45 protein-coding genes, 2 tRNA genes, 3 rRNA genes and 2 pseudogenes (1 of these 52 only partly in view) are annotated in these 57,671 nt (G+C 35.6%); 24 read left to right on the top strand and 28 right to left on the bottom strand.

Features of this window, described 5'->3' with window-relative positions:
• Positions 1-31 precede the first annotated feature (31 nt).
• From ACPWTF_RS00820 to katG, 7 genes and pseudogenes are all read left to right on the top strand, one after another.
• Positions 32-1,541 (top strand): 16S ribosomal RNA (locus ACPWTF_RS00820).
• Between the two features lie 127 nt (positions 1,542-1,668).
• Positions 1,669-1,742: transfer RNA gene (locus tag ACPWTF_RS00815), tRNA-Ile, on the top strand.
• Positions 1,743-1,900: 158 nt separating this feature from the next.
• Positions 1,901-1,974 (top strand) — tRNA-Ala (locus tag ACPWTF_RS00810).
• A 132-nt stretch (positions 1,975-2,106) separates the two neighbouring features.
• Positions 2,107-4,988 (top strand): 23S ribosomal RNA (locus ACPWTF_RS00805).
• Between the two features lie 180 nt (positions 4,989-5,168).
• Positions 5,169-5,278, top strand: a 5S ribosomal RNA gene (gene rrf / locus ACPWTF_RS00800).
• Together the 16S, 23S and 5S rRNA genes with 2 tRNA genes alongside form the textbook arrangement of a ribosomal RNA operon.
• Positions 5,279-5,851: 573 nt before the next feature.
• Positions 5,852-6,664, top strand: coding sequence for a proline iminopeptidase-family hydrolase (locus ACPWTF_RS00795; protein WP_427873992.1), 813 nt, complete (start codon positions 5,852-5,854; stop codon positions 6,662-6,664).
• A gap of 381 nt (positions 6,665-7,045) precedes the next feature.
• Positions 7,046-9,318, top strand: a pseudogene (gene katG / locus ACPWTF_RS00790) (catalase/peroxidase HPI).
• Between the two features lie 55 nt (positions 9,319-9,373).
• On the opposite strand, the gene ACPWTF_RS00785 reads toward katG, so the two are convergent.
• The 25 genes and pseudogenes from ACPWTF_RS00785 to ACPWTF_RS00665 form a co-directional block, all read right to left on the bottom strand.
• Positions 9,374-9,832, bottom strand: coding sequence for an RNA methyltransferase (locus tag ACPWTF_RS00785; RefSeq protein WP_129748288.1), 459 nt, complete (start codon positions 9,830-9,832; stop codon positions 9,374-9,376).
• Positions 9,833-10,013: 181 nt separating this feature from the next.
• Positions 10,014-12,287 (bottom strand): eCIS core domain-containing protein, encoded by a 2,274-nt coding sequence (locus ACPWTF_RS00780; protein WP_427873991.1) that lies wholly within the window; start codon positions 12,285-12,287, stop codon positions 10,014-10,016.
• A 46-nt stretch (positions 12,288-12,333) separates the two neighbouring features.
• Positions 12,334-12,885: an HNH endonuclease gene (locus ACPWTF_RS00775; protein WP_427873990.1), complete on the bottom strand. Its 552-nt coding sequence runs from the start codon at positions 12,883-12,885 to the stop codon at positions 12,334-12,336.
• A gap of 70 nt (positions 12,886-12,955) precedes the next feature.
• The gene (locus ACPWTF_RS00770; protein WP_427873989.1) at positions 12,956-13,513 is read right to left on the bottom strand and encodes a hypothetical protein; all 558 of its coding nucleotides are present in this window, start codon (positions 13,511-13,513) and stop codon (positions 12,956-12,958) included.
• Between the two features lie 4 nt (positions 13,514-13,517).
• Positions 13,518-14,162: an ATP-binding protein gene (locus ACPWTF_RS00765; RefSeq protein WP_427875721.1), complete on the bottom strand. Its 645-nt coding sequence runs from the start codon at positions 14,160-14,162 to the stop codon at positions 13,518-13,520.
• A gap of 21 nt (positions 14,163-14,183) precedes the next feature.
• Positions 14,184-14,885, bottom strand: a complete 702-nt coding sequence (locus ACPWTF_RS00760) for a hypothetical protein (protein WP_427873988.1) — start codon at positions 14,883-14,885, stop codon at positions 14,184-14,186.
• Positions 14,875-15,798 carry a hypothetical protein gene (locus tag ACPWTF_RS00755; RefSeq protein WP_427873987.1) on the bottom strand — a complete coding sequence of 308 codons (924 nt, stop codon included), beginning with the start codon at positions 15,796-15,798 and terminating at the stop codon, positions 14,875-14,877. The genes ACPWTF_RS00760 and ACPWTF_RS00755 overlap by 11 nt, the downstream gene beginning before the upstream one ends.
• A gap of 67 nt (positions 15,799-15,865) precedes the next feature.
• Entirely contained in the window at positions 15,866-16,711 is an 846-nt protein-coding gene (locus ACPWTF_RS00750; protein ID WP_427873986.1) for a hypothetical protein, read from the bottom strand.
• A 16-nt stretch (positions 16,712-16,727) separates the two neighbouring features.
• Positions 16,728-18,668 carry a hypothetical protein gene (locus tag ACPWTF_RS00745; protein WP_427873985.1) on the bottom strand — a complete coding sequence of 647 codons (1,941 nt, stop codon included), beginning with the start codon at positions 18,666-18,668 and terminating at the stop codon, positions 16,728-16,730.
• An 83-nt stretch (positions 18,669-18,751) separates the two neighbouring features.
• Positions 18,752-22,447: a contractile injection system tape measure protein gene (locus ACPWTF_RS00740; RefSeq protein ID WP_427873984.1), complete on the bottom strand. Its 3,696-nt coding sequence runs from the start codon at positions 22,445-22,447 to the stop codon at positions 18,752-18,754.
• On the bottom strand, positions 22,431-25,049 hold the full coding sequence (locus ACPWTF_RS00735; RefSeq protein WP_427873983.1) for a hypothetical protein: 2,619 nt from the start codon (positions 25,047-25,049) through the stop codon (positions 22,431-22,433). Before ACPWTF_RS00735 ends, ACPWTF_RS00740 begins: the two co-directional genes overlap by 17 nt.
• On the bottom strand, positions 25,030-25,152 hold the full coding sequence (locus ACPWTF_RS00730) for a hypothetical protein (protein WP_427873982.1): 123 nt from the start codon (positions 25,150-25,152) through the stop codon (positions 25,030-25,032). Before ACPWTF_RS00730 ends, ACPWTF_RS00735 begins: the two co-directional genes overlap by 20 nt.
• A 10-nt stretch (positions 25,153-25,162) precedes the next feature.
• Entirely contained in the window at positions 25,163-28,849 is a 3,687-nt protein-coding gene (locus ACPWTF_RS00725) for a baseplate J/gp47 family protein (RefSeq protein WP_427873981.1), read from the bottom strand.
• Entirely contained in the window at positions 28,846-29,280 is a 435-nt protein-coding gene (locus tag ACPWTF_RS00720; protein WP_379800801.1) for a GPW/gp25 family protein, read from the bottom strand. The genes ACPWTF_RS00725 and ACPWTF_RS00720 overlap by 4 nt, the downstream gene beginning before the upstream one ends.
• Positions 29,273-29,574, bottom strand: a pseudogene (locus tag ACPWTF_RS00715) (PAAR domain-containing protein). The gene ACPWTF_RS00720 and the pseudogene ACPWTF_RS00715 overlap by 8 nt, the downstream one beginning before the upstream one ends.
• 126 nt (positions 29,575-29,700) lie before the next feature.
• Entirely contained in the window at positions 29,701-31,500 is a 1,800-nt protein-coding gene (gene vgrG, locus ACPWTF_RS00710) for a type VI secretion system tip protein VgrG (protein ID WP_427873980.1), read from the bottom strand.
• Positions 31,500-32,174: a hypothetical protein gene (locus ACPWTF_RS00705; RefSeq protein ID WP_427873979.1), complete on the bottom strand. Its 675-nt coding sequence runs from the start codon at positions 32,172-32,174 to the stop codon at positions 31,500-31,502. The genes vgrG and ACPWTF_RS00705 overlap by 1 nt, the downstream gene beginning before the upstream one ends.
• A gap of 201 nt (positions 32,175-32,375) precedes the next feature.
• A complete protein-coding gene (locus ACPWTF_RS00700; RefSeq protein ID WP_427873978.1) occupies positions 32,376-32,546 on the bottom strand; it encodes a DUF5908 family protein in 171 nt (56 codons plus the stop codon).
• Positions 32,547-32,552: 6 nt separating this feature from the next.
• Entirely contained in the window at positions 32,553-33,023 is a 471-nt protein-coding gene (locus ACPWTF_RS00695; RefSeq protein ID WP_427873977.1) for a phage tail protein, read from the bottom strand.
• Positions 33,010-33,480 (bottom strand): phage tail protein, encoded by a 471-nt coding sequence (locus ACPWTF_RS00690; RefSeq protein WP_095930122.1) that lies wholly within the window; start codon positions 33,478-33,480, stop codon positions 33,010-33,012. The genes ACPWTF_RS00695 and ACPWTF_RS00690 overlap by 14 nt, the downstream gene beginning before the upstream one ends.
• A 49-nt stretch (positions 33,481-33,529) precedes the next feature.
• On the bottom strand, positions 33,530-34,690 hold the full coding sequence (locus ACPWTF_RS00685) for a phage tail sheath family protein (RefSeq protein ID WP_427873976.1): 1,161 nt from the start codon (positions 34,688-34,690) through the stop codon (positions 33,530-33,532).
• Positions 34,620-35,108, bottom strand: coding sequence for a hypothetical protein (locus ACPWTF_RS00680; protein ID WP_427873975.1), 489 nt, complete (start codon positions 35,106-35,108; stop codon positions 34,620-34,622). The genes ACPWTF_RS00685 and ACPWTF_RS00680 overlap by 71 nt, the downstream gene beginning before the upstream one ends.
• Before the next feature lie 272 nt (positions 35,109-35,380).
• On the bottom strand, positions 35,381-35,977 hold the full coding sequence (locus ACPWTF_RS00675; protein ID WP_427873974.1) for a hypothetical protein: 597 nt from the start codon (positions 35,975-35,977) through the stop codon (positions 35,381-35,383).
• Positions 35,974-36,543: a DUF4255 domain-containing protein gene (locus ACPWTF_RS00670; protein WP_427873973.1), complete on the bottom strand. Its 570-nt coding sequence runs from the start codon at positions 36,541-36,543 to the stop codon at positions 35,974-35,976. Before ACPWTF_RS00670 ends, ACPWTF_RS00675 begins: the two co-directional genes overlap by 4 nt.
• Positions 36,544-36,950: 407 nt before the next feature.
• Entirely contained in the window at positions 36,951-37,811 is an 861-nt protein-coding gene (locus ACPWTF_RS00665; RefSeq protein WP_250837614.1) for a helix-turn-helix transcriptional regulator, read from the bottom strand.
• 733 nt (positions 37,812-38,544) lie between these two features.
• Here ACPWTF_RS00665 and ACPWTF_RS00660 point away from each other — a divergent pair.
• Positions 38,545-38,694, top strand: coding sequence for a hypothetical protein (locus tag ACPWTF_RS00660; protein ID WP_427873972.1), 150 nt, complete (start codon positions 38,545-38,547; stop codon positions 38,692-38,694).
• A gap of 105 nt (positions 38,695-38,799) precedes the next feature.
• On the opposite strand, the gene ACPWTF_RS00655 is transcribed toward ACPWTF_RS00660, so the two are convergent.
• Positions 38,800-39,294 (bottom strand): DNA-deoxyinosine glycosylase, encoded by a 495-nt coding sequence (locus ACPWTF_RS00655; RefSeq protein WP_427873971.1) that lies wholly within the window; start codon positions 39,292-39,294, stop codon positions 38,800-38,802.
• Between the two features lie 292 nt (positions 39,295-39,586).
• On the opposite strand from ACPWTF_RS00655, the gene ACPWTF_RS00650 reads away from it, so the two are divergent.
• From ACPWTF_RS00650 to ACPWTF_RS00625, 6 genes are all read left to right on the top strand, one after another.
• Positions 39,587-40,180 carry a hypothetical protein gene (locus tag ACPWTF_RS00650; RefSeq protein ID WP_427873970.1) on the top strand — a complete coding sequence of 198 codons (594 nt, stop codon included), beginning with the start codon at positions 39,587-39,589 and terminating at the stop codon, positions 40,178-40,180.
• A 4-nt stretch (positions 40,181-40,184) separates the two neighbouring features.
• Entirely contained in the window at positions 40,185-40,958 is a 774-nt protein-coding gene (locus tag ACPWTF_RS00645; protein WP_427873969.1) for a hypothetical protein, read from the top strand.
• An 11-nt stretch (positions 40,959-40,969) separates the two neighbouring features.
• The gene (locus ACPWTF_RS00640) at positions 40,970-41,356 is read left to right on the top strand and encodes a hypothetical protein (protein WP_427873968.1); all 387 of its coding nucleotides are present in this window, start codon (positions 40,970-40,972) and stop codon (positions 41,354-41,356) included.
• A 109-nt stretch (positions 41,357-41,465) separates the two neighbouring features.
• On the top strand, positions 41,466-41,756 hold the full coding sequence (locus ACPWTF_RS00635) for a hypothetical protein (protein WP_427873967.1): 291 nt from the start codon (positions 41,466-41,468) through the stop codon (positions 41,754-41,756).
• Positions 41,757-41,765: 9 nt separating this feature from the next.
• A complete protein-coding gene (locus ACPWTF_RS00630; RefSeq protein WP_427873966.1) occupies positions 41,766-42,482 on the top strand; it encodes a hypothetical protein in 717 nt (238 codons plus the stop codon).
• 173 nt (positions 42,483-42,655) lie between these two features.
• Positions 42,656-43,333 (top strand): hypothetical protein, encoded by a 678-nt coding sequence (locus tag ACPWTF_RS00625; RefSeq protein ID WP_427873965.1) that lies wholly within the window; start codon positions 42,656-42,658, stop codon positions 43,331-43,333.
• 140 nt (positions 43,334-43,473) lie between these two features.
• On the opposite strand, the gene bioB is transcribed toward ACPWTF_RS00625, so the two are convergent.
• On the bottom strand, positions 43,474-44,463 hold the full coding sequence (gene bioB / locus ACPWTF_RS00620) for a biotin synthase BioB (RefSeq protein WP_427873964.1): 990 nt from the start codon (positions 44,461-44,463) through the stop codon (positions 43,474-43,476).
• A gap of 273 nt (positions 44,464-44,736) precedes the next feature.
• Here bioB and ACPWTF_RS00615 point away from each other — a divergent pair, with 273 nt between their 5' ends.
• From ACPWTF_RS00615 to ACPWTF_RS00605, 3 genes are read left to right on the top strand one after another with little or no spacing between them, the layout of a single operon-like run.
• Complete coding sequence (locus tag ACPWTF_RS00615) at positions 44,737-44,940, top strand: hypothetical protein (RefSeq protein ID WP_427873963.1); 204 nt, start codon at positions 44,737-44,739, stop codon at positions 44,938-44,940.
• A gap of 3 nt (positions 44,941-44,943) precedes the next feature.
• Positions 44,944-46,242 carry an aminopeptidase P family protein gene (locus ACPWTF_RS00610; protein ID WP_427873962.1) on the top strand — a complete coding sequence of 433 codons (1,299 nt, stop codon included), beginning with the start codon at positions 44,944-44,946 and terminating at the stop codon, positions 46,240-46,242.
• A 1-nt stretch (position 46,243) separates the two neighbouring features.
• The gene (locus ACPWTF_RS00605) at positions 46,244-48,403 is read left to right on the top strand and encodes a DPP IV N-terminal domain-containing protein (RefSeq protein ID WP_427873961.1); all 2,160 of its coding nucleotides are present in this window, start codon (positions 46,244-46,246) and stop codon (positions 48,401-48,403) included.
• 133 nt (positions 48,404-48,536) lie between these two features.
• Here the strand turns inward: ACPWTF_RS00605 and ACPWTF_RS00600 are convergent, their stop codons facing one another.
• Positions 48,537-49,748 (bottom strand): M24 family metallopeptidase, encoded by a 1,212-nt coding sequence (locus tag ACPWTF_RS00600; protein WP_427873960.1) that lies wholly within the window; start codon positions 49,746-49,748, stop codon positions 48,537-48,539.
• 550 nt (positions 49,749-50,298) lie between these two features.
• Here ACPWTF_RS00600 and ACPWTF_RS00595 point away from each other — a divergent pair.
• From ACPWTF_RS00595 to ACPWTF_RS00565, 7 genes are all read left to right on the top strand, one after another.
• Complete coding sequence (locus tag ACPWTF_RS00595) at positions 50,299-50,901, top strand: murein L,D-transpeptidase catalytic domain-containing protein (RefSeq protein WP_250837607.1); 603 nt, start codon at positions 50,299-50,301, stop codon at positions 50,899-50,901.
• Positions 50,902-51,121: 220 nt separating this feature from the next.
• Complete coding sequence (locus ACPWTF_RS00590; RefSeq protein WP_427873959.1) at positions 51,122-52,147, top strand: NAD(P)-dependent alcohol dehydrogenase; 1,026 nt, start codon at positions 51,122-51,124, stop codon at positions 52,145-52,147.
• Between the two features lie 549 nt (positions 52,148-52,696).
• Entirely contained in the window at positions 52,697-53,071 is a 375-nt protein-coding gene (locus ACPWTF_RS00585) for an acetolactate synthase small subunit (RefSeq protein WP_427873958.1), read from the top strand.
• Positions 53,072-53,147: 76 nt separating this feature from the next.
• Positions 53,148-54,932 carry a mechanosensitive ion channel family protein gene (locus ACPWTF_RS00580; protein WP_427873957.1) on the top strand — a complete coding sequence of 595 codons (1,785 nt, stop codon included), beginning with the start codon at positions 53,148-53,150 and terminating at the stop codon, positions 54,930-54,932.
• Between the two features lie 229 nt (positions 54,933-55,161).
• Positions 55,162-56,328 (top strand): hypothetical protein, encoded by a 1,167-nt coding sequence (locus ACPWTF_RS00575; protein ID WP_427873956.1) that lies wholly within the window; start codon positions 55,162-55,164, stop codon positions 56,326-56,328.
• 10 nt (positions 56,329-56,338) lie between these two features.
• A complete protein-coding gene (locus ACPWTF_RS00570) occupies positions 56,339-56,836 on the top strand; it encodes a DUF4280 domain-containing protein (protein ID WP_427873955.1) in 498 nt (165 codons plus the stop codon).
• Between the two features lie 21 nt (positions 56,837-56,857).
• Positions 56,858-57,671: the 5' portion of an OmpA family protein gene (locus ACPWTF_RS00565; protein WP_427873954.1), read on the top strand. It continues 1,448 nt past the right edge of the window; the window shows 814 of its 2,262 coding nt (coding positions 1-814); the start codon lies at positions 56,858-56,860; its stop codon lies beyond the right edge, outside the window.

Here is a 57,671-nt window from a genome sequence, read left to right as displayed (position 1 = left end):
GAAAAGCATCGATTATATAATATTAAAATATACGATGAAGAGTTTGATCCTGGCTCAGGATGAACGCTAGCGGCAGGCTTAACACATGCAAGTCGAGGGGTATAAGTCTTCGGATTTAGAGACCGGCGCACGGGTGCGTAACGCGTATGCAATCTGCCTTTCACAGAGGGATAGCCCAGAGAAATTTGGATTAATACCTCATAGCATTATAAGATGGCATCATTTTATAATTAAAGTCACAACGGTGAAAGATGAGCATGCGTCCCATTAGCTAGTTGGTAAGGTAACGGCTTACCAAGGCAACGATGGGTAGGGCCTGAGAGGGAGATCCCCCACACTGGTACTGAGACACGGACCAGACTCCTACGGGAGGCAGCAGTGAGGAATATTGGTCAATGGGCGCAAGCCTGAACCAGCCATGCCGCGTGCAGGATGACGGTCCTATGGATTGTAAACTGCTTTTGCACAGGAAGAAACACTCCGACGTGTCGGAGCTTGACGGTACTGTGAGAATAAGGATCGGCTAACTCCGTGCCAGCAGCCGCGGTAATACGGAGGATCCAAGCGTTATCCGGAATCATTGGGTTTAAAGCGGTCCGTAGGCGGTCTTGTAAGTCAGTGGTGAAAGCCCATCGCTCAACGGTGGAACGGCCATTGATACTGCAGGACTTGAATTATTGGGAAGTAACTAGAATATGTAGTGTAGCGGTGAAATGCTTAGAGATTACATGGAATACCAATTGCGAAGGCAGGTTACTACCAATGGATTGACGCTGATGGACGAAAGCGTGGGTAGCGAACAGGATTAGATACCCTGGTAGTCCACGCCGTAAACGATGGATACTAGCTGTTGGGAGCAATCTCAGTGGCTAAGCGAAAGTGATAAGTATCCCACCTGGGGAGTACGAACGCAAGTTTGAAACTCAAAGGAATTGACGGGCGGCACAAGCGGTGGAGCATGTGGTTTAATTCGATGATACGCGAGGAACCTTACCAAGGCTTAAATGCAGACTGACCGATTTGGAAACAGATCTTTCGCAAGACAGTTTACAAGGTGCTGCATGGTTGTCGTCAGCTCGTGCCGTGAGGTGTCAGGTTAAGTCCTATAACGAGCGCAACCCCTGTTGTTAGTTGCCAGCGAGTCAAGTCGGGAACTCTAACAAGACTGCCAGTGCAAACTGTGAGGAAGGTGGGGATGACGTCAAATCATCACGGCCCTTACGCCTTGGGCTACACACGTGCTACAATGGCCGGTACAGAGAGCAGCCACCTCGCGAGGGGGAGCGAATCTATAAAGCCGGTCACAGTTCGGATCGGAGTCTGCAACTCGACTCCGTGAAGCTGGAATCGCTAGTAATCGGATATCAGCCATGATCCGGTGAATACGTTCCCGGGCCTTGTACACACCGCCCGTCAAGCCATGGAAGCTGGGGGTGCCTGAAGTCGGTGACCGCAAGGAGCTGCCTAGGGTAAAACTGGTAACTAGGGCTAAGTCGTAACAAGGTAGCCGTACCGGAAGGTGCGGCTGGAACACCTCCTTTCTAGAGCCCCAAGTGTTAGCGGAAACGCACGCTGGGGAAATAAGATGCCGGACTAGAGGTTTGGAATCTGAGATTGTATTGCTCTTGCTGTTAATTTAAAAAAAATGATAAAAATTAAGTAAAACAGAGTCTCGTAGCTCAGCTGGTTAGAGTACTACACTGATAATGTAGGGGTCGGCAGTTCGAGTCTGCCCGGGACTACTAAAACTTCAGATTTAAGATTGTAGATTTTAGATTTAAGAAGTGAAACTGAAAAGCTTGATTTTAAAGGAAATTCTGGAAGCTGGGATTCACCAAAGGAAATTAGAGAAGAATTAAGAAATCTAAAATCTGAATTCTAAAATCTAAGATTTAAAAATGGGGGATTAGCTCAGCTGGCTAGAGCGCCTGCCTTGCACGCAGGAGGTCAACGGTTCGACTCCGTTATTCTCCACAATCCCGATGAATCGGGAAAAAGTTCATTGACATATTGAGATAAGAAAATAATAAGAAAGTAGAAAGCGTTTTTTGCAATTTATTGCAAAAGACAAAACAAAACGGTCTTGTTTTAATTGACAAGATTGGTGCAATAAGCAAAATAAGGGCGCATGGGGAATGCCTAGGCTCTCAGAGGCGATGAAGGACGTGATAAGCTGCGAAAAGCTGCGGGGACTGGCACACACAGATTGATCCGCAGATATCCGAATGGGGCAACCCGCTATGTTGAAGACATAGCACACCGATAGGTGGGCAAACCCGCTGAACTGAAACATCTAAGTAGGCGGAGGAGAAGAAAACAAAAGTGATTCCGTAAGTAGTGGCGAGCGAACGCGGATTAGCCCAAACCAGTTATGTTACGGCATAGCTGGGGTTGTCAGCACGCGACATTTCATGCATGAGGAACCGGAAGCTTCTGGAAAGGAGCGCCATAGAGGGTGACAGCCCCGTATGGGCAACAAATGTAATGGATAGCGGTATCCTGAGTAGGGCGGGGCACGTGAAACCCTGTCTGAATTTGGCGGGACCATCCGCTAAGGCTAAATACTCCTGAGAGACCGATAGTGAACCAGTACCGTGAGGGAAAGGTGAAAAGAACCGTGAATAACGGAGTGAAATAGATCCTGAAACCATGCGCTTACAAGCGGTCGGAGCCCTTTCGTGGGGTGACGGCGTGCCTTTTGCATAATGAGCCTACGAGTTAACGCTGCTGGCAAGGATAAGTGGTTAAGCCATGGATCCGCAGCGAAAGCGAGTCTGAATAGGGCGCTTTAGTCAGTAGTGTTAGACGCGAAACCGTGTGATCTACCCATGGGCAGGTTGAAGCTGTGGTAACACACAGTGGATGAGCCGAACCGGTTGACGTTGAAAAGTCTTCGGATGACCTGTGGGTAGGGGTGAAAGGCCAATCAAACTCGGAAATAGCTCGTACTCCCCGAAATGCATTTAGGTGCAGCGTTATTTTAGTTATATAGAGGTAGAGCTACTGATTGGATGCGGGGGCTTCACCGCCTACCAATTCCTGACAAACTCCGAATGCTATATAATGATTGATAACAGTGAGGGCTTGGGTGCTAAGGTCCAAGTCCGAGAGGGAAAGAACCCAGACCATCAGCTAAGGTCCCCAAATATATGCTAAGTTGAAAGAACGAGGTTTGTCTGCCCAGACAGCTAGGATGTTGGCTTGGAAGCAGCCATTCATTTAAAGAGTGCGTAACAGCTCACTAGTCGAGCGGACGAGCATGGATAATAATCGGGCATAAGCATATTACCGAAGCTATGGATTTGCAAGCAATTGCAAGTGGTAGGGGAGCATTCTGACAGGGCTGAAGGTGTTTCGTAAGGGATGCTGAACCGGTCAGAAAAGAAAATGTAGGCATAAGTAACGATAATGCGGGCGAGAAACCCGCACACCGAAAAACTAAGGTTTCCACAGCTATGCTAATCAGCTGTGGGTTAGTCTGAACCTAAGGCGAACCCGAAAGGGACAGTCGATGGCCAACGGGTTAATATTCCCGTACTTCTTATTGCTGTGATGGGGTGACGGAGTGATGAAAGCGCCGCGAACTGACGGAATAGTTCGTTAAAGCACCTAGCTATAGGGTCTCTAGGCAAATCCGGAGATCTTGGTGAAATGCGATAGTACTCGGAGTCTTCGGACAAAGAGATAGTGCGCCTAAGGGCTTCCAAGAAAAACCTCTAAACTTCAGGCAGTAAGAACCAGTACCGTAAACCGACACAGGTAGTTGAGGAGAGAATCCTAAGGTGCTCGAGAGATTCATGGCTAAGGAATTAGGCAAAATAGACCTGTAACTTCGGGAGAAAGGTCGCCCCGAGCAATCGGGCCGCAGTGAAGAGGTCCAGGCGACTGTTTATCAAAAACACAGGGCTCTGCAAAATCGTAAGATGAAGTATAGGGCCTGACACCTGCCCGGTGCTGGAAGGTTAAGAGGAGATGTTATCTTCGGAGAAGCATTGAATTGAAGCCCCAGTAAACGGCGGCCGTAACTATAACGGTCCTAAGGTAGCGAAATTCCTTGTCGGGTAAGTTCCGACCTGCACGAATGGTGTAACGATCTGGACACTGTCTCAGCCATGAGCTCGGTGAAATTGTAGTAACGGTGAAGATGCCGTTTACCCGCAGTGGGACGAAAAGACCCTGTGCACCTTTACTATAGCTTAGTATTGACCTTGGATAAATGATGTGTAGGATAGGTTGGAGACTATGAAGCGGCGTCGCCAGGCGTTGTGGAGTCATTGTTGAAATACAACCCTTTGTTTATCTGAGGCCTAACCCCGCAATGTGGGGGACAGTGCTTGGTGGGTAGTTTGACTGGGGTGGTCGCCTCCAAAAGAGTAACGGAGGCTTCTAAAGGTTCCCTCAGTACGCTTGGTAACCGTGCGTAGAGTGCAATGGCATAAGGGAGCTTGACTGAGAGACATACAGGTCGATCAGGTACGAAAGTAGAGCATAGTGATCCGGTGGTTCCGCATGGAAGGGCCATCGCTCAAAGGATAAAAGGTACGCCGGGGATAACAGGCTGATCTCCCCCAAGAGCTCATATCGACGGGGGGGTTTGGCACCTCGATGTCGGCTCGTCACATCCTGGGGCTGGAGAAGGTCCCAAGGGTTGGGCTGTTCGCCCATTAAAGTGGCACGCGAGCTGGGTTCAGAACGTCGTGAGACAGTTCGGTCTCTATCTACTGCGGGCGTTAGAAATTTGAGTGGATCTGCTTCTAGTACGAGAGGACCGAATTGGACAAACCTCTAGTGTATCTGTTGTCCCGCCAGGGGCACCGCAGAGTAGCTACGTTTGGAAGGGATAAGCGCTGAAAGCATATAAGCGCGAAACCCACCACAAGATGAGATTTCTTTTAAGGATCGTGGAAGATGACCACGTTGATAGGCTACAGATGTAAAGGCAGTAATGTCATAGTCGAGTAGTACTAATAATCCGTAAGCTTATGCACAAACTTTTCCCCCGAGCAATCGGGGGAGGAAACTTTCTAAAAAATCATATTTGTTTCTTTATCTCAGTATGTTAAAATATTATTCTAATTATTAATTGCAGATTGCCACCCGAGGCGATAGCCGAACGGAGCGAAGCTAATTATTAATTGGAAAGATTGCCCAAAGCAATTGCAACTTCTTAAGGTGGTTATTGCGGCGGGGCTCACCTCTTCCCATCCCGAACAGAGAAGTTAAGCCCGCCTGCGCAGATGGTACTGCAGTTTTGTGGGAGAGTATGTCGTCGCCTTTCTTTTGAAAACCCTATCCAAATCGGATGGGGTTTTCTGTTTTTTGGAAGTTTTGATCTGACCGAACATGATGGGATAATGGCTTCAGACTAACCACGTGCCGCGTTAGTGATGGAAGCGGCATCCTTTTGCGGGGCGCGCAGGGCTTCTTTTTCCCATAAACATTCTCCCGCAAAAGATACAGCGGACAGCACGGCCCGCAGGGAAACGCCATTGGCATTAGAAACTTTTCTGTTATTAGTTCTCTTTCTATACTAATTATTGAATTGATGATTAATGAAATTTAGTATATTAGAACTATAAAACGAGATGCTATTAATTTAAATCAAACGAACCTATGAATGTCTATACTAATATCTTTCTGTCAATTGTAAGTGTGCTGTTTTTCTCGGCATGTAGTGATAAAAATACTGCTAAAGAAGGAAATTTGGATTTAAGTTCTTATTTAAAAGATGGATCTGCAGGTATAAAGACAGGAGGGATAAAGATGATTGAAATCAGTACTCCGAAGGGGAAGTTTAAGGTCTGGACTAAGCGCGTAGGTAATAATCCAAAAATGAAGCTATTGCTTTTGAATGGAGAGACCAGGAGCAACTCACGAATATTTTGAGTGCATGGAAAGTTTTTTACCTCAAGAGGGGATAGAATTTATTTATTACGACCAGCTAGGGACAGGAAACTCTGATAATCCTAATGATCCAGTATTTTGGGATTTGGATCGTTATGTGGAAGAAGTTGAGCAGGTACGTATAGCTCTTCGTTTGGATAAGAGTAATTTTTATTTATTAGGTCATTCATGGGGTGGTATTTTGGCTTCGCAGTATGCTTTGAAGTATCAGCAAAACCTAAAAGGACTTATTATTTCAAATATGATGATGAGTGCTATTGACTATGATAAGTATGCTGATACAGTACTAGCAAAACAGATGGATCCCAAAGTGCTGGCAAGAATTAGAGAAATAGAGAAAAATAAGGATTTTGAAAATCCTGAATACATGCAGTTATTGCTTCCTAATTTTTATACTAAACATATCTTGCGATTAGATGCTGATAAGTGGCCAGAGCCTGTAAACAGATCCTTTAGTAAAATAAATCAGTCTCTGTATGTGACTATGCAGGGGCCAATTGAATTTGGATTGTCAGGAAAACTTGAGAAATGGGATATAAAAAAGGAACTTCCTAAACTTATCGTGCCAACATTGTCGATAGGGGCTGAATATGACACCATGGATCCTAATCATATGAAATGGATTGCTTCTCAGGTGAAAAATGGCACTTATTTGTATTGTCCTAACGGAAGTCATATGAGTATGTACGATGATCAGGATATTTACATGAAAGGTTTGATTAAGTTTATTAAAGATACAGATAATAAGACCATCAAATAATATATGACTACAGAATTGAAAGCTCTCTATTTGGGAGCTTTTTCTTTTTAAAGAACTTTTATAGTATTTTGTTTATGTATTTTTCGGATATAAGTTTGAAAATTAGCAAGAAATAAAGATGTAACAGAAAAGCAAATTAAATGTTTATGAGGATAAAAAGATTCTTTTTGCTAAATTTATAGAAGCAAAATTTAAATTTATAAAAGTATTGTGTCTTTCAAAAACAATGTTTTTATATAATAAGAAGTGTTATAAGGAATTAGAATCATTAAAATAATTCTATATAGATTTTGTCTATTCTCTAAGAATTATTTATGATTCACAGTCATAATTTTCTTTTTCATTAGTTTGTAATTTAGTCAAAAATAAAATTTTTCAACTATGGACAATCAATCAAATGACATCAGCAAATGCCCTTTTCATAATGGGAGCATGGATAAACAGGCAGCATCGGGAACTAAAAATCTAGACTGGTGGCCCAAACAGTTAAAGGTAAATATCCTAAGACAGAATTCGTCGTTATCAAATCCGCTGGATAAGGATTTTAATTACGCAGAAGCTTTTAAAAGTCTCGATATTGAGGCATTAAAGAAAGATTTGCATGCCCTTATGACTGATTCACAAGATTGGTGGCCTGCAGATTTTGGTCATTATGGAGGCCTTTTCATAAGAATGGCTTGGCATAGTGCTGGTACTTATAGAGTGCATGACGGACGAGGCGGAGCAGGAGGAGGACAACAGCGATTTGCACCTCTTAACAGCTGGCCAGACAACGTAAGTCTTGATAAAGCAAGAAGATTGCTTTAGCCCATTAAACAAAAATATGGGCAAAAGATTTCATGGGCAGATTTGTTGATTTTAACAGGAAATGTGGCTTTAGAATCAATGGGATTTAAAACATTTGGTTTTGCAGGAGGACGTGCCGATGTTTGGGAAGCAGACGAATCTGTTTATTGGGGCTCTGAAACAACATGGTTAGGCGGTGATGAACGTTATAAAGACGGTTCTGAAGGTGTTCCAAAAGATCATGGAGTGGTATCATCTGATGATAATGCCGACGGAGATATCCATAGCAGAAATCTTGAAAAACCACTTGCAGCAGTGCAAATGGGACTAATATATGTAAACCCTGAAGGACCAGATGGAAATCCGGATCCGATTGCGGCAGCTCGAGATATAAGAGATACCTTTGGCCGTATGGCAATGAATGATGAAGAAACTGTAGCCTTAATAGCGGGCGGACACACCTTTGGTAAAACGCACGGTGCTGCCTCATCTGATCATGTGGGAGCAGAACCAGAAGCAGCAGGTCTAGAACTACAAGGGTTAGGATGGCAAAACAGTTTTGGCTCTGGAAAAGGGGGAGATGCTATTACAAGCGGACTTGAAGTTACTTGGACAAAAACGCCAACACAATGGAGCAATAACTTTTTTGAGAATTTATTTGCTTTTGAATGGGAACTTTCAAAAAGTCCAGCAGGAGCACATCAATGGGTAGCAAAAAATGTGGAAGCCATTATTCCAGATGCTTTTGATGCTAATAAAAAGCACTTGCCAACGATGCTGACTACAGATTTATCTTTAAGATTAGATCCTGCTTATGAGAAAATATCACGTCGTTTTCTAGAAAATCCAGATGAGTTTGCAGATGCTTTTGCTCGTGCATGGTTTAAATTGACGCATCGTGATATGGGCCCCGTGCTCTTTATCTTGGATCTGAAGTGCCTACAGAAGAACTGCTTTGGCAGGATCCTATTCCAGAAGTAAATCATACTTTAATAAATGACCAAGATATCGAACAGCTTAAAGAGAAAGTATTAAATTCAGGATTAAGCGTATCTCAATTGGTTGCTACAGCTTGGGCTTCAGCTTCTACTTTTAGAGGTTCAGATAAGCGTGGAGGCGCAAACGGTGGACGCATAAGACTTGCACCACAAAAAGATTGGGAAATAAATAATCCAGCTGCGCTTAAAGTTGTTTTAGATAAATTAGAAGGTATTCAAAAAGAATTTAATGCTGCAAATGGAGATAAAAAGGTTTCATTGGCCGATTTAATCGTTTTAGGAGGATCTGCAGCTGTAGAAAAAGCAACTAAAGATGCAGGAGCAACAGTGAAAGTGCCTTTTTCACCTGGACGTATGGATGCATCTGCAGAACAGACAGATGTTGAATCGTTTGGATATTTAGAACCAAAATCTGATGGTTTTAGAAATTATAGAAAAACAAAATCGACTGTTTTAACAGAAGAACTTCTTATAGATAAAGCGAATTTGCTAACTCTTACTGCACCAGAATTAACGGTTCTTTTAGGCGGACTTCGTGTTCTGGATATTAATGCAGACGGAAGTAAAAATGGTGTTTTTACAACTAGACCTGGTCAGCTAACCAATGATTTCTTTGTAAACTTACTGAACATGAATACAGAATGGAAGTCTGTTTCAAATGACAAAGAACTTTATACAGGAAATGATAGAAGTACTGGACAGCCTAAGTGGATAGGAACACGTGCAGATCTTGTTTTTGGATCAAATTCAGAATTAAGAGCAATTGCAGAAGTTTATGCAGCTGGTGATGCGCACGAAAAATTTGTAAAAGATTTTATTGCCGTATGGACTAAAGTAATGAATCTAGACAGATTTGATTTAAGAAAATAATATTCGCTTATAGCAAAAAAAAGACGCCAATTACGGCGTCTTTTTTTATATGTTTTTAAGAACGTGGTTTAGACAAATTTCGATCATACATCACAATGGTTCCAGCTACGGCGACATTCAAACTTTTTTCTGATTTGAATTTTACTAAATGATGGCATTTTTCCATTACTTTTTTAGATAAGCCATGATCTTCTGCACCCAATATATAAACACAACGTCTTGGATGTTCAAAGGTTTCTAGATCAGCAGCTTTTTCAGATAATTCAACGCCAACTAATCTTGCACCTTTTGGTAAATTTTCAAAAAAGGCTTCAAAAGTATCGTAATGAAAATACGGAATTGCTTTTACTGCATCATGTGTATCACATGCTTGTTTGGCATATCGGTTTCCGATGGTAAATATAAAAGTAGCGCCTAAATTCTGAGCCGATCGCCACAAAACACCTAAATTTTCTGGTGTTTTACCATTTTGTATTCCTATACCAAAGTATTCATTTGTAAAATTATCACTCATGAGGGCAAAAGTACAAACTGTATGCAGATAAATCAATTTTTGTTGAGACGAAAAGAAGTCTATTGATATTATCTTGAATATCTATTTTCGGATGACTTGTTTTTATAATATTTAAAAGTTTAATCTATCGGCTCTATTTTGTCAGCTTTTATCATAAGATTTGGTTTTACACTTTTAGATCTTAATCTCCATCTGTTTGATCGGCAGTAATAGCCGATTGATTGAGCCAATCAAGTCTGCCTTGTACTGCTTTAACTTTGCCATGGTTTGCAGCAAGTTTTTGATCGGCTTTTGTTTTTACTCTTTCTTCGTCCTTAGCAATTATATGCTGATTCATACTTTCTCGACTAGCTTCTAATTTTTTTATATTTTCTTCTGTTTTATGAATTTCTGAAGGTAGAACTTCAAGACGGTCAAGTGGTGCTTTAGCATGCAGTAAGCTTAGATTAAGGCGAGTTACAGATTTTTCAGCTTTTTGAAATTCAACTTTAGCTAGCTCCACTTGTTCCCTAATTTCTTTACTATTTGCTTTATCATACGCTTGTTTATAAGCATATTTTATACTCAGATTTTTAAGTGCAAGCTCGTTAAAACTTTTGCCTGCTTCCCAGCCTGTTTCTGTCAAGGTATCTTCACGAAAAGTTACCGGTATTCCACGTTTAGGTTTTCGGCCTGTTGTTCCTACCACCACGATATCTTTCTGGATATTCTGTTTGGTACTTTCTAAATCTTTTAAAGCCTCTTGAATTTCTTGCTCCTTAGCTCTTAAAAGTTGTTCTGTAAGAGTGCTTTCCTTCTGTGCTAATTCATATTCTTGTTTTGCTCGCTCAAGTTCTCTTTTAAAACTTTCTTCTTGTACATAAGGGGTTAATTTTTGCATCTCTTGACGTAATAATTCAAGATGGCTACTTGCAGCCTGTATTTCTAAATCAAATTGTTTTAATTTTTTGCTGCTGGCTCTAAGGTCTTTTTCAATGGATTTAAGTTTGTTGCGTTGCTTGGCATAGGCAGATAACTCAACTGCATCTTCTGCTTCAGAATCAGAATCATAGTTTAGTGAAGAATCAGATTCTTTATCGATAGAATTTACTTTAGGGATGTCTCCGCCAACGACCTCTTCACCAGTAAGTTGATGAAATCGTGCTTTGTTTTTAGCTACAATTTCGCTAGCCCGATACCCAACAAATAAGCCTCCATGTGTACCTCCTGAATAAAAACTCCAATCTTTTAGTTGCTTACGAATTTCTTCGTTCATCATTTTATGAGATGCGTTGCAAGCAAAGCAGTCAGCAAGAGTACCACCTATATACACATCTTTTTCATTATACTTGCTATTTTTACGACGGTCCAGAATTGCTCCGGTGACTTTGAGTTCGCCATGCATATTTTGAGTTTTATCAGATGGATGCATAGAGGTTGGAACTACATAAATACCAGGAGTTCCACTATGGTATTTGACTGTATCAATTACACCTGCATTGATCGCTACGATTAATCGTTTTAACTGTGATGAAACTTCCTTGTTAGTTTCTACTCCGGTTTCTTCATCTGTATATGCCCCTTCCAGTAAATTTTTAGTTTTGGCTATGTCCTTGGTACGTCGACCTCCCGTAATTCTTTGGTCTGAAGAGCCAGCTAAAGGATCTTGGTTATGAATTATATTTTTGAGTTTTGCAGCTACTTTTTCTAACTTTTTCTCCTGTTCAGGACTTTCCTGATTAACACTCAATACTAATGTATTATCATCCAAAGCTACAGCAACGTGTACATTGGTTGAAGTTGCAAGGATTCTTCCTATTCTGTCTATCATTCGCTCAAAGCGTGTTAAATTTTTACGTGGTACCGAATGATGATGCCCTTTAGTTGTTGACGCGGGATCTGCAGGTGATTTATAGCTTTGAGATCTACCGTGGGTAGAAGGAGGAACCAAACCATGTTCTTCGTCTTCATTGAGCTGTGCAACAGTTGTCTTAGATGTTTGATTTTGAGAGAGTAAAAATGGTGATGGCATTTGCTTTCTCTGCAAAGCTTTCGCCCCCATAACATCAGCTTCTTTCTCTAAACCTTTATCGTCATTCACATTCACTTTACCTTTCATTTGTATAGTTGGCTTTACTCGCCCTTGTTTTTGCTGTACAACATGCCAAGCTTCGTGAGGCAAATGTTTTTCTTGTCCTGAGGCTAAATGAATATCAGATCCTTGAGCATAAGCATGAGCATTTAGCTGTGCGGGTTTATCTGAGTTATAATGCACTTTAACATCATCCATAGAATGACCGGAGAGGTTTTCTATGCCTGATTTTAAATTGTCAGGTAAACCAGTATTATTGACTTTTTTTTGTAAAACAGAGACGGGACGATTATCCTGAAGCTCTCTTGCCTTATTTTGAATAACTTTTTCGCCAGAACTATTCGCAGCAGATTGCGTTTTTGTTTTATCAGTTGAATATTCCATAAAAACTAATTTTAAGTGCTATTAGTTATTTTTAGATTTAAATACTTTATCTTCTTTTCTTACTTGGTCTGCGCATATAATTTTTTGCTGCTAGTTTCCTATGCAATGCATGATATTTTTTAAAACCAGTTGCACCAACATGTGCTCGGTTTCCTCGAGAAGTATTACAGGTTCCACAAAATACCCTGCCATTTCTCATGTTGTTTCTTCCTCCTTTTGAAGCGGGTTGTATATGATCAATGTGAAACTGTCCATCGCCCATTCTTCTGCCTTGAAATGTTGCATAATGTACCTGTGAATGCTGAAATCCGCAGTAATCACAAGTATGAAATCCGTCATTTTTCTTTTTATTTGCAGCTAGTTTTTTTGCTCTTTGCTTTTTGTCAAATTTTATTAGCTGTACTGTATTAGAATTGAAATTAGCAATAGCCTGATTAGATTTTAATTGTCTAACTGGAATATTATTATTTCTTAAAGTTGAAGTTGAAACGCGATTATCAATTAGCTGATAAGTATTTTTGGTACTGTTGCTATTTGTCAGATGGCTTGCTGCATCCTGAAAATCATTTTCTGTCGAAACTTTGCTATAAGTATTCATGATTCTTTTTTTATACGTTTATGCTTTCTATTAAATAGCCTTTATAATCTTTCGCAAAAAAGCAAAATTTCTAACCTCGAAAAGGCGTAACTTCAACTGGGCCAATTCCGCCCAAATAGTTTATCGCCGAACAAAAGGGATGGTTGTGAATCCTATTTTTTAAATGCTCTAAATCTCGATCAAAATAGGGTAGCTCCACTTTTTCTCCGGTAATCAGTTTTATCAGATGATCATTCTCTAAAGGATAAATTTTAAATAGAGGCTTTCTTGCGGCGTAGAAAAGATTTTCGTCATCAGCTATAATAGAAACCTCACCACGGTTTTCTTTTAGTTTTTGAGGATTCATTTTTAATAAGTTAACGATCTGATTTTCAATTTTAGTAACCATTTCTTCTACACTTTTTTCGGTAGTTTGTACAACCAAATAAAGATTTTGACTTGTAATAAGATATCCGTTAATATAAAAGAAAATCTTGTCGTCGAAATCATTCAAAGCCAATGCAATTATGGTATTCACATAATTCAAATCAAAATGTTTTTTCCAGTTCCCAATTTTAAGCTTCACTTTATGACGGTGTAATTGAGGCGCAGCAATGGCAACTTTTTTTATGTTTTCATTCTTTTTCATCACGTCAATTCATTTGAGTAACCACAAGTGTTTTGTTCTCTTTTTTAAATTCACGTCTAATCCCTTCCAATAAATCGTGCTGATTGACAACTGTTTCATTTCTCTGAATGGCAGCTAGAGCACAAAATCGCAATACATTAATAATTGCTCCACCAGCAAGTTCATACTCTTCGGCAATGCTTTCTATATCAATATCTGGACTAAGCTTGCATTTTCCTGAGAATGCTTTTTCCCATAAAAGAATCCTTTCCTCTGCGGTCGGCATCGTAAAATGAATCATGGACTGAAATCTTCTGGAGAAAGCTTCATCCATATTTTCTTTTAAATTGGATGCTAGAATAACCACTCCTGGAAAATCTTCAATTCTTTGCAGTAAGTATCCCGTTTGCTGATTGGCGTGCCGATCGTTTGAAGAAGACGCAGTTGTTCTTTTTCCAAAAAGCGCATCAGCTTCATCAAAAAATAAAATCCAATCCTTATGTTGTGCAACATCAAATATTTTGGACAGATTTTTTTCTGTTTCACCAATATATTTAGAAACAATCATAGAAAGATCAACCCTAAAAACTTCTCTATTGGTGCTTTTTCCAAGTAAAGTTGCAGTAAGTGTTTTACCAGTGCCTGGAAGATCCGTAGAAAAGGGTTCGATATCCGGGTTTTATTTTATTTTCTAGGCCCATTCTCTCATTAGAGTTTCACCATGATTTAGCCAGGCATTAATTTCCATAACTTGATTCATGACATGTTCTTCAAGAACCAAATCGTCCCAGTTTAATTTGGTCGAAATTTGTTGTGCAGGAAACGAAACGCTATGTTCCAATTTAGGTAAAGTGCCTGTAATAAAAAAGTTCAGCCAACGCTCGTTAATCGAAAGGACTTGATTCAAAATAGGAACATTAGATTCGTTATTTTCTAAAATCAAAACCTGTTCTTTCGAAAGTATATTTGTAGTATTCAGAATTTGAAGCACTTCTATTCTTAATTCAGGATTTACAGCGGTAATTAAAAAAGATAAGGTTTGACCTGTAGGCAAAAAACCGCTATGATTTTTATTGATAACTCCGCCAAATTCAGTAAATCCGCGATCGTACATCGCATTTTTACTAAAGAAAATATCAAGTACTTCGGGTTTAATCTGAGGTACGAGAATTAAGGCAAGACAAAGTCGTTCGTAAAGACTCAAATCCCATTCTGCTATTTTTTTATAATAAGCACTATTTTCAGTTTCTGCATCAGTTTCTGGTAGCGGAATATCCTGCCAGCGGTTTTCATGTCCATCCTGAAGCAGATAACTGCAAATAACCTGATCGATTACCTTTTGCAGCCAATCCATTTCATTGTACAAAGAGACTATATTGGGATTAGTTTCCATAAGCTCCAAATAATTTTTCTACATCGTCCAGATTTGCGTCAGCCCATTTAAAATAAAGTAAAGCCGTATTAGGATTTAACTCATTGCATTGCAGCATATCCAAATAAAAGCCTTGAGCATTTTGCATAATCATTTGCGTGTTATAATCTGCATCATTATGAAAAATAGAATCAAAAAAAGAATCTGCCCATTCGCTTGTATTATTCTCTTTGGAGATAAAATCAGTGATGAAATAAGCCAATTTTTCGTCTTGAACGACTAATTTTTTAGCTTTGAAATAAGCAGGTTTTCTTTTGGTTTCTCGGTGGTAATATTCGATATCTTTCGACTGAATTGTTTTGGTGTTTGGATGTCCGAAAATATCAGACAATCCAAAATTTTCGGCCTCACAAGCCAGTTCTAGTTCGGCATTTGCTTCGCCAGCTATGGCTAGAGTTGTGTTTTTTGCAGTTGCACTTTCTGTTATAACATAAAGTTCCCTAAATGAATATAAGGTTTGTGTTAGCTTTATAATTAATTGCTGCTGGATTTCATTCCAATTATTAATTTTTACAGATTCAGGTTCTTCGGCTTTAAAAATGAAGCTTCCTTTATTAGCAAAAGCCAATATTTGTTTGCTAAATTCAAAATTGCCTTCAATAGAACCATGTGCGTGTGATCGTCCTGAATAAGGTTTTGAAATTCCATCACTAAAATTCCAATTGGCATCATTTAAGGCAATTACTCCGCTTATATCAGCATCGTGACGCGATATAATGCCATTGCGATAAATGTTTCCAAGAAGAATAATTTCGCCGTTTTTAATCTGAAAATAATCGCCAGGAAAAAGACTTTTATTTAACGGTTTGGTAGGCAGAAATCCTCCAGTTTTGAGATAAAAATGCCTGTAAAAATTCTTATTAGTGTGATCCATAACCTTAAAAATTATTGATTAAAGTCCACTGAATGCCATAAGCAAACAGCGGACATTTTAATTGATCTTAAGATGCATAAGCCGCAGCAGTTGCCGCAGCTAAACTAGATTGAAGCGATTGCAGTTTGATTTGCGCTTTGTTTAAATTGGCAGTTGCAATGCTCAATTGTCTTCCCGTTTCGTCATTTGCAGTATTGGCTTTATCATAAGAAATCTGAGCGTTTTTATACGCATTGTATATTAAGGCTCTTATAGAAGTCTTGTCTGTAGGCTGCACTGATAAAGGCGCGTCTAAAGATTTTTCATCTGTTAAAGTCAGATACAGTTTTGTTGCTTGTTTACTTTCTAAAGTAATTGACGCTTCAGATTCCAGAACAGAAGCTTCTGCTGCCAATGTAGATTTTAAGGCAACTAGCGTAAGAGCAACCGCATTGTTGGCGTCTGTACCCGCGCTATTTATTCTTGCGATTAAATCATCAGAAATTAACGGATTAAGTGCTTTTTTGCGAATAACTAGAATAGACAGTTTATTAATTATTTCTACAGAATAAATTAATTTGCTGATCAAGTCACTGATGCTTTTGCTGACTGTTGTGGAATCTTCTGTTGCATAGGCTGTTTTTGAAAAAGCAACTCTTGAATTGAGAGCTAAGTCGTAAGCATTTTGAATAACTTGATCGATCAAGTTTTTGTTGCTTAATGCATGCGTACGATTGCTTTCAGAAACTAATAAATAACCTTGATATCGGGTTGCTTTTTCATTCAGCGAATTTACAATTGTTTGCTGTTGCTGTACAATTGCTGTTGCATCAACTACTTGATTTTTTAGCAAATCTAGTTCGGCTTTTTTCTTTTCTGTAATTCCGTATTTCTGTAAACTTGGTCTTAACGGAGTTAATGATATAGTATCCATATAGTTGCGGTATTAATTAGTTTATGATTTCAGATTTTGGTTTTGTAGAATAAGGTATTGGCGGCGTGTTCTGCCAATCAGAAAGACTATTTTTATATCTGGTTTTTAAAATCTCACTGCCTTTGTAATAAGACAAAATAACAGGAATGTAATTTTTATCTTCAATTAGCGGATTTCCAAAATTATCTGTAGTGGTGCCATCAATATGCACTTCAAATTCTGGACTTGAAGTTGTTTTATGTTTGGCACTTGTAAAGTTTCCTGCCGGAATGTTTTCTGCTAAATTTAAATTGAAGAAGAAGGCATTGGTGTTTTTAACTGGTTTAGGAGATTTGTCTTTAACTTCTTTCAGTTTAGCGTTCAAATCTGCCAATTGCCCTTTTGCAATTCGTAATTTCTCTTTAGCTTCAGCCAATGCGCTTTTCAGACTATTGTTTTTCTGTTTGTCTTGATCAGGATCTTTACTGTTTTTAGCGGTTTCGGCATTTGCTTGAGCAGAACTATTTAAGATTTCGATCTCTTCGGTAAGCGCTTTAAGCTCAGCCTCGACAGTTTTAATTTCTTCATCTAGCTCCATGGTTTCAATTTTGGATTCCAAAGTCTGCAAATCCTCATTTGTAGAAAGATTATCAGTATCGGTGTAAGGCAAGAAGAAACATCTGTAATCAATTTCACTTGCTTTTAATTCTTCTTTCTCAACATTAAAAGTAATTTTAGATAGATCTTCAGAATGTTTTCTAGAAGTGCCAATATCTTTCGCACTTTTTAAAGTATAAACTAATGAAAATATTTCAGAAGGAGCAGATAGATATTCATCAAACGTATTGATTTCTTTCTTGTAAGATTCAGTAAACATTATTAAAAGAAAAGCAACATAATTTTCGCCAAGCACTAGAGGCTCATTATCTGCATCTCTCAAAGATTTATAAGCTATAGATGCGCTGTATTTTCCTTTGTCATCTGGTTTTTGCGTCGCAGGAATACTTTTGCATTGATCGGGATTGCCCACTAAATCTTCCGCTGTAGAAGCATTAAAGAATGATTTCTTGCTATCTTTTACCAAAATGATATTGTAGCTTAAAACTGGATTTGCTAATCCTTTATTTTGAGTTCCAGGATCTCTATCTTCGGGAGTAAAAGGACTTTTATACGCATCAAATGAAACGGTAAAACTGCCTGCTGAAGGATCAAAATTTTTAGAAACCTCAACAATTAAAGCCTGATTAAATTGTTCGTTGTTATATGTATAGGCTTTCTTTGAAGCGTTATATTCTACCTCACAACATTTTATGGCTCCTTCTGCAGCTCTTGTAGCAATACTTGCTTTTGCTCTCGTATCGTTATCTACGGTTAGTACTGCGGTAGTTGCGGTTAAATCTGAGGTTGTTACCTGCAATAAATTGTTTACAGAAGAGTTAGTCAGCTTAGCTCCATCTGCCACAACAGAAGTTGAAACTTCAGAAATCGATGCTGTAGCTTCCATAGCATATTGCGAAGTGAGCTCTGCAATGTAAGCCGTTTTATTAATCAGATTATAAGCCTCAAGCGTTTGCTGATAAATTTGAGTTCCATAATCGGCAGCATTTACAATACTGTAAATACTTCCAATATCGCTAGCCAAACGCACAATAGAATTTGAAGCAATTTGTATATTCGAAGCGCAAACCGCCATATTGGTAACGGCTTGTGTTACATACGTTTTTTGCTGATTGGCAGATAGTAATAAGTTGTCTGCCATATTCTTATTCGTAATCACAACATTGTTTATATGTTGCTGTTCTTTGTACAATTTTGCTGTTGCATCGAGTTTTTCCTGCGCAACAATTTCAGCTCCTTCAGCATAATAAAGAGTAAACATTGAAGTGCTCAATTGTGAACTCAATTGTTTTTTGGTCATTTCCTGACTTTCTAATGAAGACAATACACTAGAATGCAGATTTTCATTGTAACTGTTCATAATAGTTCTTTTAGTTGATTAATTTATATTTCAATATTGTATTCAAGGTTCTTATTTGGATAATTGGTTTTTAGAATACTTTTTTAATAAGGCCAAATGACATGCAAAGGCTTATTCATCCAATGGTATTTCATAATCGAAAAAGCAAAAGGAGATCTGTTAATCAATATATCATAAGCTCTCTTCTCTACCGTGAGTTCCCATTTATCTTCCAGTTCTACTAGAATTCCGTCGCGTACAAGCCAGTTGCCGCGAAAACCGTTTATGGAGCAATCTCCAATTTCTGGCCAATGCGAAATCGCCGCTTGTATCAAACCGTTTATTAATTGTTTTTCTTGATCAGAGATGTCAATAAAATCAGGCACAGTATCGGTTAAAGGCAAACCACACAAAACTTTGTTTAGCGGTAAATAAACCTCTTCCGTTTCTTGCATTCCTGTAATTAGATATTGCAAGTATTGTACTGCTCTAACTTGATGTTCGTTGCTTATAAATTTTCTTTCAGAAGTTAGACTCAATCGTTCAAACAGCATCGCGATATAATCGTTTAAGAGAACAATTCCGGCGTTTCTAACAGGAATACCGTGTTTGGGGCTCTTTTTTGGGTTTTCTTTAGTTTTATTATGTTCCATTTTCGAAATTATTTCAGTTTGTTTTAAGACGGTTGCGGTTTGCTTTTCGGCTTTTAGAATTTCTTTGAAACCGAGCTGTAAAGCGGGAGGAAATTGATAGATGTATTTTTCCATATCGGCCAAAAAGCTTTTTTTTGAGATTCCTTTTTTGGTTACAACTTCCCAGATTAATTCATTCCAGATTTTGTCTATTGCAATAAGTCTCCAATTGTCGTTGGTTACAGCTTTTAAGAGCTTTCGCAATAAAATATGCTGCATTTCTTTAGCAGCCAATCCTTTTATTTTGACATTGCCCAATACATGATTGAATTTTTCCAAAATCCGTAAAGACAATTCCTTGTTTTTATCCAATTGACTAACCGCATTGCATAAATGATGAAAGTTTATATTGCGACAAAGCCAATCTATTTGGGCTTCAGGAATAAATTCTTTTTTTATTATTCTAAAGAAAATCTTTGGCTCTTTTACCATTATGGCGTTTAGAAGATCTTTTGCCTCAATGGTTTTAGAAATGCTGAAGGCGGGTGGAATTTGCCTTTCTATCAACATTGATGAAATCCATTTGTATTTCTCTTTCTCAGATAAACTTTCTATTTCAAAAAGCAAATCTGTACTAATTGATTCTACACTTTCATTAGAAAGTATAGAATCAGAAATGCCATTGTTTTCTAAAAAAGGCATAAAATCGGGTACTGAATTGGCATATTCAAAAGATTTTGTTTCGTTTTGAAGCTGTATTTTTTCCTTTGCCATATTCTTTTTTAAATACAATTTGAGTTCTTTCTGAAGCAGTTTGTCAAATAAAACTTCATTGCCTTTGTAAGCAGAATATTTTAAAATTGTGTTCCAGAAAAGTTCATTCAATGCTGCACTAATTTTAGTTTCCGAAACCGATTTTATATTTTGAATTAGAACAGAGGTAGTTTTCTGAATCCAGTTCTTTTTCAGCGTAACTGCATTTGTCAAGAAATAAAGCAATATGTTTTCACTTTCTTTTTTGTCTTGTTTTCGGAGTAAAACAAATCCTGCATCATTAAAATTAGCACTCAACAATTGCGCTAATTCCTGCTGATCCTGCTTCGATGTATTTTGAATGAGCAACGCAAGCGCAACAGTATCAATAGATTTTGTGTTTTTTAACTGGTTTAAAAAGGTCTTTTTAATAGCCACTCCAAAAGATTTAATTCGTTTGGACTGAATCAGTTTTGCGATAAACTGAAAATAATCATCGCGTCTCGTCTCGGTTACTTTTTTGGATAACTGCACAATAATAGTTTCCAGAAACAAAGAGGAGTTATGTTCTGGATGAAACAATATTTCCTGCATTCCGAGAAGCAACAAATCATCAGTAATTAATTCTTCAGGAAAATCATATTGATCTTTTTCATTTAAAATCTCGTAGACAACCTGTATGGTTTGTACAAGTTTTGTTTTTTTATAATTGGCTGTTTTGACCAATAATTGAAGCATTTCTCGATTCAAAACCAACGGAAGTATTTTCTTAAGAATCTCTTTATTTCCGTATGTAAGCATGGCTTCAAAAGCCATTTTAGGATGCAATAAAATAGTTCTAGTCAGCGATCTTTGTAAATCAATAAAAAAGATACTTTTGGTACTGTTTTTCTGCAATTCGAGTTCTAGTTTCGCTACAAGATTTTTGAAATGAACAGCGGGATAATTAGAATTATTACGGCTTATTTCTTTGCAATAAATAGCATTTAGATTCGTAAAAATAACCGCGGCATTATTGCTTTTTATCGCCGCAGGAATTTTAGCATTGGTAAACAGAGCCAATAAATGCTCATGGCTAAGATTATTTTTTTTGCTTAATTCTTTAATGCAAAATAGGAGAAAAGCAGTATTGTCGGTATTTTTATTTTGAATGAGAAATAGAATTCCAATTTGCCATAAAGCCTTGCGGTTTGTTTTTAGTTTAAAAGCCTGGCTTAATTGGTTTAGATAAATGATCGATTCTGTATGAAGCTGCGATGGAGTAGTATCCAGTTTTGAATACAGTATTTTTATCGAAGTTTCATTTAAATCCAGAAGCAGCGAAACAAGCCAACTCTCATCTTTAAAAATGGGCTGAAGCAGCGTATTAAATTTTGTTTTATTCTCGCTATTCAATACCATTATCAATTCGTTTAAATTGTCTTTATCGGCTTTAAATCTTCTATTGTTTTTATTTTTCAATAATTGCTCTAATAGACTCCAATAATTTGTAGTAGTTTCAAGCTTATAATTTTCGCTTTTTTGCGTTTCATATTCCTGCGTTAGTATTTTAAGACAAGCAATAAAATCGTTGTTCTGCGATGTTTTATCAGAGAGTTTTACAATCGTATTTTCGATTAGAATAATAAGTTCAGTGTAAGCAATATTGTAATGATTGGCCATTTGCAGAATACTGCTTTTCATGAAAGCCAGTTTATTAAAAAGCGTTCCGCGTTCGAGCAGTAAAAAGTTCAGAATAAAGAACCATAGATTCTTTTTGAAACTTGCCGTACTCGTTTGGATAATCGTTTCTTTAACCTGGATGTTAACCATTGTTGCGCTAAATTCAATAATAGAACTACTATTATTAGGTTCGAGCGCGGCGATTATTTTAGTGATGTTTTTTTCGTCAAACTGCCATGCAATTCGTTTTCTCACTTCCTCGTGAGACATTCCTGTTTCTTTAATAATCGCAATAACCTCAGCGAGATTATTCTGAAGCAATTCTGTCATAATCTGGTTGACAGAACCTTCTTTATTTTGATAATTCCATGGTAAATAACCTTCCAGTAAAAAGACCGAAAGATTTTCTAGAATTGATTTTTCTTTATTGTAAACCGCAATTCCGTTTTGCTTCTGATTGTTTTGATACAAAATTAATTCGGCTATTTTCTCTCTTAATAGATTTCGTATTTTTCGGCTAAGATCAAACTCCAGATCACTATAATCGCAGGCGCCAAGATTAAGTTCAAGCAATTCAATTCGCCAACTTTGTTCCTGCGGGCATAATTCGTCAAAAATAGAGGTAACTTCTCTAGGCAACGAAATTTTGCTCCAAGCACTTAAACGCTCCTGAAGTCTGTAACCTTCTTTCTTTTGGTCAAAAGTGGTGTCCCATTTTAGACTCGATACAATATGGCTATTTATTTCTTCCATTTTTTGTTTCTAAAATTGAGGTTAGACTATGGATTAAATTCACAGCGTACTGCTCTGAGGTTGAACTTGCTTCTGTTTCGATATGATTTGAATCCAGCGTATTTTTGAAGCGCAAACTCTCATGCCAGCTATAGTAATTCGATGTAAAACTTTCAAGTTCCTGAAACTGAGCAAACAGATATTCACATTTTATATTTGTCGGAAGACTGACCGCAAGAAACTGTTCTAAACGTTTTTCGAATTGAGGAGTTCGCAATTCGGAAATAAAATCTGGAAATAGCAAAATCGCATTTTTCTTAAAAAGTGCATCGTTGATTATAATGCTTCCGTTTCCAGAAGAAACGGTGATACGAAATGAATAATCAGAGAATTTACTTTTTGTATACTCTATAGATGTTGCAGTTTGAGAATTGTCAGTAATAAAAGCATATTTTTCATTAGAAAATTCCAACTGGCCTTTTAAAAACTGAGAATCCAAAACGGTTTGGCTTTCCGTATTTAATAGATAATTTATGTTGGCAATGGTTTGAAAATCTGTATTTTGTATTTGATAAGATAAATTATTGCTTTGATTTACAATTTCAATATTATATTTTAATTGACTTAAAAGAATAGAGGTTTCAATAAAAAAACTGCCTTTTCTATTTTCTTTAAGCCAAAATATTTTTTGTATGGTTTTATGGCTGTTCAATTGATCTTCAATAGAATTTTGCGAAGCCTCAAATTGCGTTGTAATAAAATTGGTATATATGTTTTTTAATCCGAAAAGTAAATTCAGTTTTAATTCTAAACCAGAAAAATTATTGAAATCTGTTTTGCTTAGTTTTTCTTTTTTATTGATTTTATTAGATTGAAAAACAAAATCAGACGTGTTTTCACTTATATGCTCAAAATGCTCCTTTTTAATGTTTAGCAAATTGGCATCTGCGGTTTGATTAATTTTTGAAGCCGTTAGAATATTATAACCTTTAAAACGGTTGTACGACAATAAATCGAGATTTTGCAAATACAAACTCTTTATAATAATCTGATCTTTTTTCTTGTTTCCGGTATAGATGGTATCATGAATGATGGCATCAATTACTTTTGGCGATTCGCCGTGTCTGGCAAGCAGATGATCTAGTATTTTGTTTCGTCTTTCGAAGTTAACATCTTCTTCTTCCATGATTTTCATCATTCCAAAGATGTAAGCATTATAAGGATCTTGCTGATATTCTCGCCAGCTTTTTTCTTTCAGTTCCTTTTTGGTTTCCTCGCCACTGCTGTATTCAAAAATGGCATTATTTTTCAATAAAGGTTTGATGTGAGGAATCGTATACAAAGATTGATAGAAATAGCTAGGAGAAAACATTTTGTACGGAACAGGATATTCCAAATGCTTTTTCTCATATGTATCTTTTAGTGCATAAAAAGTTTCGCTGTCTGACGGCGCTCCGCATACCGAATTAGTGAAAGAAAATAGTTTAGCAACATTGGCTAATTGCGAAAACTGATTGGCCAAAACCTGATCAAATAAAGTCAAATAGCCTTTTAACTGTCGCGATTGCGCTACTTGAACGGGTAAAGAATCGTCTTCGATTTTATCGTCGCCAATGCCGTATTGGTGCGGAAATGTATTTTGAATGGAGTAATAACTATTGATGTCTCTAAAACTGCTTTTAGGCAACTTTATAGTCGGTTTATTGTTTAAGCTCGTAACATTCTCCTGATATTGGCCAATATTAATTTGCAACGGACCAAAGGCATCTGCTATTATTTGTTTTCCGTTAGCATTTAATGTTAGTTTTTTCTCTTTAAAAGAATTTAAAATATCAACAAACAATAATTGATTTTTTGTTGCTTGTAAAGTTTGAACATTATCTTTTTCCTGATAAAGCTGGATTCCCGAAACCGAAATAACGCCAGTTACAGACTCCATTACAGGAATTAAATCAATAGCTTTTATGGTATCTTTTTTATCTGCTAAAGAATCGTCAGAAATCCAACCGTTTTTAAGATATGGGCCATCATATATTGTAGCAGCATTATATCCGTCTTCTTTCATGGTGTCGTAATTCACCTGATCTATTTTCGGAAATATATAATTGCGAATTTTATTTTGAAGTTCTAATAAAACAGCATGTTCATCTGCACTTTTCTCGAGTTCTATATTTCCGCCAATTCTGCAATTTTGCTGTTGCAATGCAATGGGCATATTAAAAAGTTCGCCAATGTTTCGACTCTGATTGAGGTAATAATAAACCGATTTGCAAATGTTATTGCATTTAATAGCATCGGTAATATCTGGATTGATATAAAGATAAATTTGATAGACTCTGCTAAATGCCAAAAGATTCTGATTATAAGGTGCGATTACAACATTGTAAACCTCTTCGATGCCATCTATAATGTATTTTTTGTAATCGTTAATGGTATATGGAGCCGTTGTCAGAATTTTATAAGGCATATAAAACTGATTTTCGATTTCCATTTTTCCAGTAGAATCGGTTAAAATATCTGGAATCGAAAAATCGGTGCAATATCCTAATTCGGTCATGGCATAACAAACCTGATCTAGAATTGTCATTCCGGGATCGCTCGGGTTAAAGTTTGTTCCATTCATTACCAATATGATTTTGGATATAATCAATAGCTTCGTCTTTCAGGAAGTTAAAGTCCTGATGCGGCGGAAGCTGAATTTTTGTTATTTGATTATTAGTATCCATTTCTATTGGGTTATGAAATATTATGATGGGGTGCCGAAACTAAAAGAGTCATTGAATCGTTAGGCATTAAGTTTTCCTGTTCGCTTTTTAAAACAGTTTGCAATCCTGTAACCGGATCGATATTGTAGCTCGAAAAGCTTACTTTCTCTACCGTAAGAACTCCTTTTATATTTTGTACAAATGTTTTCACTTTGGCATCGACAAGCGGTTTACCAATTTCTATTTCAGAAGGACAGTTCGTAATCCAAGGCGATAAATACTTTTTTAGAGCCAGATTTACATTTTTTGTTACCAAGGTGATCTGGTAGTTTGGATCGACTTGAATTTTGATGTTAATGGTTACGTATTCTAGATTAAAATTGGAAACGTTTAGTTGGGTAAATGGCGATGAATTGGCGCTTAAAAACTTTTGCACCTCAATTTCGAGAGCATTTGTTGCCAAAGGTGTAAAGGCATTTGAATCGCTATCTGATGCTATTTTTTTTACCAAATAAACATTGGTGGTGTTATTGCTTTCGTCAGTCACTACTTTTGAATAATAGACGGAATCAAACTTTTCGGCAATGAGCGTATAGTAATCGGATGCTGTGCTGGCTCTGTTTTTGGTTTTTATGCTATTGCTTACTCTTTTATTTCGATCTATTTTGTCTTCGGCAGCTTTTCCTCCAAAAGAAGCAAAAGGCTGTATGATAGTGCCTATTTCTGGAATCTTAATTTCTGTTTTAGTAATTGCATTGGCGGCAATTTGCGGACTTTGCGTATCGGTTAGAAACGTCGTTCCGGTTCTTTGCACACTAAAACCGTTGGCCTGCATAAAGGTGGTTTTAGAAAATGATTTAAGGTTGCCAGCAGCCGCAATAGAAATCCAGTTTTTGTTTCCAGGCATGATACTACTATTGTTATTGCAATCTGCAGGAATCGGAATTTCTACAATTCCAGAACATCTAAATTGGCTGGTTTGATCCGATAATGGTTTTATATTTGTCCAGCCCGAATCGCTTAAATAATAATACATAATCTCATTTTGATCGGTAAGCACAGTAGAATTTCTAGCCAATTCAAAATAGAGGCTTAAAGTGCTGTTGCAAATCAAATTATCGAGTTCTATAAATAAGGCTCCGTTATGGTCAAAAGACGGATAAAGCGGAAAACCTTTTGTAGCATCGCTTTCAGAACTACCTATGATTTGGGTATTGAATACATTTGTTTCGGTTTTGTCAGCTGTTTCACTATCAAAAACGGTATAGTTTGAAAATGGAGCATAAATAAAATATTGAAACGGATAATCTCCCGCTGTGCCATCAAGATTGTAGGTTACGCTTGCATCATATTGAGCAGAAAAAGTCTGTATTTTTGGAGCAAACGGAACATTGGCTGCAGGAATAAAATCATCTTGTTTGTGAGCAACTTTATACCCGTTTTGCAAGGCGATGCTAGCTACAACATTGGCATACAATTCGGAACCAAAACCATATTGCGGACTGTTTAAAGTCATTTTTATAAATCCTGATGTACTTTCTTCAGAATATTTTAAAGGCTCTTTTTGAATGTTCGGATTAGGCTTCCATGCTTTGTCATCAGTTTTAGTTGAACCAGATTTAGCATATATATAATCACTGTTAGAGGTACTAAGAATATTATTAACAGGAACTACAGACAAATTGTCGAATAAATTAACTGGTTGCGGAACTTCATCTGTTGGAATGAAAACTTGGTCATCTTTGGTTCTCGCAATTTTAGTCATTTTAATGCCTTGCCATGATTTGTCTTGCATAATGTTGAAGCATACCATAAAATTGGCATTGGAGAATTCTCTAGCAAACGCAATATTTTGCTGTTTGCGAGGAAAAGCGATTCGATATGCTTTTACAACCGAATTGTCTCCTTTTTTTGGTGGATGCAGATAATCACTATATTCTTTGTAATAAATTTCAAAATTGGCTGGTCTTTTATCCCAATCTATTTGTATTGTGAAACTGTCCAAAGGTTTGCTCAAGATTTCATTATTTCCGATGATAAAATTGGCATTAACCAACGGAATTGGTCCAAAAGGAGGGAAGGGACTTTTCGTGCTTAATTCCCCATAATCATTATACAATTGAAACGTTTTAACTCCTTCTACTTTTAAGGCAATAGTGATCGTAGTAATTTTAGGAGGATTCTGCGGATTAGGAACATTTTGAAACAAAATTTTCATCATAGGCCAATCGCTTTTTAATCCGTCTGGATTAACCAGAAACGGTTCGATTGCAGCTATACTTGGATCAAGGATTATAGCAATTATAATTGCGTTTTGTTTCGTAGCATCGATTGTAAAGCTTGACGGAGCTAAATTGAGTTGTAGCCAATCCTTTTGCGTGCTCAAAAAATAACTCGCTTCTTGAAGGATTTTTAAATCGATCTGAGAATCAAATTCTAATGTTACTGTTAGGGTTCTTGTTCCTTCACGCAATAGTAACATGGGTGAAGCAAATGCAATTCCAATTAATGGCGGATTTAGAGAATCGTTGTCTGAGCCAAAAGTCTCCCAACTGATGACTTTATTTTCTGGATCTAATTGAATTTCGGTTGGTTTTACAATGGTTTGCAAATTGTAAGACGCATTGTTTTTGTCCTGATACGAAAGCTTGTGAACACTTGCAATTGTGGCTGGATTGAGATTTACATTTTTTTTAGAAGCAAATAAAATAGGATTCTTCTGGGCATCGACTCCCGCATTAAATAAAGTCCCCGCAGGCAGAGTATAAACAGATGTTGGTTTTGTTAGTGTTGCACACAAAAACGCCTGATCTGCAACTGCTGGCAATTTGGTTTGTTTCAGAATGTTTTTATAATAAAAATCAAGATGCTTCTCAGAAAGTCCGTTTAATTGATCTTGCTGAATTTTGAGAATATTTACAAACGAGCGCAACAAAACAGTATCTGGAAAATGCCCTTTTTTGAGGTTTAATTTCTGGTATTCTTTTGCTGCGTGATGAATGATAGTTTCTAAAAACTGAAATAATTTATCGCCAATTTTGGTTAGAATAGCTAAACTTGCCTTTAGCACAGCCCTTATTTCATCCAAAATTGGATGTTCTTTTTCAAAACCAAAAACCTGCCAAAAAGGAATTTTATCTTTATTGATAAACCAGATATTCTTATCAAAAGATTTAAACTCGTCCCAAGGAACTGAAGTGAGAATTAAATTCTCGACAGATAGTCTTAACAGATATTGTCTGTAAGATTGGATAGCCCAAAAATCTATGCTCAATCTGTTTTTTACTTCTTGCAGCATGTACGTTTTGAGATCATATACCTCGCTGTTTTTTAGCATATGATGCGTCCAGCGTTCTATAATTTGATAGATAGCCGTAATGCGATCAAACAAGTTATTTAAAGCTCGCGTGTTAGATATTATGCTGTTTTTGTTTTCAAGCAATCGTTGAATTTCTGAACAGCCATTTTTATAATCTGCGAACAGTTTCTTGTAATTTGTTTTCGAAATGTACGCCATTAGAAAAACGGGATCTTTCAGTAAAAATGGACTCCAGTTTCCTTCAATAGTGTTACTGTCATTATAGAAATTGATCAATTTGCTAAATTCTGTCAAAAAGTACAGCCAATCCTGCTCGGTTCTTCCGTCTATTAAATACGGATTCGGAACGAGTGCTTCGTTGAGAGAATTTATAGCGCTATTTTGATCAATTAAAATCATTTTTTTCGATCTAAGTTGGTTCCTTCTTTTAAATAAAATGGGAACACATAATTGTGTCTTGTATTGGTTTTAGAATAGATATATGTAATCAGTATTTCGATTGTTCCGTTTACGATATCTGTTGATGCGACTCTAACGTCTTGAACCAATATTCTGGGTTCATATCTTAATAAAGCAAACTTGATCGTTTCTATAATTTCGCCTTTAAGCGTACTATCAATTTTTTTAAACATAAATTGTTGTATTCCAGAACCAAATTCAGCTTCTAGCGTACGCTCGCCTTTACGCGTGTTTAGAATAACATTGATAGATTCGTTAATGTTGGTTTCATTAGCAGACAAATTCAGCTGGTGATTGTCTGCAGAGAATGAAACAGGAAAAGCCCATCCTGAACCTAAAAAGGCAGTATCATTATGAGCTATATTATCCACCGATAATCACATTAAATGCTCCAAGAACAATTGATCCTCCATGAGCGGTTGAATCTCCCATTCTAGCGGCGGGCATACCGCATATCATAACCGTTGAAGACCCTTTTATAATAGAATCTGGAGGTGCATACACAAACCAGCATATCGCCAACTCTGGCAGCTGGTAATCCTGCTATTAAAACTGTTGGCGCGCCTGGCCCAACTATTGGTCATTCCCACATGCGGAATTGGTGGCAATCCCGGAGTAACCATCGGACATTGATGAAAATCTGTAAGTCTTGCTGCTGGTGGCATATCTTTTTGTTTAATCGGTTAATTGTTTATTTGTTTAATCGTTTTATTCTTGATTCGTTTAATCGTGATTATCGCTTCTTGTTTCTATTCTCTTTCCTCTATTCTCTAACATCTCACAATCAACAATCAATTAATCATTACCATTGCACCTTTCAGCGTCAATTGCATTCCTCCGGAGACTTGTGCCATTTGACCGCCTTGAGCGCTGTATTGCATATCTGCATTTTCTTTGATGTTGAGGCCTTTTATTGAGACATCTCCGCCACTTGACTGTATGTTCACGCCTTGATTTCCTTTGATGGTCACATTTTGATTGGCTGAGATATTGATGTTTTTCTGACTCGATAAATCGATACCGCTGCTTGACATTACGATGCTATTATTGTTTTCGTCCTGAATCGTAATTTTCTTGTCTTTATCGCTAATTATGATCGTGTTTTTGTTGGGTGTTGCAACTGTCCAAACTTTGTTTTCATCATCAAACTGTACCGAAATTCCCGATTTAGAAACAATGGCTTTTACCGAATTTTTCTGATTGGGATCTAAACCCGTAAAAGGTTTTATGCTTGTACTGCTATAGACGCTTCCGAGAATTATGGGATAACGCGGATCTTCGTTTATAAAGCCCAAAATGACTTCATCTCCAACTTCGGGCATAAAGAAAGCTCCAGCTCCGCTTGTGGAATAGAAATTGGTTAGCCTTGCCCAGATTCCTTCGCCTTTTGGATCTAATAAAGGAGCATCTACTAAAACTCGGTATTGAGAATCCGGATCTTCATCCATCTTTTTTACTGTGGCGTTAAAAAGACCCTTTGCACCAGGAACAAGTCCGGAAGCGGGTGGTGCCATAACATCTGGTTCTTCGGTAAACCAAAATGGGGAAAGTCCGAGTGTAACTTCTGAAACCCAATTTCCTTGAGACAAATCATGCACAACTCCGCCAATGAGGTAGTCGCCATTAAAACGATCTCCAATACCAGCAAAAGTCATGTACTTTCCAGGATCAATTAAATTGGTTCCTTGAAATTTGGCTTCGCCCATTATTTTAGCATATTCGCTTTTAATAATTTGCGCTTTAGACCAATTGGTTAAATCAGCACTTTCTAGCGGGGCAGAAGTCTGCAATTGATACGTCGAGAGTCCGATAGCTTCAGATAATTTTTTTGTGGTCAAATTTCCAGCTCCGCTAACGTTTGGCGCTGCATTACCGTTTACAACCGCTTGAGTTTTAAAATCCCAGCTATTGGCAGCTACGTTTCCTAATTGTGTCACAGCATTTAATTTGGCATAAAACTCAAGCAGATTATCACCATAAGTTACCGTAAGCACAGAGCTGGTGCTTTTATCAGGAGGAAAAACTGAAACTTTTCCGTTTAAAGTGGTTACGATTAAACCATTTGCCTCGGCAAGAGCCAAAATATAATCCCAATCGGTAGCATAAAATTGCACTTGTTCTGGCCAAACGGTAGTTGTGGCAGTAACATCTGAGCTTAAACCGGAATAGCTTCCAATTATATAAGATATGATATCGCTGTCTTTCTGTTTAAAAAACGTGAGACTTTTTCGGCCTACAATCATTTTTATGGCGTTATCACGACATTCAATTTCTAAAGCAGATCCTACCAAATTATCAATGCGAATGGTCTGGCTCATGATTAAACCATAAAAAATAACAGCATTATTATTGTCATATCCTGCTTCTATGCTAATTGTTGCGCCAGGCACAAAAGTAGAAGAGGAGCTGGCGTCAAATTTACCCGTATTAGGTTCTCCGTCTAGGATTATGATTTTTGCAGATGCAATTCGGTTTACTTTTTTTTCGATGTGAATTGAAAGCACGCTAAGCTCATCGGCTATTGCCGATCCGTTAACTTTAACTGCGAATGTTGCGATTCCGCCACTTTTTATTTCGGTTGAAGCACTCATTAGTTTGAAGGGATTATGGGTGGAAAAATTAATTTGTCGATACCGTTGAGGTTTCTGAATTTGTTAAGTTTATTATGTTCTGCAACTTGTATATAAAAAGAATCGTCATTCCAGATTTTCTGGCACAATTGCGGTAAAGACATTCCTTCAGAAACGCTTACAATATGAGTAAGGTCTGGAGATTCTGGAGCATCTGTTCGGGTTACTGTTTTCGGAGAAATATAGCGACTGAACGATAATGATATCTTGGCTCTAAGCGGACTTCCGTCTGGTTTAAAAAGAGTGTAAGAGATGTCAATAGAATCGAGAACTCCATTGAATGTGATATTCTGCCCCCATTGCACTTTTACAAAATTAGGGCGATGTATTTTACCGTTATAAGTATAAATAATCGTTTCTAAAGCGGTTATTTCTTTAGACATATCGGTACGTTTGGCATCTATGATTCCCGTACAGTCTATTACCATTTCAAAACTCAGTTTATCGCTTGGAGTGCTTTTGTACTTTTGAGAAGCCGAACTTGTTGCCGGAGCCTGCTGTTCGTTGTATTCGATGCTTTTCTGTATTTTTATATTGTCAGGATTAATCATGAAAGCATAGGGATTTCCGGAGAATTTATTCTGAAATTCCTCGTCTGTATATCCCGTAATTTTCATTAATTCTAAACTTGCCATTTGTTTATTATTTTAAGTTTAAATTTTTTTAAATCCTGTTTGGTCTTTGAAATATTCTCTCTCGCAGATTTCTCAGATTGTGCGGATTTTTTTAATCATTTTTATTTGCGGTTTGAATTATTTCACGCAGATTTTAAAATGGATTTAAGCAGATTTTGCGGATTTCTTGTGTTTAATCTTTTTAATCCTTTACTCTGTGGCTTAACGTTTATAGCTATTCTCCTGATTTTTCTCAGCAATTAATCTTTTACATTCTTCCAGCAGCTGTTTTCTCAAAATGGACATTTCTCGTTCTTTGGTTAGCGCCAAATTTTTAGTGTTGTTGGTTACGATTTCTGTTTTAATGACAAGTTCTCTTATTTCGATTGGCATAATGGTTTAGGTAAAAAGTTTATCAAATTTGGTATCCTTAGAAATGTTAAAATAGGTGTAGGCCAGCTCAATAGATTCTATCGCAATATTACTTTCCTGAGAGTTTAAGTCAGAAACTGCATATTTTACTGGGTAGGCATTGTTAAACGTCCATTGCATGCAGACTACGCCCGAAGCATTAAGCAGTTTTAAGATCACATTTTTGGGCTGTATTGGATTTGATAATCCTTGATCGATGCAGTTGGCACACCAATTGACCAACTGAGATCCTGCAGGCACCATAGCTCTTTTAAGCACTAAGTTTTGACTGTTAGAAATGGTTGGGAGGCGATATTTAAATCTATTTTCGCCTCCGCAAACAATTTCTTCTACGCTTAGTTCTTTAGAAATTCCAGATACCTCTTTGAAAGCCGCATCTACACCTGCAAATGAAAGTGTAAAATAAAAGCTAACGGGATAATCGTTACTTACCGCCATTTTTAATGATCAGTTGTTCGTGCGCAATTTCTATCGTGTCTACTGCAACTTCGTTACCGTCAGACTTCAAATCGGTGCTTGTAATTTTGGTTGGCCAAGCATTGTTTAGTGTCCATTGCATGGTTACGCCGCCTTTTTCGTCCAATAATTTGATCAGAACCGTTCTTCTTTTAATCGTATTCATTACGACTTGCTGATGCCAATCCCAAAAAGTATTATCATTTACAAAAATGCCACGTTTCATCGTTACGTTTCCGTATTTGGTAATTCCAGGCATTTTCTCCACAGAAAAAAGCGGACTGTTACTTTTGCGATATTCTATAATTTGATTTTCGACATCCATTCCCGTAACTTCCTGAAAAGCTACTTTGGTTAATTCTGTTCCAAGATCTACTTCGAATCTAAACTTTGGCATGGGCCATGTTGCGCCTTGTGCGCTTCCGTCATCTGTTGCCATATTATTTTATATTTAAATTAAAAATTTACTTAAGTGAGTTTTTGTTTGATTAACTAGAAGTTGCCATTTGCTGTTGAAATGTCAACACAATGAATTCAGCCGGATGAACAACTGCAACTTTTACCGTTACATTCATGAAACCATTTAAAAGATCATCTGCCGTCATTGTAGAACCCAATCCGCAGGCTACAGAAAAGGCATCAGAAGCACTGGCTCCCTGTAAACCTCCTTGTTTCCAGATCGACCTAAGAAAACTGCTGATCATAGAAATAACAGCTTCCCAAGTATTTTTATCATTAGGCTGGAAAACGTAAGCTTGAGCGGCCAGTTTACAAGATTGCTCCAAGAATATCATAGTTCTGCGCACTGGAATATATCTCCAATCTTGACTGTTTCCGTCCAATGTTCTGGATCCCCAGATTAAAATTCCTAATCCATTAAATGTTCTAATGGCATTGATCGATTTACCCGAAACAGCATCAACATTTAAATTGGCTTGCTGACTTTCAGAAATGGAAATTGGCAATGATGCCGCACCTACAATAGAAGTATTAGCAGGAGCTTCCCACGGACCAACAGCATTGTCTACCGTTGTAATAACGCCTGCCATAGCACCGCTTGGAGGAAGAATATTAGCATCTGCCACAATGTGTTTTATCATTAAGGAATACGTCTGACTCGCAATAAGCAGTGCATTGTGATTTTGCGTTACAGTTAAAGTGCTCGATGGATTTTGGATATTGGCAATAATAGTGGCAACGGCTGGATTAGGAGCACTAGGCGGATTAAGAACGGCTTCTAGTTGTTTTACATCTCCACCAAATAAATTAGTGTAATCAATATCAGAATTTTGCATTATCGTAGTTCCTATAAATGGGTAATATGCCATTCCGTAGTTTAATCCAACAGAACCGGTGTTCATTCTGAAGTTTGTAATGTCTTCCGTATACAAAATAGGATCTGGGGCATCACCACCAATAATGTCAAATAAGCACATTGCCGTTTGCATTTGCGTCGACTGAAGAAGCATAGCCTGCATTAGAGTCCCGTTATTCTCTACGCTCAATAAAGTGGCTTCTGGGCAAATATACATAGTTGGTTCCTGCTCGTTTAGCAATAGAGAAAGACCCTTTGTCAAATCATTCAATTGCACATTCGGGTTTACAACTGGAATTCCCGGAGTTCCTGGTTTTTGTGACGCAGGCTGCATAAGAACCAACAGAAACAATGTAAGCATCTCCACCGCCATTTTCATAAAAAAGCCTTACGCTATTGTATAAATAATAAACCGTGTTCGGATCTGGAACTATCGAGTAATACGTTCCTGCAATTAGCATGTAGTCTCCTTTTAAAGGTTGACTTTTTTCTGCTACTAAGTAGTATTCAGGTTTGTACTGTTTAGACGGACTTGCAGGAGCAGGTGGATCTGGCAAACAGAAAAAAGCCTGAAAATCAGCAAAAGATGTGATTTTTACTGGCACATTCGTATACGATTTTCCTTCGTAAGAGGCCTGTGGTGTGTACCCTATAAATGCTGGTATAGCTGTAGCTACTCCAACAACAGAATTGGGAAAAGCATTTAGTTCTTGAATGTAAACACCAGGAGTTTGAATGGTAGATAAATTCATTGATTTTAGTTTTTAATGTTCATTTTTAATAGTTTTTTATAAATAGATATACATTGGCGATGCGACATGATTTGGGTCGCTATTCTCGATTATTCCTATTCTAGAGACATCTGGATTAGGCAGTCCTTTTATAATTACTTTGGGCTTGGCATTGTTTTGATTTGCAGATGATGAATTGCTTATTAAATCAAATTTATATTTAGGCTTTTCGCTGAGTGTGATATAGGTTTTGTTTGAAGTAAACAGTAATGCCGATTCTCCTGTTTGGATGGTTACATTTTTGGGCCGTCAAATTGTATGTTTTCTTTTTCTGTAATCGAAGGATTGTTTAACTGCACCGCATTTCTATTGATAAAATAGTATTGCCATTGTGTAGCTCGTGCAGTAAAATTGATTTCAAAAAGCGCAGCATTACCAGAAGGCTGTTCTTTTAATATATCTTCAAAATAAATTTTTAAATGACCAAAATGAGTCGATACAGGTTTATTTTCTAAAGTTTGGTTAAGGACTATTTTGCCTTCATTGTTGAGATTTTTAGGATCTTGACTAGAGTAAGTAACCGCTCCAATCCAATTAATGGGTAATGTAGTAAAGAGAATAAAATTAGGATTAGAGCATTTTATATCAAACTCAAAATAGTTTTGCTGTGTGGTTTGTGTTATATAATTGAATAAGTCTGATAATGATGATTTTGTATTTGAATATAAATCGAATCCGTTTGAAAAAGGATTCATTTTAAAACCAAATTTTTTAAATATCTTATCTGTATTATGATTGGGAACAAAGTGAAGACAATTACATTTTCCGCTATCAAAAAAAGTATGATAGGCCGCAATACCAAAGGTTTTTATGTAATTGCTCTGTATCATTTGGAAATGGTGTTGTTTGTGTTTTTTACAGAAGGTATGATCTCCATAATTTCATGACTCTGAACTTTTATCAGCTTCATTTTGTAAATAATAGAAGGCTGATATTTTGCTGCCATTGCTGTCCACAAACTGTGCATTTGATGGTAAGAGATCTTTTCGTACTCAAATTCTAATCGACTTAAGCCATCTGGAATAGAAGAAGAGGACGACGCATCGATATAATTATTAATCTGAAAGAAGGCGATTATGGCGTCTAAAAACTTTAAAGATTCGGAATAATCATCAAAGTTGCTACTAATCAATAGGTCAATGTTGTATCTTTCTGTGGGATTGAAATTAGAATAGTTTCCGCTTTCTAATTTCTGGTTTCTAATATAAAAAGGCTGATTGGTTTCTTTTTCAATATTTATTAGCGATAAAACGACTTTGTTCTGGTTTGCTTTAGGTAAAGTTCCACTTGGTTCAATAAGATAGTTCACAACGGTTTTGTCTTCGCTTAAAGCAAAACGATTTTTTAAAAACTGTCCCAATAATTTATTCGTAAATTGAAGCGATTGATGTATCATCGTATTTAACTCTTAAATTAATTCAGTGCTAATAGCGCATCGATTGGCTATTTGTATTTGTAAAAGTAACTGACAATTAGATTTGTACGAGAATTTTGCAATATACTTTTCATAGACAGGGACAAAAGATGTTTGGTATTTTTGTAGACAAAATATAGACAGAAAAAACTTTGTCTACGCTTTGTCTCAAATAGAGGCATAAACGGCTGAAATGTAGAGAAAAGTTTTAGCAATATGGAAAAAGCACCTTTAAAAAAAGTACTGATTAAAATGTTTTATGGAAAATTTAAAAGAGTGTAATACAAAAGAAGAAAATCATAAAATGGATAGCATAAAACTATCTTTTGTACTGCTAGAATAGAATAAGCATTACAATTGCAGGAGATATAAATAAGAGAAAAGATAATTTATGAAACTGTTCTGAGGTACGAAATGATATCATCTTCTTTTTTAAGTGTTAGTTTCTTTTTAAGACGATATTTATGAGTTCGAACACTTTCTTGATTAATGCCAAGAAGATTGGTAATATCATTGTTGCTCATATTCATTTTAATATAACAGCAGTATTTTAAATCTCGAGAACTTAAAGACGGATGTTTTTTGGCAAGAGCCAGAAGAAAATTTGGGTTTGATTGTTCAAAATAGATTTTAAAATCGTCCCAGAGTTTATTGTCGTTCGCGACTGTCTTTATCGAATTTACAATTGACATTAGTTCAATTCTAGTGGCATCGTCTACGTTTGGATAGAGGTAAGAGATACGTTCTTTTACTTTTAAAAGCACTTCAACCTTTTGATCCAGTTCCATTACGTAATGGCTTAATTTATCGGAGTTATTTTTCTGAAAAGCGGCTTCTGCAAACGTCGCTGCCGGTTTGATTTGCGGTTCTGTTTTTTTGAGAAGAAAGATAGATTGAATTCGATAAATTAAAAAATCGGTATTCTTAATCTGATTGTATGGATAAGTAAAAACAATGTTTTGTTTTGTCCAGCATAATGATTCGCATTCATAATTTTGAGTCAAGTATAAAATGGGAATATTTCTTTTATCAGAATTGAAATTGGTATCATTTAAAACGAGCTGATTTTGTTTGAATCCTAAAATCACTAAATCAGGATTTAAAGAGTTTATGGCATTTTTCAAATCTAATCCTGTCGATACAGAAACGGTAGAAAACGTATAAGCAGATACTATTGATATAGCATTTAATATCATAGTCAGTATCGTGACATCGTCACATCCAATTACTATAGATTTTTTTTCGAGCATTTTTGGGGTAGTTTATTGCTTTTTTATGCAGTACTAATTTCTAATACTGTATATGAAATGAAAAATAGATAATAACATTTTCGTCGTTATAAACGGCTCTAACCATCAGATCGAGTTTAAACAATACATAAACTCCAATCTCCCACCAACATTAATAACTTGATTTAATAAAATAGAATAGATATTTTGATGATTTGTGGCTTGTAAATTAAAGGGATGTAAATTTATTTAATATATAGGAATATTACTATAAGTACTATTACGTGTTTTTGTATCTATTTGTGTTAATTAACAATTTTATGACTTTAAGTTTCAAAAAATCTACAAAAAGGCCTTTCAATAGTCTCTGAAGCATTCTTGATCTACCTGAATTATGATATTGATTTGTGATAAGGTGACAAGCACCTTTTTGATATTGGCAGCAATACGTCGCTAACTGCAGAATTTCTAACCATGTTGATGAGGTGTGGATAGAGGTGCATGATGTAAAAAACACCTGATTTTACCATTGTTGCATTTTAACGGTTCAAGGTTCATTTTACTATTTCTGGTTTCAGATTATAATCTGAAACCATTTCAAGAGGTTCAAACATAAAGATTAAAGTTTTTCATTTTAACTTTAAGTATTCTTTCAAATCAATTTTCTAACTGATAGAAATAAAGCTGATTTTAATTGAGTATGTAATGAACTTATAAGGTAAAAAAAAGTATTAATTTAAATACAACTAGACCTATGGCCGCTATTCCTGACGAATTGTACAATGTTAAATTTGCAGCGTATTTTGATTCCATGAAAGAATTGTATATTCTCGACCAAAAATTTAAAGTAATCTGTGATGCTTACTGTGCAAGTACCGCTAAAACGGAGCTTTATAAGGATTGAAGTGAAAAAAATTATCGTCGTAAGATGAAGTTTGAAAATCTTTCTAGGGAATTGGAAGAAGAAATACTGTTTTATATTATGAGAAACAGATAACTATTTTTTAGTCTATTTTGAAAGTGCTATTTCGGATACCCTTTTCCATTGTGCTATTTTTTCCTCTTTTGTTAAACCTGCATTTAATCCGCTAGTTGAAGGCAGGGTTATATAAGTGATTCCTTCTTGTGGAGCTGTATGTTTTACAAAATACTTTGCAGCGGCTTTGCTTTCAAAAAAGACATATTTTATATTAGGATACTGTTTATGCAAACCTTCAAAATCATTAATTGTTTCTTCGGTAATAGAAGCATCGCTGCTTCCTTCTCTTTTACAGCTTTGTAAAACATTCCAAAGACCTATGTTGTACTTTTTCACTAGTGCTTTTCGATCTTCATAAGAGGCGCTAAATTCTTCTTCAAAAATAGCAAACAAAATTTTCCAGAAAAGATTTCCTCGATTTGCATAGTATTCTTGCTTGGCAATAGATTGTTCACCCGCGATTGTACCCATAATTAGAATAATTGTAGAATGGTCAATTAAGGGATCAAGGGCTTTTTTTAGCATTTGTTTGTTTTTTTTGCAAAATTACCGATTATTTAATAAAGTATAAACAAGATAAAAATCTTTTAAAATTCAATTATTTCTGAGCTTTTTCAAACTTTCTATTTGTAGTAAAATATTTATTTAACATATTTTGTAGTATTTATATTGCAATATTGTAAATAATTCTTTTATATTCGTAAATCCTAATTGTAGGATTTTTACCATGTTTAAATGAATTATTAACCAACCAATGTAAATGATTATGAGAAAAATTAATAAGTATTCCGTCTGTTTTTTTGTTGCACTTTTTTTATTGTCGTGTAGCAATGATGAATTAGAAACAAATCAAGAAACAGTAAAAGATGTTAAGTCCAAATTAGAATTAGCAAAATTTTCAAATCCCAATATTGCCGAAAATGTCGAAGCCGATTTTGAAAATGCCAACGAAATTGAAAAAGATAATTTTAAAATTTCTGAATTTTCAGCCAAAGAAAAAGTTGTAAATTATTTTGAGTCTGATCTTCTGCAAAATCAATTGAAATATCAAGGTGTTACAATTGAAAATGATGGCAAAGCACATTCGTATTTTTTAGAAGTTTATACGTTTAAAAAAAGCGCCACTTATCCGGAGAGTATCACAAAGTTAAAAGACTTTTCAGGAGGATTGAATGTGTATTCGTTTGAAGGGGAAAATTTGGGTTCAATTGGAGTTATAAACGGTAAGACGAAAAACATTTCTGGAAAGAAAGAGTTGGATATTTTGACAGAAGCAATAAATTCGTTTTATGTTTCATCCGATATTACAAGTAAAATACCTTTATGCGACGGTACGTATACTCAAGTCGTAGAACAAACTCAAGACCGTTGGCGAATAGTTAGTCTGAGTTCCAAAAATTCTATCTGTTGAGTATATGGGGGTTAAGGTAACAAGAACGACTACAATCTTGCCTTATCCTTGCGATGGATCAGGAGATACAGATGCTATAATATTACAGCGCACGGCTCATTATTATACGAGTGATGGCAAAAGCTATTCAGGTACAAGTAATTTATTGGAAACAATCATTACTGATTCTTCTTTTTTAAATAATCCTTGTTTGTTTTCTGTGTTTGAAAAATTAGGAGGTTCCCCTACATTCCAAACCTATTTAAAAAAATTTGATAGCCAATTTTCTGTAGCCAATTTAAAATTAACGGCTGGAAATGTTGGACTAGAAGGCTTCAATGCTAAAACATTTCCCCCAGTAAATTCTGAAATAGTAATTGCATTTAACGATAAAGAGCTGAATAGACCTATGTTAGATATTGCTAGAACTTTTATGCATAAAATAATCCATGCTGAGATGCTTAGACAGCTTTTTGATCTAGCCAGAACTGATGGGGCTATAGACAAGAAAGAATTGACGAATATAGCGAACTCTTCAAATAGAAATGAATTACTAGAATATTATTTAAAATATAAAGGAGGAGCTCAACATGAATTTATGGCTTTAAAATATAGAGATGTTCTTGTATCGTTTTTAAAAGAAGTTGATAAAAACTTAACAGAAAAGCAATATCAATCAATTGTTTGGATTGGTTTAGAAGAAACAAGTATGTGGGAGAAAATGACTCCGAATGAAAAAGCTGATATTGAAAATACATATGAAGCATGGAGAAAAAGTGCTCCAAATAACTGCAATTAAAAATGTTATAAATGAAAGCAATAGTTTTAACAATCATTATGTTGACAAGTTTAAAAGTGCTTGGACAGCAAACTTCTAGTCAATTGAAAAACACTAAAAATCCTGTTTATGTTTTTAAGTATGATAAAAAGATTGATGAGATCTTATATAAAAAATACGCTGGTAAAGATACAATTGTGGGTTTTGAAATATTATTAAACAAAGAAAAAGTGACTTTTATTTCTTTTCGAATTAATAAAAATGTCAAACTAAAAGTTAATACAACTAGGAAAGAATTGGAAGAGATTGTAAAGAATGATAACATTAACAAGCAGCCTAGTTATTACATCTATACAAAGAGAAAAGGTATCTTTTATCCAGTGGATCACATAGTTTTTAGGGCAATATATTGTAATTAAAGCAAAACAATGAAAACAATACTTTTAACAATTATCGCTTTAGAAGGTTTAAACCTCCACGCTCAAGAAAATACTAATAAGTTAAAAAACTCAAACAGATTTGCTGTAAATGTATTCGAGTTCAATAAAAAAAACAGATAACATTATATATAAAGAAATTCAAGGTAAACCAATGCTTCATTATTTTGAGATATTATTAAACAATAAAAAAGTAGATTTTTATACTTTTTCAATACCAGAAAGCCAAAAATTTAAAATTAATACCACTAGAAAAGAATTGGAAGAAATTGTGAAAAATGACAATCCTGAGAAACAGACAAAATATTGCATATATGTAAAAGAACAAGATTGCTATTATTATGCTAACAATATGTTGATTCGTGTTTCACATTGTAATTAAAGAGCAGCAATGAAAGCAAGAGTTTTAAACATTAGCATTGATGATCTTTCTGATAGCTTTTCAGAGATAAGTAATTGTATTAAGAAATATTATCCAATAGGGCTAACAAGAGAAGATGAAAATTACTTTTCGTATTCAGGAATAGTTGCATTGAATGAAATAATTAAGAAAAACGAGGAAAAAGAATGGAATATTGGGCTTTTGGAAAAGTTAAAATTAGATTTTCATGACATATCTGAGACAACCGCAGGATTAGTTCCTAATTTCTCTGGAGTTATAAGATTAAACAACACATTTGAGAGTAGGACAGAATTACATTTTTATAAAAGCTTGATAGGGAATTATTTTTCTATTGAAGTCTTAGAAAATATCCATCTTAAGGAAATTTCTCATCCTGTTTTTGGCAAACGAAAAACTTGGGCTATTGAGAATATAGTTGTTTCACCTGTTGGAGAATATGAAGAAGTTTTTCTGAAAGTATATCAATCAATTGTTGAAAAATATAAGGGAGTAAAATTTCTTCCTTATATTTTTGATTTATATAATATAAACAATTTAGATGTGCCTTACAAATCGAATAATGAGGTAGTAACTATCGCAGGAGCATTTTTTCAAAAATTTTCATCTTATGAAAAATCAATCACAATAATTGGAGATATTAATTATCAAATTGATCGATTAAAAAAGGATGGCGACAATGGAAAGCTAGCACAAACGTCCCACTAGTGAAAGAAAAATACGAATGTTTCACATGAGATGATGAGTACAAAATACTTAGATGTCATGTATCCATTTTTAAAAAGAAGTGGCGAAAAGTGAGTCCCAAATGCTTTCGGCATTGCGTAGCACTAATGAAGAATACTTTATGGAAAAGTATTAATTACTAAAAAAATAATTTTATGATAGAACAACTTCTAAAAAAAACCAACGATAAAAAGTTTTATAATGATTGCGATTTAAAACTTGAATCTTACAGGTTTCAAACTTCAGATCACACTTTAGAAATGATATTTTCAATTAATCAGAACAGCTATGACATTCCTATTGAATATGAAGAATGGAAAATTACTTGTTTAAAAACAGAAAAATTCGACGGATTCTTTTGGAGTTTAACTTTGCCTTATGTAAAGATGAAAATCTTGGAGCATCATCCATTATTGCTAATTTTTCATGAAAACATAATCGAATGTGAAATCCAAGGTAAACCTTTGAACGTAAATGAATTTATAGGTGAAATAAGTAATATTCTGGAAAAAGAGACTGGAAATTGGATTACTGTAAATGAATACTTATGGAATAATGAAGAATTCTACCAAAAATATTCAAAGCGAACAATTGCGATACCTAAGTCTCTAGGTAACTCTATAATGCAAGTTTGTAAAAAGCATGATATGGATTTTCAAATAAAAAATGAAGTTATTGGTGAAAAGAAAGGTTATAAAGATAAATCAAATGTTAAAATTCTAATATTTGGTAATGAAGATGTTAGCCCAAACGATTTTAATCTTTGTCAGCCCTATATAATTGCAGAAGAATTATCGCAGAAAGAATTAAATAATGCGAATAGATATAGTTGAATAGTAAATTTTCTAGAACTAGAGGAGATTTGAAAATATTCTTGCTCCTCGAAGAGTTCCAAAACTGAATTGAAAAAGATACGCAAATGTCTCTTTTAAGACTTTTGCGCATTTTTTTATATTAGAAATATATCAGCTTTTTAAACCACAGAACAAGCACTTTTATTCTCTTTCACCAAAGGTTTAAGTCCAAGATTTTGAAACATTTGCATGTCTTCAGAAAGTCCAGGGTTTGGTGTTACCAATAAAGTTTCGCGTTCTCCTGTAAAAATAGAATTGGCTCCAGCCATAAAACACCAAGCTTGTTCTTCTTCGGTCATTTCGATGCGTCCGGCACTTAAGCGTACAACAGCAGCAGGCATAATAATACGTGCAGTGGCGATCATTCTAACCATATCCCAAAGAGGCACTTTTGGATTATTTTCTAGAGGAGTTTCTTTTACTCTTGCCAAAGCATTTACAGGAACAGATTCTGGATGAACGGGCATAGTAGCCAAAGTTGCCAGCATAGAAACACGATCTGCAGGAGTTTCTCCTAAACCAATGATTCCGCCAGAACAAACTGTAATTCCTGCTTTTCTGACATTATTAATAGTATTAAGACGCTGATCAAACTTACGTGTACTGATGATTTCGTCATAATAACTTTCAGAAGTGTCCAAATTATGATTGTAGGCATACAAACCCGCTTCTTGCAGACGTATAGCTTGTTCTTCGGTAAGCATTCCTAGCGTACAGCAAACTTCCAATCCAAGATCGTTAACACCTTTCACCATTTCAATAACACGATCAAAATCTTTGTTATCACGAACTTCACGCCAAGCGGCAGCCATACAAAAACGAGAAGAACCACCATCTTTTGCTTTTTGTGCGTGCTCCAATACTTTTTCGGTTGGCAATAAAGCTTGAACTTTAATATCGGTATGGTAACGTGCTGCTTGTCCGCAGTAAGAACAATCTTCAGGACAGCCGCCTGTTTTTACAGAAAGCAAGGTGCAAACCTGTATTTCTGAAGGTTTATGCCAATTGCGGTGTACAGTTGCAGCCTCATAAACTAATTCTAATAAAGGCTTATCGTATATAGCTTGAATTTCTTCTTTGCTCCAGTCGTTTCTTATTTGTCCGTTCATTTTTTCTTTTGATGCTTTATGATTTTTACCCAAAAGTATTGTTTTGCTGTATCATCAAAATGTACCACTTTTTATATTTTGAGTAGTCCGGTTTATAATAACAAGTTAAATGCTTTTAGAATTGGGATGCTTAATTCTTTACCAAAAAACTAAATATATCGTCGATATATTATTAAAAAAGGTCTAAAACAACTGTAGGAACAACGAGAATAAATTTTGCAAATTCAGCGTTCTCTATTGTAAAGGACAAATCTGTTTTAGTTCTTTAAACTTTTGTTCCAAGTATACAAGGTTGGGCAAAAGTGTACGCCAACAGGTATGCCGATTATTGCCAGAGATAAAAAAATCGTAAATTTGACCTTAGCAACAGGACATGCCATGATGGGATTAAGTCTGGCACCGGCGACAGGAAAAATCGTGATAGAGATTATTTCTGGTAAACCTGCTTCTGTGGCTATTGACCGATTCCAAATATAAAATATGAGATACAATGCAATTCCGGTTTCTTTGTTTGTAGAAAACCGAAAAAGATTTACCGAAAAAATGAAGCCGAATAGTTTGGCTATTTTAACTTCAAACGACGTAATGCCAAATAACGCAGATGATGTTATGGGCTTTTCACAAAACAATGATTTGTTTTATCTGTCTGGAATTGATCAGGACGAAACCATTTTGGTGCTTTATCCAAATGCTTTTAAAGAAGAAAACAAAGCCATACTTTTTGTAAAAGAAGCAAATGAACATACGCTGATTTGGGATGGTAATTTTTTAACTAAAGAACAAGCTACGGCAATTTCTGGAATACAGAATATCAAATGGATTCATGAGTTTGAAAAGACTTTACAGCTTTTTGCTTTTGAGGCCGATACTTTTTATTTAGGGCATAACGAGCATATCAAAAGAGTCACTGCTGAAATGGAAACCAGACAAGACAGAATGATTAAATGGTGCAAGGAAAAATATCCATTGCATCAATACGAGCGTGTGGCAAAAATAACGCGTGAATTACGTCCAGTTAAATCAAATGAAGAAGTTGATTTAATCAAAAAAGCAACAGCACTTAGCGTTGAAGGTTTTCATAGAGTTTTAGGTGCAATTCGTCCTAATATTAAAGAATACGAATTGGAAGCCGAATTGTTGTACGCTACCGTTAAAAATGGCGGAACAAGACAAGCATTCAAATCAATTATAGCATCTGGCGCAAATGCATGCTCGCTTCATTATAATTCCAATGATGATGTTTGTAAAGAAAACGAAATGTTGTTGCTTGATTTTGGAAGCTGTTACGGCAATTATAATTCAGATACAACAAGATGCATTCCGGTTAACGGAACTTTTAGCGCGAGACAAAAAGAGATTTACGAATCGGTTTTACATTGCTTGAAAGAAGGTTCAAAATTATTGAAACCTGGAGTTTTATCGAAAGACTACGAACTTCAAATGGCGAAATTAATTGAAACCGAATTGGTGAAATTAGGTTTGATTACAGAAGACGAAATAAAAAATCAAGATCCAGAAAAACCAGCTTACAAGAAATATTTTATGCATGGAACGGCACATCATTTAGGTTTGGATGTTCATGATGTGGGATTATATTCTAGACCTTTTGAAAAAGGAATGGTGCTGACTTGCGAACCTGGAATTTACATTAGAGAAGAAGGAATAGGCTGTCGTTTAGAAAATGATTATCTGATAACAGAAAACGGAAACATTAATTTGAGTGAAGCCATGCCGATTGAAATTGCAGAAATTGAAAATTTAATTAAAAATAAAAAGTAAGATGAAAAAGTGTTTGTTGTTTTTTCTGTTTGTATGTACATCTGTTTTTGCACAGCAGGATATTGATATTAACGATCTAAATTGGCTACCAAATTCTCATTCGTTTTGGGTAAACAAAGACAATAGCGTGGTGGTTTATGATGTTGATAAATTAGATAAGCAAAGTACGATTTTGTCTAAATCGCAATTGAGAGCGGCAGGATTTACAGGAGAGATCGAGAAGTTGGTTTGGAATGACTCAAAAAACAAAGTTTTGGTATATACCAATTCAAAAAAAGTATGGAGAGAAAATACCAAAGGCGATTATTGGTTTTTTGATTTGACTACAGGAAAAGGAAAACAATTAGGTAAAAACCTTGATGCATCTTCCTTAATGTTTGCTAAATTTTCGAGCGATAATGAAAATGTTGCCTATGTTTCCAAACATAATATTTATGTGGAAAATCTAAATACAGGGAAAATAACTCCTTTAACAACAGACGGTACAGATAAAATCATCAACGGAACTTTTGATTGGGTTTATGAAGAAGAGTTGGCTGCCCGTGACGGATTCAGATGGAGCCCAGACGGAAAAAGTATTGCTTTTTGGAGAGTAGATGCCACTTCTACTAAATTCCATTTCATGATCAATAATACCGATTCGCTTTATCCAGTTATTGTTCCAGTTGAATATCCAAAGGCAGGAGAAAAACCGTCATCAGTTAAAATCGGAATTGTAAATATTGATTCGGTGCAAACCAATTGGCTAAACATTCCAGGAGAACCTGATAATAATTATTTAGTTCGTATGAAATGGCTTAACAACGAGTCTGTTATGGTGATTCAGTTAAACCGAAATCAGAACCAAGTTACTATGTATGATTGCAATGCAAAATCGGGATCTGCTAGAGTTATTTACAAAGAAGAATCGACTTCGTGGATCGATGTTTTTGATATTTCTGCGGGAGAATACGATACTTTTCCTTGCCAGTTTGTAGATAATGGAAAAGCCTTTTTATGGAGTTCTGATGCAGACGGATGGATGCATATTTATAAAATAAGCCTTGACGGAAAATCAAAAGAATTGATAACCAAAACTAATTTTGATGCTTATTTTAAAGCTTACAATGAAAAGACAAAAACAATATATTTTATTGCAAGTCCAACAGATGCTACACAGCGCTATTTATATGAAACAAATTTAAGCTCAAAGAAAACAAAAAGAGTAACTCCAGAAGCTTTTGAAGGTACAAATGCTTACGTTTTTTCGACAGATGCATCATATGCCAAACATACTAATTCAAACATTAAGAGAGACTTCAACACAAGATTAGTGGCGCTTTCGGGACATAAAAAAATATTGCCGAAAGAAGCTGATGTTTTTGCTAATCCGAAACTTAATTATTCGTTAGAAAAATTTAAAGTAAAAACTAGCGACGGTATTGATATTGATGGAATTATGGCAAAACCATTAGATTTTGATCCTTCAAAAAAATACCCTGTGTTCTTTTATGTATATGGAGAGCCGATGGCTTCAGTAGCAAACGATGAACCTTATTTTAATTATTTTATTGCGAAATTAATTCCAAAAGGATACATCGGAATTGCGATGGATAATAGAGGAACTCCTGTAATGAAGGGAACAGAATGGAGAAAATCTATTTATAAAAACATCGGAATTATCAATACTCGCGATCAGGCAATGGCAGCCAAAGAAGTTTTAAAATGGAATTTTATTGATTCTGATCGTGTAGCCATTCACGGATGGAGTGGTGGTGGCGCTGTAACTTTAAATTTAATGTTTCAATATCCAGATATATACAAAACCGGAATCGCGATTGCAGCGGTAACAGATCAGCATTTTTATGACAACATCTACACAGAACGTTACATGGGATTGCCAGAAGGAAATGAAGCGAATTACAGTAAAGCTTCACCGGTTACTCATGCAAAAAATCTAAAAGGGAATTTATTGTATATTCATGGAACAGGCGATGATAATGTGCATTATAAAAATGCTGAGGTTTTAATTAATGAATTAGTTAAGTATGATAAAATGTTCGATTTAATGATTTATCCAAATCGTTCTCATGATATTTCTGAAGGAGAAGGAACAGTGAAACATTTAACGGATACTTTTATTCGATACATAGAAAAAAATTGTCCGCCAGGAGCAAAATAGAAAATAATACATTTATAGAAAAAGGAGAATTTCAAATGAATGAAATTCTCCTTTTTTGTGAGGTAGAAAATATTGGAATTTGGAAACTTAAAATTTGATTTTTTTTTAGTTAAAATATGATAATATTTTAAACCTATAATCCAAAAGGATTATCAATACTCTGCATTGGTTCAGTAAACCATTTCGGGCCATCCGCAGTCATATAAAAATGATCTTCATGACGAATACCAAATTGTCCAGGCATACAAATCATAGGTTCGTTACTTACTACCATTCCTTCTTTTAAAACGGTTTGATTGCCTCTAACCAAATAAGGATATTCATGAATGTCTAATCCTGTGCCGTGTCCAACGCGATGTGGCAAGCCTGGAATTTCATAATCACCGCTTAATCCCGCTTGCGCTAAAACTTTTCGCGCGGCATCATCAACAGAACCACATGTGGCTCCAATTTGTGCCGCATCAAAAGCTGCTTTTTGAGTTGCTTTTTCAAGGTTCCAGATTTTTCTGTGTTCCTCATTTGGAGTTCCGTAAACATAGGTTCTAGTAATGTCAGACAAATAACCTTCCAATCGGCATCCAGTATCAATCAACACAACATCATTGTCCACTAAATTCTGAGGAGCCGTAACACCATGAGGATATTGCGAATCTTCTCCAAATAGAACAATACAAAAATAAGAGCCAGATGCAATACCAGCTTTGATGTGCGCTTTGTGTATAAAATCAACAACAGTGCTTACTTCAATTCCGGGATATAATATACTCGCTGCTGCTTTTTGAACCGTCATTGTAATGTTTTTTGCTTTTTGAATAATAGCAATTTCATTAGCCGATTTATGCATTCTGCAACCTGCTGTTATGGGCTGCGCATTTACAAAACTAAAGTTCGAATTTGCTTTTGAAACACCATCAATAAGAAAAAAAGAAGCCGATTCGTCTAGCGCAATATTGCCCTCAATGATGTTTTTACTTTTTAGGATATTTCCAAATAATTCGTACGGACTTTCATGTTCTTCCCAGAAATTTAGATTTCCTTCAACTTTCATAAAAGTCTTGAAAGTGCCTTCTTCAAATTTCGGAACAATATATTCAATAGTTTCGTCTTCAAAAATGATTGCGCCAACCATACGTTCAGAAGCATTCCATTTTGTTCCTGTAAAATAATACAGATTAGTTCCAGCATTCACATATAATGCTTTACAATTATGCTCTTTCATTAAAACAGCTGCTTTTTTTACACGCTGTTGGTACTCCGATAAAGCAATGGGTACGACATCAAGTGTCATATTTTGTATTTTCCCTAATTCGATATCTATAGTTGATCCGCCAACTCCAATTGTCATTTTTTTATTTTTTAGTTATTATTTAAATGGGTTAAACTCTAGCAAAGTTCAATTTTTCAATAAAATTAAAAGTATTATTTCGATTTTGTCCTATGTTGATGCAAACTAGTTAAAATATTATGTTTTCGTATAGTATCAGTTTACACTTCAGAATTTCAAGAAACATCATCAAATCTGCAATAAAGACTAAATGAATAATTTTCTAAAGCTATTATAAAGCGGGTAAATAAGTTTAATTTACTATTACTTTTAGGTTTCCTATAATTTTTGTCAACTGAGTTTTGACTTGGCAGAAATTATTTTTTCTGACTATTTATTAATAAAGAAAAAAATAAAAGTCAGAAAAGAAATAATATTAACACTAGATGTGGCGTTTCAACATTAAATCAGGTATTTTAATCGAAAATTAACATATAATGTTGTTGTTTTCAGATATTTATAATATCTTTAACTTATGATATGGGAATTGTATAAGATTTGTGTATAATTTTGCAACTGAAAATTAACAATTGACCCCAAGTCATAACTATTAACTTAACATTTGCCGGATATGAGAGTATTTTTATTGGCACTGCTATTTTCCTTAAGCTCGTTTACCTCATTAAGTATGTGGGACGAAGATGAAATTTTAAACGAAGTCGAATTTGCAAGGCTCAATGAGCATGTAAATGAGATTAAGTCTTTTACAGCGTCAAATCACAAGTATAGCAATAAAATTGCTTTCCTTGTTGATATGAAAATCAAATCAGGAAGAAATCGTTTCTTTGTTTACGATCTAGAAAACAATCAAATTTTGGATCAAGGCTTAGTAGCCCATGGAAAAGGTTCTGAAACTGGAATAAAAGGAGATATTTTACAATTTAGTAATTCTCCAGAATCTAACTGCACTTCACTAGGAAGATATTCAGTAGAAAAACCATATAAAGGTATATTTGGTAAAGCTTTCCGACTTGCTGGATTAGACGAAACCAATAATAATGCAATGAAACGTGCTATTGTATTGCATTCTTACAAAGAAGTTCCATCTGATGAAAAAGAATACTATATCATCAATAGCCACGGCTGCCCAATGGTTAGTCAAGAATTCTTAACTAGACTTTCAAAATATATAGAAAGTACAAATTCTAAAATCTTATTGTCTGTTTATTACTAAATAAAAGACATTAAAATATAAATGAAAAAGAGAGCGTTGGCTCTCTTTTTTTATGCCATTAATCTAAAATTTAATCAATTCTTCCCTTGTTCCAAAACAGGGACATTTTCTCTCAAACCCCCATTATTAGCAATAAATTAGGATAAACTTAACTCGTTTAATAAAGTAGATAGGAAATACAAGTCGTAAATTAGTAGAATAGTAATCAAAAGTTTATTTTATGAAAGCAGTACGTTTTTTTGGACACAAAGATGTCCGTGTTGTTAATGATCTTGAAAAACCGGTTCCTAAAGGTGATGAAGTTTTATTAAAAATTGGCGGTGCTGGTGTTTGTCACTCAGACCTGCATATTATAGACGAGGGAACTGTTGTGGGAACAGTTTTTACTCTAGGACACGAAAATGCTGGATGGATCGAAGAAATTGGCGAAAATGTAGAAGGATATAAAAAAGGGGATGCCGTTTTAGTTTATGGTCAGTGGGGTTGCGGTCATTGCAAACCCTGTCAGCAGTCGAAAGAAAATTATTGTGATCATCAATCTGAGCAAGCGTATGGCGGCGGATTAGGATTAGATGGCGGAATGTCCGAATATATGCTAGTGCCATCTTCTAGACTTTTGGTGCCTATATTTGACTTAGATCCTGTTATTGCTGCTCCACTGACAGATGCGGCACTTACGCCTTATTCTGCTATAAAACGTTCACTTCCTAAATTAATGGCCGACGAATATGTTGTAGTAATTGGAGTTGGTGGATTAGGACACGTTGCGTTACAGATATTAAGAGAAATATGCGGAGCAGAAATTATTGCTTGCGATGTTACCGAAGACAAATTGGCTTTTGCAAAAGAATTGGGCGCAGCTTTTACAATTAATTCTAAAGATGTTGATGCCGCAGAGCAGATTCAGAAAATTACAGGAATCAAGAAGGCAAAAGTAGTGCTTGATTTTGTTGGAGCAACTTCTACAATAGATTTAGGAACAAAAATAGTGAGCCTTGATGGAGATCTTACCATTGTGGGGCTTGGAGGCGGACATTATCAGTACAGCATGAACGGATTGCCATTTGGGGTGAGTATGACCAATCCGTATTGGGGATCAAGAACAGAACTGATGGAAGTTGTAGGTTTGGCAAGGCAAAAGAAAATTCATATAGAAATCGAAAAGCATAAACTAGACGATGCCAACGAAGTATACGAAAGAATGAGACAAGGAAAAATAAAAGGTAGAGCCGTTTTAATACCTTAAAAATCAAAATAGAGAAATCCGTCACAATAGAGACGGATTTTTTGTTTGAGGAAATATAATGTTTGCAGATTAAAAAATATCTATATATTTGCTCATCAAATCAAACAAATGAAAAATACAATTAACATTACTGCAATTATTATCGCGATTATCATTAGATAGTGGTGCAGGGATGTTATATAAATAAGTAAAAGATACAATTTAGAAAACCTCCCCGCAACGGGAGGTTTTTTTGTTTACAGCAATTATGAAAAATTCAATTCAGAATAGCATTAGTATTTCAATTATCATTATTCGTATTCCATGACGAGTTAGGATTCTATTGTCTATTCATAAAGCCTTTCTCAGTCAAATGTGAAAGGCTTTTTTATTTCTCAGTAACCCATTCAAAAAAAGAAGTACAAATAAAAATTTAAAATGAAAAACGAATTTACTCTAACGATCTACTCTGAAGATCAGATACGATTAATCACTAAATTATCTAGCCTATTTTTAAGAAAACAAATACAGATTTTGAGTCTTAATATCTCTATTAGCTAAATAGAGCATATGTACAGACACACCATTGTAGTAAATGAAAGTTTAGATACAGTTATAAATTTAGCGGCACAGATAGAGAAGATTATTGAAGTTTTTAAATGTCATTATTCTTCAAATGATGAAATTGTTTCTAAACAGATGGTATTGTTTAAAATGGCAACAGAAGTATTGATGACGAATGCGAATATGGAAAGTTTGCTTCGTGAAAGCGATCTCAAAGTTTCTGAGATTGAAAGAGAGTATGTCATACTTCAAACTGTGGGAACAGATGAAGAAATGGAGCAATTGACTGAAAAATTAAAAGGATTTGGATTAATTGAATTTGTTATGAGTTCTAGAATAGCCCTTTTGAAATCTAGTGAAGGTTTTTGTGTGGAAGTTTAAAAAAAGCAACATAAACAAGTTGTTTTTCTACTATATTTCTTATTTTTAATAGTCTAAGTTACTAAAGCAAAAATATATGATTTTAGGTGCTAAACGTTTATTTCATTTTTTACTGTTGATTTCAGTCTTAACAATAACTCCTTGTAAACTAGAAGCACAGCTTTTAGGCGGAGCAAAAACTACGACTGAAGAACCTGTAAAAACTCCTGACGATTCTTTAGGAAGAAGAACCCCTCAAGGAACGGTCAACGGATTCATAAAAGCAATCGGAGATCAGAATTATCTGCGTGCGAGCCAGTATCTTGTGTTAAGTAAACGTTCTTATCGTAAAACAGCCGAAAGAGTACGAATAGCCAAAACTTTTCAGCAGCTGCTGGATCAGGGAGGTAATTTCTCTCCGTCATCAATTCTAAGCAATAAAGAATTAGGACGTCTAGACGATAATTTGACAACGGGTATAGATTTGGTTGGAAACATATCTACAGATAAAATAAATATACCGCTTTACTTAGAAAATCAGGCAGATGATAGCGAGCCCGCTTTATGGCTTTTTTCTGCTGAGACCATAGAAGCAATTCTTGCAGCAGATATTAGCGGAGAAAAAACTTTTTTAGATAGGGTTTTACCCAAGTTTCTGAAAGAAAGAAAATTAGGAAATGTTCCAATTGGTCACTGGGGAGTAGTGGTGGTGATGGCAGTGGTTACTTATTTATTGTCGAGACTTCTTATTTTCGTACTCATTTTTCTGATTCAAAAGATATGGAAAAAAGCAGATAGTGAAAAAGGAACTGCGATTATAGATGCCTTTACGCTTCCAGTTCAAATGTATCTTACGGTGATTTTATTCATCGCATCAACACAACGAATGGGAATTTCGATAATAGTTCGCCAGCGGTTTAGCATTATCATAATCACAATCGGGATTTTAGCTTTTCTAATTCTGCTTTGGAGAATGACCGACTTCGTGAGTATGTATACCAGAAGCAGAATGAACAGTAGTGGTAGAGCTTCTGCGGTATCTGCGGTATTGTTTTTAAGCCGTACCATGAAAGCTGCAATTGTGGTAATCGGAATTATTGCAATCTTAGGAATTATTGGAGTCGATGTTACAGCCGGACTTGCTGCACTGGGTATTGGGGGGATTGCATTGGCTCTAGGAGCACAAAAAACAATAGAAAATTTTGTAGGTAGTGTTAGCCTTATTGCCGATCAGCCATTGCGAGTTGGTGATTATTGCCGAGTTGATGATATAAAAGGAACTGTAGAAGCAATCGGAATGCGTTCTACTACACTTCGTACAGCAGCTCGTACTATTGTTACAATCCCAAATGGGCAACTGTCGGCTAGTAAAATCGAAAATTATGCACATCGCGACCGTTTTATATTTAATCCGATTTTTGGCTTTAGGATGGAAACTACTCCAGACCAGATGCGCTATCTGCTGGTTGAATTAAGATCTTTGCTTTACGCACATCCAGCGGTTTTAAATACGCCGCCAATAGTTCGTTTTACTGGAATTACAGCCGATGCTTTAAAAGTTGAAATTACGGCTTATATTGAAGCTATAAATGTCGAGACATCACAAGAGGTTCAGGAAGATCTTTTATTGCGAATGATGGATATTATAGAAAAAAGCGGTACTTCTCTAGCTTATCCGTCACAAACATTATACATGGCGCGTGATACTCCTTTTTCTAAAGAAAAGGCAGATGAAATCTCCGAAACCGTTAAAAAGTGGAAAGAAAATAACGAATTGCAATTGCCTAAGTTTGATCCAAAACGGGTCGAAGAATTAAAGGATAGCATTAAATATCCAGATAAAGGAAGTTTTGATCCTAATCGGGATAATACTATGTTTTAAAATAAAAGGGCTGTCAAAATTGACAGCTTTTTTTCTAATATTGATATTGAAAAGACTATTCTTCTGCCTCTTTTCTGTCTTCAAAATATATTTAAATTAAAAAATAAATCGGTTTTTTCCTATAATACATTCTATGCCAAGGCATTGGGAATTTTCATACTTTTTCTTATTAGTATATTTATTTTGCAGGAAAAAACATATATTTGAATCCAACTATTTTACCAGCCTAATGCTTTATATTCCAGAATCTTCGTATGAAGATTATTTAACCTACAAGATTAAAAAAGGAGATACTCTACTTAGTGTCGCTCAAGATTTGGGCGTTGAACCTTATCTTCTCAGAAGTTATCATAACCGATATGTTCCATCTACAAAAGACTTAATCGAAGCAGATTTTCCTCATCATCTAGAATATCTTATTCTGGAACCTCAAAAGGTTGTATTTAGTGATGAAGAAAGAGAACAAAACCGAACAAAAATCAATACTTCAGGTTCCTTTAAACTTTCTTTTGACAATTCGCACATCAACAATTCATACTCCGTTCTTTACTCTATTGAAAAGGGACAAAATGTATATCATATAAAACAAGAATTCAATGTAAGATGGAGAGCTAGAAATGAAGATGGCTATTCTTTTTTTGAAGTAGACCGAATTGGACATCTTTATATAAATGACACACAAACTTCAACAATGGCCGATGAAATTGCAGAAAAAGCTTCTGCGGCCTTATATCCTTTATTGGTAGTTGTTGATCAATCTGGAAAATGGGTTTACATTAATAACTTTAATCAAATTGAAGAACGTTGGATTGAAGCCAAAAAACAGATTAAAAAATATTACAAAGGCGAGCTGGTCGAAAAATATATCTCTATTTATGACCGAAATTTAGAAGACAGCGATTCCTTGTATATTTCACTTTCAAAAGACTGGTTTCTTAATGCCTTTTTCAACGAAATTCATATTGAATATCCTGCCTCTTTGAGCATTCAAAAAGAGCAAGAATTTCCATTCATGGCTAAAAGCGACAATCTTAATTTTAAGGTTGAGCAAAAAGTAGATGAATACTTAGACATAGATAATTTTTTAGTGATTGACATTAATGGACAATTAAATGACCAGCGTACTAAGACTGATCTTGAAAAAGAATTAGGCCTGCCCGTAAAAGAATATTCCGAAGAAAAAGCTACAGGAAAATACAGAGCAAAATATTTTCTAAATCCACAAAAGCATATGCCCGAAGTGATTTTTATAAGCTGTGATCTAGCATTCGAAACACCTCAAAAATTTTCGGTCACGATATCCAACAAAGACGATCAAAAAGAAATGAGCGCAAAACCTGAACCACAATTATTTGTTGAAGAAGTCGAACCTAAAAAGAAGTGGTGGCAATTTTAAAAATCAAACTATGAGCGAAAAACATTTTGTAGTACAAGGCGCCACTTGCAAATGCAAGTTTAGCGAAGATCCTTCTAAAACAGATAAAATTAAAGTCAAATCGCAAAATAAACATTTTGGAAATGATAGAGAAGGTTCAGAAAAGCTTTTGGCTACCTCGAAAGAAATTGGTCAGACTTTAGAAAAAAATACCTTTGGCAAATGCAAAAAACAACCTGTAGGAAACAGTTTTATGGTCTGCCAGGCCACAATCACCAAATGGAGTGGTTTTTATGAAAAAGTGACCCTTAGCAATGAAGGCAAAATATTATTGGAAGACAGCAAAGCAACCTGCCCGATGGGAGCGCCCGATTGTATCGAAATTACAGATCACGGACAAACCGCAGAACCTGGCGAACAGAATTTTAAAAATGCAGATCCTATGGTACACAATCTTATAAACCCAATGGTGGATGTGAGAGAAATGTATACAAAGGAAGCGAAGCATGAAGGAATAAGCGATGCATAATTGATTAAAAATATTTTTATAATGGCAAAAGGTGTTAAAAAAATAAAGTGGACAGGGCAGGGAAAAGTGATCAGTAATTTGTCTGTTCCTAACAAAAAAGCAGCTATCAGTCCAAGTGAGTATGTATTTTTTGAAGTAGATCAATGGTACGATGGAACTCCTGAAACAGATAAAAAGAAGAACATAACTTGGATTTTTCAGGATTATAAGGCTAGAACCATCATTTTACAAAAGACATTGCCTATTAATAGGGCATATGGAATAAAGCTCCCTAAAAACTTATGCGGGCAATATGAATATTATCTTGAAGCAAGCCTTTCCGGAAAACGTGACTTAATAAATCAGACTGGGCTAAAAATAAGTGGTTATTGTCCTCCAAGAATAGAAAGTAGCAAATGGTGTACAACTAATGACGGAGACGACGTAAGGCAGAGTCATATTTTTTCTTATGGAGAAATTACTTACTTGAATCTTGTTACTGAAGGACTTAACGGACACAAAAATCTTAGGATAGATATTTTCAGGCATCTTGATTTAAAAACAGATAAGTTGTTGCGAAGTATTGCTGGTGTAGAGGTTATTGATGGTGAAATCAATTTGCAAATTAGCAATACTTACTCATGGTATTTTGATGTAAAAAATCCAATAGCAAAAGAGCTATTTTATGTAAAAGTATATGATCCTGTTTCAAAAACATATATTGTTGATGACAAAAATGACACAGAACATGCCCGTTTTTTACGCATGAAGAGGGACGTTGTTTCACAACAGATAAAACCGCCAACAAACTTATCGCCTTTAAAAACGGGGGAACCAGCCAAAAGTACTGAAAGAT

Origin of the sequence: Flavobacterium sp. MMS24-S5, assembly GCF_050320125.1 — a bacterium.
GTDB classification, from domain to species: domain Bacteria; phylum Bacteroidota; class Bacteroidia; order Flavobacteriales; family Flavobacteriaceae; genus Flavobacterium; species Flavobacterium tyrosinilyticum.
This window is presented reverse-complemented; position numbering and strand designations above follow the sequence as displayed.

What these genes read in the sequence shown, in the direction of transcription:
- ACPWTF_RS00600 (WP_427873960.1), bottom strand. Translation starts at nt 49,748, where the DNA reads ATGACAATTGGAGTTGGCGGATCAACTATAGATATCGAATTAGGGAAA.
- vgrG (WP_427873980.1), bottom strand. Translation starts at nt 31,500, where the DNA reads ATGAGTGCTTCAACCGAAATAAAAAGTGGCGGAATCGCAACATTCGCA.
- ACPWTF_RS00690 (WP_095930122.1), bottom strand. Translation starts at nt 33,480, where the DNA reads ATGGCAACAGATGACGGAAGCGCACAAGGCGCAACATGGCCCATGCCA.
- ACPWTF_RS00610 (WP_427873962.1), top strand. Translation starts at nt 44,944, where the DNA reads ATGAGATACAATGCAATTCCGGTTTCTTTGTTTGTAGAAAACCGAAAA.
- ACPWTF_RS00660 (WP_427873972.1), top strand. Translation starts at nt 38,545, where the DNA reads ATGGCCGCTATTCCTGACGAATTGTACAATGTTAAATTTGCAGCGTAT.
- ACPWTF_RS00605 (WP_427873961.1), top strand. Translation starts at nt 46,244, where the DNA reads ATGAAAAAGTGTTTGTTGTTTTTTCTGTTTGTATGTACATCTGTTTTT.
- ACPWTF_RS00585 (WP_427873958.1), top strand. Translation starts at nt 52,697, where the DNA reads ATGTACAGACACACCATTGTAGTAAATGAAAGTTTAGATACAGTTATA.
- ACPWTF_RS00785 (WP_129748288.1), bottom strand. Translation starts at nt 9,832, where the DNA reads ATGAGTGATAATTTTACAAATGAATACTTTGGTATAGGAATACAAAAT.
- ACPWTF_RS00590 (WP_427873959.1), top strand. Translation starts at nt 51,122, where the DNA reads ATGAAAGCAGTACGTTTTTTTGGACACAAAGATGTCCGTGTTGTTAAT.
- ACPWTF_RS00630 (WP_427873966.1), top strand. Translation starts at nt 41,766, where the DNA reads ATGAAAGCAAGAGTTTTAAACATTAGCATTGATGATCTTTCTGATAGC.
- ACPWTF_RS00625 (WP_427873965.1), top strand. Translation starts at nt 42,656, where the DNA reads ATGATAGAACAACTTCTAAAAAAAACCAACGATAAAAAGTTTTATAAT.
- ACPWTF_RS00760 (WP_427873988.1), bottom strand. Translation starts at nt 14,885, where the DNA reads ATGGAAACTAATCCCAATATAGTCTCTTTGTACAATGAAATGGATTGG.
- ACPWTF_RS00645 (WP_427873969.1), top strand. Translation starts at nt 40,185, where the DNA reads ATGGGGGTTAAGGTAACAAGAACGACTACAATCTTGCCTTATCCTTGC.
- ACPWTF_RS00780 (WP_427873991.1), bottom strand. Translation starts at nt 12,287, where the DNA reads ATGGAATATTCAACTGATAAAACAAAAACGCAATCTGCTGCGAATAGT.
- ACPWTF_RS00675 (WP_427873974.1), bottom strand. Translation starts at nt 35,977, where the DNA reads ATGATACAGAGCAATTACATAAAAACCTTTGGTATTGCGGCCTATCAT.
- ACPWTF_RS00770 (WP_427873989.1), bottom strand. Translation starts at nt 13,513, where the DNA reads ATGAAAAAGAATGAAAACATAAAAAAAGTTGCCATTGCTGCGCCTCAA.
- ACPWTF_RS00740 (WP_427873984.1), bottom strand. Translation starts at nt 22,447, where the DNA reads ATGGAAGAAATAAATAGCCATATTGTATCGAGTCTAAAATGGGACACC.
- ACPWTF_RS00705 (WP_427873979.1), bottom strand. Translation starts at nt 32,174, where the DNA reads ATGGCAAGTTTAGAATTAATGAAAATTACGGGATATACAGACGAGGAA.
- ACPWTF_RS00655 (WP_427873971.1), bottom strand. Translation starts at nt 39,294, where the DNA reads ATGCTAAAAAAAGCCCTTGATCCCTTAATTGACCATTCTACAATTATT.
- ACPWTF_RS00595 (WP_250837607.1), top strand. Translation starts at nt 50,299, where the DNA reads ATGAGAGTATTTTTATTGGCACTGCTATTTTCCTTAAGCTCGTTTACC.
- ACPWTF_RS00670 (WP_427873973.1), bottom strand. Translation starts at nt 36,543, where the DNA reads ATGATACATCAATCGCTTCAATTTACGAATAAATTATTGGGACAGTTT.
- ACPWTF_RS00580 (WP_427873957.1), top strand. Translation starts at nt 53,148, where the DNA reads ATGATTTTAGGTGCTAAACGTTTATTTCATTTTTTACTGTTGATTTCA.
- ACPWTF_RS00750 (WP_427873986.1), bottom strand. Translation starts at nt 16,711, where the DNA reads ATGGATACTATATCATTAACTCCGTTAAGACCAAGTTTACAGAAATAC.
- ACPWTF_RS00695 (WP_427873977.1), bottom strand. Translation starts at nt 33,023, where the DNA reads ATGGCGGTAAGTAACGATTATCCCGTTAGCTTTTATTTTACACTTTCA.
- ACPWTF_RS00665 (WP_250837614.1), bottom strand. Translation starts at nt 37,811, where the DNA reads ATGCTCGAAAAAAAATCTATAGTAATTGGATGTGACGATGTCACGATA.
- ACPWTF_RS00685 (WP_427873976.1), bottom strand. Translation starts at nt 34,690, where the DNA reads ATGCAGCCTGCGTCACAAAAACCAGGAACTCCGGGAATTCCAGTTGTA.
- ACPWTF_RS00755 (WP_427873987.1), bottom strand. Translation starts at nt 15,798, where the DNA reads ATGGATCACACTAATAAGAATTTTTACAGGCATTTTTATCTCAAAACT.
- ACPWTF_RS00730 (WP_427873982.1), bottom strand. Translation starts at nt 25,152, where the DNA reads ATGGATACTAATAATCAAATAACAAAAATTCAGCTTCCGCCGCATCAG.
- ACPWTF_RS00570 (WP_427873955.1), top strand. Translation starts at nt 56,339, where the DNA reads ATGAGCGAAAAACATTTTGTAGTACAAGGCGCCACTTGCAAATGCAAG.
- ACPWTF_RS00775 (WP_427873990.1), bottom strand. Translation starts at nt 12,885, where the DNA reads ATGAATACTTATAGCAAAGTTTCGACAGAAAATGATTTTCAGGATGCA.
- ACPWTF_RS00635 (WP_427873967.1), top strand. Translation starts at nt 41,466, where the DNA reads ATGTATTCGAGTTCAATAAAAAAAACAGATAACATTATATATAAAGAA.
- ACPWTF_RS00700 (WP_427873978.1), bottom strand. Translation starts at nt 32,546, where the DNA reads ATGCCAATCGAAATAAGAGAACTTGTCATTAAAACAGAAATCGTAACC.
- ACPWTF_RS00795 (WP_427873992.1), top strand. Translation starts at nt 5,852, where the DNA reads ATGGAGAGACCAGGAGCAACTCACGAATATTTTGAGTGCATGGAAAGT.
- ACPWTF_RS00735 (WP_427873983.1), bottom strand. Translation starts at nt 25,049, where the DNA reads ATGAATGGAACAAACTTTAACCCGAGCGATCCCGGAATGACAATTCTA.
- ACPWTF_RS00680 (WP_427873975.1), bottom strand. Translation starts at nt 35,108, where the DNA reads ATGAATTTATCTACCATTCAAACTCCTGGTGTTTACATTCAAGAACTA.
- bioB (WP_427873964.1), bottom strand. Translation starts at nt 44,463, where the DNA reads ATGAACGGACAAATAAGAAACGACTGGAGCAAAGAAGAAATTCAAGCT.
- ACPWTF_RS00725 (WP_427873981.1), bottom strand. Translation starts at nt 28,849, where the DNA reads ATGATTTTAATTGATCAAAATAGCGCTATAAATTCTCTCAACGAAGCA.
- ACPWTF_RS00575 (WP_427873956.1), top strand. Translation starts at nt 55,162, where the DNA reads ATGCTTTATATTCCAGAATCTTCGTATGAAGATTATTTAACCTACAAG.
- ACPWTF_RS00640 (WP_427873968.1), top strand. Translation starts at nt 40,970, where the DNA reads ATGAAAGCAATAGTTTTAACAATCATTATGTTGACAAGTTTAAAAGTG.
- ACPWTF_RS00745 (WP_427873985.1), bottom strand. Translation starts at nt 18,668, where the DNA reads ATGAACAGTTACAATGAAAATCTGCATTCTAGTGTATTGTCTTCATTA.